Origin of the sequence: Intrasporangium sp. (assembly GCF_030452765.1) — a bacterium.
Lineage (GTDB): Bacteria > Actinomycetota > Actinomycetes > Actinomycetales > Dermatophilaceae > Intrasporangium_A.
In genome coordinates this window covers 1-57,671 of sequence record NZ_JAKDLO010000001.1, presented here as the reverse complement: position 1 = coordinate 57,671, position 57,671 = coordinate 1, and the positions used below count along the sequence as shown (strand labels likewise).

Sequence of the window (57,671 nt, the reverse complement as noted above, 5' to 3'; positions counted from 1 at the left end):
GTGAGCGCATCGTGCGCCGCGGCAAGCAGGACAACTACTGGCACATGGGCATCCCCGGCCCAGCCGGTCCCTCCAGCGAGATCTTCGTCGACCGCGGCGCCAAGTACGGCCGCGAGGGGGGCCCGGCCGTCGACGAGGACCGCTACATGGAGGTGTGGAACCTCGTCTTCATGCAGGACCAGCTCTCGGCGGTCCGGGCCAAGGACGACTTCGACGTCGCAGGTCCGCTGCCGGCCCGCAACGTCGACACCGGCATGGGTCTCGAGCGGATGGCCAGCATCCTGCAGGGGGTCGACAACCTCTACGAGATCGACGAGGTCTTCCCGGTCCTCGACAAGGCCGCGGAGCTGGCCGGCAAGACCTACGGGGCCAACCCGAGCCACGTCGCCGCGCAGAGCCGCCCCGACGACGTGCGGCTGCGGGTGGTCGCCGACCACGTCCGCACCTGCCTGATGCTCATCGGCGACGGCGTCACCCCGAGCAACGAGGGCCGCGGCTACGTCCTGCGTCGGATGCTGCGCCGTGCCGTCCGCTCGATGGTGCTGCTCGGCGTGGACGAGCCGACGATGCCGCACCTGCTGCCCATCAGCATGGAGCGGATGAGCCAGTCCTACCCCGAGCTGCGCACCGACTTCGCGCGGATCAGCCAGGTCGCCTACGCCGAGGAGGAGGCGTTCCGCCGCACCCTGGCGTCCGGCACGACGATCCTCGACTCCGCGGTGGGCCGGATCAAGGCGAAACCCCAGGCACCACAACGACTCTCGGGCGAGCAGGCGTTCACGCTGCACGACACCTACGGCTTCCCCATCGACCTGACCCTCGAGATGGCGGCCGAACAGGGCGTCGAGGTCGACGAGCCAGGTTTCCGCAGGCTGATGGCCGAGCAGCGCGACCGGGCCAAGGCCGACGCGCGGGCCAAGAAGACCGCCCACGGAGACACCCACGTGTACCGGCACGTCGCGGACTCCCTCGGCCACGATGTCGAGTTCACCGGCTACGACGAGGTCGTCTCCGAGGGACGGGTCGCCGGCATCATCCGGGACGGGCAGAACGTCGAGATCGCGAGCGCGGGCGATGACATCGAGCTCGTCCTCGACCGCACCCCGTTCTACCCCGAGGGCGGCGGCCAGCTCGCCGACGGGGGGCTCATCGAGCTCGCGAACGGCGCGGTCATCGACGTGCGCGACGTGCAGAAGCCGATCACCGGGCTCATCGTGCACCGCGCGTCGGTGGTGTGCGGCGAGGTGGGCCCCGGCGAGCTTGCGTACGCGAAGGTCGACATCGAGCGACGCCGGTCGATCTCGCGAGCCCATACCGCAACGCACATGGTGCACAAGGCGATCCGTGAGGCGGTCGGCGAGACCGCCACCCAGGCCGGCTCGGAGAACGCGCCCGGCCGGTTCCGCTTCGACTTCAACGCCCAGCACGCCGTGCCGGGGGCGGTGCTCGCCGACGTCGAGGCCAAGGTCAACGCGCTGCTGCTCGACGACCTGCCCGTGCATGCCGAGATCATGTCGCAGCAGCAGGCCCACGACATCGGCGCGATGGCCCTCTTCGGCGAGAAGTACGGCAACGAGGTGCGCGTCGTCTCGGTCGGGGACTGGGCCCGTGAGCTCTGCGGCGGCACGCATGCCCAGCGCTCGGGCCAGCTCGGCGTCGTCAAGCTGCTCGGGGAGTCGTCGATCGGATCGGGGGTGCGCCGGGTCGAGGCGCTCGTCGGCTCGGATGCCTACTCGTTCCTCGCCCGCGAAGCCGCGATCGTCGGGCAGCTCGCCGAGCTCGTCAAGGCGCGCCCGCAGGAGCTGCCGGAGCGGATCGCCGGCATCCTCGGCCGGCTCAAGGATGCCGAGAAGGAGATCGCCGCCGTCCGGCAGGCCCAGGTGCTCGGGGCCGCGGCCGGCCTCGTGGGCAGTGCCCGCGACCTCGACGGCGTCACCTTCGTCAGCCACGACGCCGGTCGCGACGTCACCGCCGACGACCTGCGCGCGCTCGTGCTCGACGTCCGTCACCGCCTCGGCAACGACCGCCCGGTACTCGTCTCGATGGCCGCCGTCAGCAAGGGGCGCCCGGTCGCGATCGTCGCGACGAACGAGCGGGCCCGCGAGGTCGGCCTCAAGGCAGGTGCCTTCGTGCGGACCGCCGCCCAGCAGCTCGGCGGGGGAGGCGGCGGCAAGGACGACATCGCCCAGGGCGGGGGCACGGAGCCCACCAAGGTCTCCGAGGCGCTGGGGGCGGTCGAGGACCAGCTCCGCGCACGGAGTGCGTGATCCGCATGGATCCCGGGGTCCGGATCGGCGTCGACGTGGGCATCGCCCGCGTCGGAGTCGCCGCCTCGGATCCCGGCGGGAGTCTCGCCGTCCCGGTGACGACGCTGGCCCGCGACGCCGAGGGCGGTACCGATCTAGACACGCTCGCCGCGCTCGTGACCGAGCGCGCCGCCGTCGCGGTCGCGGTCGGGCTGCCGCTGCTGCTCTCCGGTCAGGAGGGCACCGCGGCCCGGCTCACCAGGACGTATGCCGCCCAGCTCGCCGAGCGCGTCCGTCCGGTACCGGTGCGCCTCGTCGACGAACGCTTGACGACAGTCGACGCGCACCGCAGACTACGCGACAGCGGTGTGCCGGGTCGGGGGCAGCGGGCCGTCGTCGACCAGGCCGCGGCGGTGCTCATCCTCCAGGCGGCCCTCGACGCGGAGACGCGGTCCGGTGATCCGGCCGGCGAGATCGTCTCGCCGGGGCGCAAGCCACGGAGGAAGGCCCGACGTCCATGAATGACCCTCTCGAGTCGTCGATCTTCGGCGACCACGACGAGCACGTCGGGGACCACCGGGGGCAGAGTCCGGCGCACGGCCCGACGCGGGGCCCGTCCGAGCGGGGCGAGCGGGCCCGGCTCACTCGACGGGAGAGCCGCAGAGCCGAGCGGCGGTCCGCCAAGTCCCGGCGCGCCCGGTCGCACAAACCGCCCCTGTGGCGGCGCATCGCGGTGATCACCCTCGCCCTGGCCGTCATCGGCGGTGGCGTCGCGGTGGCCTACACCTACCTGCGCCCGGTCGTCGCCGGCATGTTCGAGTCGAACGACTACCCCGGGCCGGGCAGCGGCGAGGTACCCGTCGTGGTCGAGCACGGCGACACCGGGGCCGCGATCGCCACGACACTCGTCAATGCCGGCGTCGTCAAGTCCACCAAGGCCTACATCGAGGCGGCCGCCGACAACCCGAAGAGCGCCGGCATCCAGCCGGGCACCTACCGTCTGCGCAAGCAGATGTCGGCCGCGGCTGCGGTCGCGGTACTCGTCGACCCGGACAACCGGATCACGACGCAGGTGACGATCCGTGAGGGGCTCTGGGCCAAGGAGATCTACGCCGAGCTGTCGAAGCACACCGGCATCCCCGTCGCCGACTACGCTGCCGCGGCCAAGGACGGCGCCGCCCTGGGTCTGCCGCCCGCGGCGAAGGGAAACGTCGAGGGCTACCTCTTCCCGGCCAAGTACTCCTTCGACCCCGGCACGACGGCCAAGGACCAGCTGGCCCAGATGGTCGCCCAGTCGGTCAAGCGGCTCGAGGCCCTCGGCGTGCCCGACGAGCGGATGGAGCGAACCGTCATCATCGCGAGTCTCGTCGAGGCCGAGGCCCGGCGCCCCGAGGACCGGCCCAAGGTGGCCCGCGTCATCGAGAACCGCCTCGCGAAGAAGATGAAGCTCCAGCTCGACTCGACCGTCAACTACGCGGCCGGCAAGCATGGCATCACGACGAGCGACGCCGACCGCGCCAGCAAGAGCCCCTACAACACCTATGTGCACGCGAGCCTGCCACCGGGCCCGATCGGCAACCCAGGAGAGAGCGCCATCACGGCCGCCGTCCACCCCGCCACAGGCCCCTGGCTCTACTTCGTCACCGTCAACCCCAGGACGGGGGAGACGAAGTTCGCCGTGACCCTGGCCGAGCACGAGAAGAACGTCGCCCAGTTCCAGGCCTGGTGCGCGGCCAACAAGGGCACGTGTTGAGAGGCTCTGAGCGATGAAGTGCGCCGTGTGGGGCTCGCCGATCGAGCACTCGCTGTCTCCCGTGCTGCACCGAGCGGCATACGGAGCCCTCGGGCTGCGCGACTGGACCTACGAGCGCCGCGAGGTGGGCACCGACGGTTTCGAGGCCGCGTTGCGCGGACTCGACGGGACCTGGCGCGGCCTGTCGCTCACGATGCCGCTCAAGGAGGTGGCGCTCGCGGCCGCCCGCGAGGCGAGCGAGCAGGCGCGCCGGACCGACGCGGCCAACACCCTCGTCCGGCATGGCCGGCAGGGCTGGATGGCGCACAACACCGACGTGCAGGGCATGGTCGAGTCGCTGCGGGAGTCAGGCCTCGACCACCTCGACAGCATGCTCGTCGTGGGCTCGGGGGCGACGGCGCGGTCCGCTCTCGCCGCAGCCCAGCACCTCGGCGCGCGTCGCGTGGTCTTCATGGTCCGGGCGCGTCCCCGTCCCGAGACTGTGCAGCACGCGCACGCTGCAGGTCTCGAGGTGGCGGTGACACCGATGGGGACGTGGCCGGCCGCTGACGTGATCGTCAGCACCGTTCCACCGGCCTCGCTGGGCGGCCTCACGCAGCTCGACGACAGACCGGCGACCGTCCTCGACGTCGTCTACGGCTCCGGGGACACCCCCCTGCAGCACGCGGCGCGCGAGCGTGGCTGGACCGTCGTGGACGGCACCGAGTTGCTGCTGCACCAGGCCGCCGAGCAGGTCCGTCTCATGACCGGGCAGCCCGCCCCCCTCGAGGAGATGCGCCGCGCGCTCGCCGAGGCTCTCGCCGCGCACCGATGATCGGGGGTCCGCCGGGCTGGACAGTGCTGGGAGCCTTGGCCACCGATGCGCCCCCCGCCAGCGCCCCGATCTGGCTCGTGGTGGCGGCCGGTGTGTCCGGGCTCGGGGTCGGGCACCTGCTCGGATCCCGGCTGCAGACGTTCGACTATCGGCTCGAGGAGGAGGCTGATCGGCCGCGCAGGCTGCCCGGCTGGGTGGTCACCGCCGGCCTGGGGCCGCTCTGGGCCGCGCTGGCGTGGAAGTTCGGTATCCCGGCCGGGTGGCTGCTGCTGCCCGCCCTGCTCACCTTCGCGACCGTCGCGCTCGCCCTGACATGGGTCGACCTCGATATACACCGCCTACCGGAGGGTCTGACGCTGCCGAGCCTCCCGATCCTGCTGGGCCAGGTCACCTTCGCGGCGTGGGCGACCGGCGACTGGGGCCTGCTCGTGAGGGCGGTCCTGGGTGCGGCGTTCCTCGGGGTCCTCGGTCTCCTGCTCGCCCTGCTGGCCGCCCTGCTCCGGAGCGGCTTCGGGCTCGGCGACGTCGTCCTGCTCGGTCTCATCGGCCTCGTCACCGGCTCGGTCGGGTGGGCCGCACCGGTGCTCGCCCTCTACGCCGCGTTCCTGCTCGGCGGAGCGTACGCCCTCGTCCACGTCGTCGTGCGGCGCCGCTCCCGGCACGACTCCGTGCCGTTCGGGCCCTTCCTCGTCGCGGGGGCGATCATCGCGCTCCTCGTCGAGGTGCCCCCGCTGCTGTGACGTCCGGGACGGGTCCGGGGAGGGGGGCAGGCGCTGGTCCCACCGGCTCGTGACAGGATCGCCTCATGTTGCGTTGGTTGACCTCCGGCGAGTCGCACGGCCCCGCCCTGGTCGCCGTGCTCGAGGGACTGCCGGCCGGGGTCGAGGTCTGCGCCGAGGACCTGCGACGGGCGCTGGCCCGGCGCCGGCTCGGCCACGGTCGAGGGGCGCGGATGAAGTTCGAGCAGGACGAGGTCGAGTTCCTCGGTGGGGTGCGGCACGGTGTCACCATCGGCAGCCCAGTCGCGCTGCGGGTCGGCAACACGGAGTGGCCGAAGTGGCAGACCGTCATGAGCCCTGAGCCGGTGTCCACCGCGGCGTTCGCCGCGGCCGACGACGTCAATGCCGAGAAGGAGGTCGCCCGCAACAAGCCGTTGACCCGGCCGCGGCCCGGGCATGCCGACCTCGTCGGCATGCAGAAGTACGGACACGCCGACGCACGCCCGATCCTCGAGCGCGCCTCGGCCCGCGAGACCGCCGCTCGCGTCGCCCTCGGCGAGGTCGCCGCCAGGTTCCTGGGGCAGGCGTACGGCATCCGGCTGCTCTCGCACACCCTCGCGATCGGCCTGGCCACCGTCACGGAGGGGGCACCGCTGCCGGACCCGGACGACGTGCCCGCCATCGACGCCGACCCGGTCCGGGCGTTCGACGCGAGCGGCTCGGCCGCCATGGTGGCCGAGGTCGACGCGGCCAAGAAGGACGGCGACACCCTCGGTGGCGTCGTCGAGGTCCTCGCCTATGGGTTGCCTCCGGGCCTCGGCTCGCACGTGCACTGGGACCGCAAGCTCGACGGACGGCTCGCCGCCGCCCTGATGAGCATCCAGGCGATCAAGGGCGTCGCCCTCGGCGACGGCTTCGAGACCGCACGCCGCCGCGGCTCGCAGGCCCACGACGAGATGGAGGTCGTGGACGGCATCATCCGCCGCCGCACCGGTCGGGCCGGAGGCACCGAGGGCGGCATGTCGACGGGGGAGGTGCTCCGGGTGCGCGCCGCGATGAAGCCGATCAGCACCGTGCCCCGCGCCCTGTCCACCGTCGACGTCGCGACAGGCGAGTCCGCGACGGCGATCCACCAGCGCTCCGACGTCTGCGCGGTCCCCGCAGCGGGTGTCGTCGCCGAGGCCATGGTCGCGCTCGTCCTGGCCGATGCCTGCCTCGCGAAGTTCGGCGGCGACTCCGTCGCCGAGACGCGGCGCAACCATGCGGCATACCTCGAGTCGATCCCGGAGGGGATGCGCACGTGGTGAGAGCCGCGGCACGTCCCGTCGCCGTCCTCGTCGGGCCCCCGGGATCGGGCAAGAGCACCGTCGGGCGCGCGCTCGCCACACGACTCGGCGTCGACCTGCACGACACCGACGCCGCGATCGAGGCGGCCACCAGCCGAACGATCGCGGACATCTTCATCGAAGACGGTGAGCCGACCTTCCGGGACCTCGAACGGGCCGAGGTCGCGCGAGCCCTCAGCGAGTCGACCGGCGTGCTCGCCCTCGGTGGGGGAGCGGTGATGGACCCGGTGACCCGTGCCGCGCTCGACGGGCACATCGTGGTCTTCCTCGACGTCGGTATCGCCGACGCGAGCAAGCGGATCGGCTTCGACCGGTCGCGGCCGCTCCTCGCCGTCAACCCGCGCGCCACGTGGGTCGCGTTGATGAAGCGGCGCCGACCCGTCTACGAGGGCGTCGCGACCCACCGGGTCGACACCGCCGGACGCCCGCCCGACGACATCGCCGACGAGATCGCGCGCCTGCTGGCAGGGGCGCCGACGTGAACGACGGGACGGCGACCCGGGTCGGCGACGACTACGACGTCGTCGTCGGTCACGGTCTGCTGGGGGAGCCCGGCGCCAGGCTCGGCGAGGCCGTGGAGCGCGTCCTCGTCGTCCACTCGGTCGCCTTCAGCGGCTACGCCGAGACCGTCGCCGCGTCCATCGAGCGCGAGGGGTATGCCGTCCACCTCGCGGCGGTGCCCGACGCCGAGGCCGCCAAGACGGCCGGGATCGCGAGCCGGCTATGGGCGCAGCTCGGGCAGGCCGGCTTCACCCGCGCCGACGCTGTCGTGGGCGTCGGCGGGGGTGCCGTAACCGACCTTGCCGGGTTCGTCGCGGCGACCTGGCTGCGCGGGGTCAGGGTCGGGCACGTGCCGACGACGCTGCTCGGCATGGTCGACGCGGCCGTCGGAGGCAAGACGGGCATCAACACGTCCGAGGGCAAGAACCTCGTCGGCGCCTTCCACCCGCCGGCGTGGGTCCTGTGCGACCTCGACGTCCTTCGCACGCTTCCCGAGGCCGACCTCGTCGCCGGGCTCGCCGAGGTCATCAAGGCCGGGTTCATCGCCGACCCGACGATCCTCGAGCTCGTCGAGGCCGACCCGCAGGCCGCCCGGCGGGCGGACAACCCGCACCTGCGTGAGCTCGTCGAACGTGCTGTTCGTGTCAAGGCCGAGGTCGTCTCGGCCGACCTGAAGGAGGCGTCGCTGCGCGAGATCCTCAACTACGGCCACACCTTCGGCCACGCGATCGAGCAGGTCGAGCACTTCGCCTGGCGGCACGGCGAGGCGGTCAGCGTCGGCATGGTCTACGTCGCCGAGCTCGCTCGACTGGCCGGGCGCCTCGACGACGGGCTGGTGGCCCGCCATCGTGATGTCCTCAGCTCGGTCGGGCTGCCCACGAGCTATCGTGCCGACCGCTGGGAGGGCCTGCTGACGGCGATGCGGCGCGACAAGAAGACGCGTGGCTCGACGCTGCGCTTCGTCGTCCTCGACGGGCTCGCCCAACCCGCCCGCCTGGTCGACCCGAGCGATGCCCTGCTGCGCGAGGCCTACGCCCGCATCGCCACGCCGCCCCCCACCTGACGCGAACGGATCCGTGCCGCGGCTCGCTCAGTAGGATCGCGCCATGACTCCCACGGTCTTCGTCCTGTCCGGGCCCAACCTGAACCGGCTCGGCACACGCGAGCCGGAGATCTACGGCTCGGACACCCTCGAGGATGTTCACGACGCCGTGCGCCGCGAGGCCGAGCACCTCGGCCTTGTCGCCGACTGCCGACAGACCAACCACGAGGGTGAGCTCATCGACTGGCTTCACCAGGCCGTCGACGCCGGTGCCGACGTCGTGCTCAACCCGGGCGCGTTCACCCACTACTCGTATGCCGTCCGCGACGCGTGCGCCATCGTCACGACGAGCGGCCGCTCCCTTGTGGAGGTCCACCTGTCCAACCCCGCCGCCCGCGAGCAGTTCCGGCACGTCTCGGTCGTCGGACCGGTGGCGACGGGGACCGTGGCCGGCTTCGGCCTGCAGAGCTACCTGCTCGCCCTGCGTGCCCTCGTCTGACGTGACGAGCAGGGCCTGGCCGTGAGCGGGAAGGTCCTCGACTGATCCCCAGCCTTGGTTCAGCCGGTCGGCAAGGCAACCCGGATCTCGCATCGTAGGTCGAGGACGCGCCCGAGCCGGGCATCGGCCGTCACGAGTGGGCAGTCGAGAGCCTCGGCGACGGCGACGTAGGCGGCGTCATAGCCTGCCACGTTGCTCCGCAGCTCCCACATGCGTGCCAGCAGGGGTGCGACTGCCAGCATGTCGATGGTCGCAGCCGCCAGCGCACCGAGCGCGTCGCGGGCACGTTGCTCACTGAGCTTGCCACCGAGCCATCGGCCACGAATCGCCGACAAGACTTCTACGACCAGATGCCCGGGACCGGCCCAATGTGCATCGCGGGCCAGCTCGGAGCGAGCGCACGCCCCCACCGGGCCGTCGTCGGTCATGGCGTTGGCGAGTACGGACGCGTCGACGACGATCACGACATGTCGTCCGGCCCGCCGGCGAGGTAGGCCTCGCGTTCGGCTCGGGCCCGGTCGAGGGATTCGGCGACCTGCGCGCTCGTCAGACGCGAGCCGTCCTGGCGGGCGCCGAAGCGCTCCAGCAGGGCAAGGTTGGTCGACCGGTGGGCCTCCTGCGTGACCAGCGTCAGAAGGAAGGCCTGCAAGGACTGTCCCCTCGCCGCCGCCCGGGCGGCCAGCGCCTGTCGGACGTCATCGGGTACGTCACGGATCTGCAGGGCGACCATGCATGCAGTTTACATGCGGTACGGGCGAGCGCGACCATCCGTGCGGCCTCGACCGCGGACGTCCGACATCGTCGTGGTTCGACGTCCGGCGATGGCGGCTAGACTTGCGCGGCATACTTCCCACGTCCGCGACCGCGCCGTGCCGGCGCGACCGGGCGACAGCGGCATACGAGAGAGACTCATCTGTGGCAACGACCAACGACCTGAAGAACGGCACCGTGCTCAACCTCGACGGGCAGCTGTGGTCCGTCGTCGAGTTCCAGCACGTCAAGCCGGGCAAGGGTCCCGCCTTCGTGCGGACCAAGCTCAAGAACGTGGTCTCGGGCAAGACCCTCGACAAGACGTTCAACGCCGGCGTCAAGGTCGAGACGAGCAATGTCGACAAGCGCACCATGCAGTACCTCTACAAGGACGGTGCGGACTTCGTCTTCATGGACACCGACACCTACGACCAGCTCATGGTCTCCGAGGCGACGGTCGGCGAGGCCGCCGGCTACATGCTCGAGAACCAGAACGCGATCGTCGCAACGCACGACGGCACCCCGCTCTACGTCGAGCTGCCGGCCTCGGTCGTCCTGGAGATCACGCACACCGACCCGGGCCTGCAGGGCGACCGCTCCACGGGCGGCACCAAACCCGCGACCCTCGAGACGGGCGCGCAGATCCAGGTGCCGCTCTTCCTCGAGACCGGCACGAAGGTCAAGGTCGACACCCGAGACGGGTCCTACCTCGGTCGCGTCAACGACTGACTTGGCCGCTCGCACCAAGGCCCGGACCAGGGCCCTCGACATCCTCTTCGAGGCCGACCAGCGCGACGTCAACGCGCTAGCGCTGCTCGAGGAGCGACTCACCGACCGCGAGTCCCGGGCCGGCAACAACCCCTACACGGCACAGGTCGTCCGTGGGGTCGTCGAGAAGTGGGCCGACATCAACGCCGCCCTGACCGACTACAGCCAGGGGTGGACGATCGAACGGATGCCGGCCGTCGACCGGGCAGTGCTGCGGCTCGGCGCCTGGGAGGTGCTCTTCAACGAGGAGATCCCCGACGCCGTCGCCATCTCCGAGGCGGTCGCGCTCGCGACCGACCTGTCGACCGACGAGTCGCCGGCCTTCGTCAACGGGCTGCTCGCGCGGCTGTCGGAGGTCAAGGAGACCATCGTCTGACCGGGCCGCGCCGTCGCGGACCTCGCCGGCCTCGCCCCGCCGCTCTTGCCCTGCTGGCGCCGGCCCGTTCAAATGGGGGTATGCCGCTCGCCCCCCTGCCCGACGAGGACGTCCCATTCGTGCTGGCTGCCCGCCGCTGGTGCACCCCGGTCGTCGCCGAGCTCACCCTCGAGCCGGCGGCGGAGCAGGTCGACTTCGTTGCGGGACAGTACGTCCTGGCCCAGGACGGGGACCGGACCGTCCCGGTGCGGTCGTACTCGGTTGCGAACGCCCCCCGACCCGATGGGCGCCTGACCCTGCTCGTCACGGCCGTGCCGGACGGCCCGACGAGCACCTGGCTCGCCCGGGAGTCGCGCATCGGTGACCGGCTGCTCGTCTCAGGCCCGTACGGCACCTTTGTCGCCGACCCCGGGCACCACGGGCCGACGCTCTACCTCGCCGGCGGATCGGGGCTGGCTCCCGTGCGTTCCCTGCTCGAGGAGGCTGTCGCGCAGCGGGAGACGCAGGATCGCGACGCAGCCGAGCGGCATACCCTGCTCTTCTCGGGGCGGACGCTCGCCGACGTCATCGACGAGACGGAGCTGGATGAGCTCGCCCGGAGCCATCCGTGGCTGGACTACGTCCGGACCCTGACCCGGGTGGCATCCGGATCTGCTGCGCCACCCCTGGGCAGAGTGCCCGAGATCCTGCCCGGCCTGCTCCCCGACCTCGGGGGGTACGCCGTCTACATCGCCGGCTCGCCCGGCTTCGTCGACGCGTGCACCCGCACCGTGCAACGGCTCGGCGTCCACGCCGGGCGGCTGCACACCGAGGAGTTCTACGCCGAGCCCGTCCCGTGGCACGGCGCCGGCGCGGCAGCCCCGACACCGACGATCGACCTGGAGGAATCCTCATGAGCAGCAACGCGTCTCGCATCTACACCAAGACCGGCGACGACGGCACCACCGGTCGTCTCTTCGGTGGCCGGATCGGCAAGGACGACGCGCTCGTGGAGGCGTGCGGTGACATCGACGAGACCGTCGGGGCGCTCGGGCTCGCCCGGGCCGAGCTGAGCTCCGACCCGGCCGGTGACGAGTCGGCGGAGCTGGCAGCGCTCGTCCTCGCGACCCAACGGCAGCTGTTCGTCATCGCGGCCGACCTCATGGCCAACCCGCACGACCGCGACCGGCTCGAGCCCGGCATCTCCCTGGCCACCCCGCAACTCGTCACCGATGTCGAGCACGCGATCGACGAGCTGGCCGAGCGCCACCCGCTGCGCCCGGTCTTCATCGTCCCCGGTGCGTCGAGGGCCTCGGCCGCGCTGGACCTGGCGCGCGGCGTCGTCCGGCGGGCCGAGCGCCACGCGGTCGCCGCGGCCCGCGCCGGTCATGAGGTCTCCGACCCGGTGCTGCTCACCCTGAACCGGATGAGCGACCTGCTCTACGTGCTGGCCCGGGCGTCGGCCGGCGAGGCCGAGACCCCGAGCCACGACTGACGACTGCTCAGGGCAGCAGGCCCGCCGCCCGCATGAGGTCCTTGTCGAGTGGCCCGGGGTTGTACGCGACCTCCCAGCGGTAGCCGTCGAGGTCGGCGAAGTAGCCGGACCGGCCACCCCAGTCGCGGTCCTTCGCCGCTGCCACGAGCCGGGCTCCCGCTCTCACGGCGTCGGCGATCACCGCGTCGACCTGCTCAGGCGTAGGGACGTTGTGCGACAAGGTGATCGGTGCCCTGCCCGGCTCCCTGTCGAGCGGTCCGGCCTCGGCCTCGAAGTCGTCGGCACGCCACAAGGACAGCACGATCGTCGGTGCCATCCGGAAGAAGACGACCTCCCCGGGCGCCTCGAAGGCCGGCTCCCACCCGAGCCCGTCCGCGTAGAACCGCCGCGATGCAGCCGGGTCGGCGACTGCGAGTGTGATGAAGTTGAGTCGCTGGTCCATCCCCACGACGGTAGCCGTATGCCGCTGGGCTTGCTCCCGATGACACCGGGAGGACCACACGGGGCTGGGCGCGGCTCGGCGCCATACGGCATAGGTTGGGCGGGTGAGCGCCCACCTCCTCGTCGTGCACCACACGCCGTCCCCGGCCGTGCAGGAGATCCTCGAGGCCGCCGTCTCCGGGACCCACGCCGAGGGCATCGAAGGCGTCGAGGTGGAGGTGCGGCCGGCGCTGTCGGCCACCGCGAGCGACCTGCTCGCGGCCGACGGCGTGCTGCTCGGGACACCGGCCAACATCGGCTACATGTCCGGTGCCCTCAAGCACTTCTTCGACACGGTCTACTACCCGACCCTCGAAGCGAAGACGGGGATGCCGTATGGCTACTGGGTGCACGGCAACAACGACACCGAAGGGGCCCGCCGGGGCATCGAGTCGATCGCGCAGGCGCTCGGCTGGGTCATGGCGGCGCAGCCGCTGCTGGTGACCGGGCCTGTGGACAAGTCCGTTCGGGAGGCCGCGTTCGAGCTGGGCGGAACACTGGCGGCAACTCTCATGGAGGCGTGACGGGCTGCCCCCAGCCCCCACCCCCATCGAGAGTGCAGGAATCTCACTCGAGAGTGCAGGAGTCTCGATCGAGAGTGCAGGAGTCTCGATCGAGAGTGCAGGCATCTCGATCGAGAGTGCAGGCATCTCGATCGAGAGTGCTGAAACCTCGTTCGAGAGAGCACTTTTCCTGATCGAGAGTTCACCCGACTGCACTGTCGATCACGAGTAGTGAACTGTCGATCAGGATTGGCGCACTGTCGATCAGGATTGGCGCACTGTCGATCAGGACTGGCGCACTGTCGATCGGAAAAGGTGAACTCTCGATCGGGGGAGAGGGGGAGAGCGGGGAGAGCGCGGCGCGATGTGGACGGTGCCGGGAGCAGGTGCGCTGAACAGGTACACTCACTCGCGATCGACGTCCTTTAACCACCGTCCTGTGAGGCGGGGAAGGAGGTCAGGCCGCGTGACCTGCCCTGAGCCCACTGCACCGGCCACCGTTGCACAGATCCCTCCGGATGCGCGTGACGTCATGAGCGCGGACGACATCGCCCGGGCGCTGCGGCGCATCGGCCACGAGATCATCGAACGCAACAAGGGCGCGAGTGAGCTCGTCGTGCTCGGTATCCCCACGCGTGGCGTGGCGCTCGCCGACCGGCTCGCCGCCGCGATCGGTTCGGTCGAGGGAGTCGAGATCCCCGTCGGGCAGCTCGACGTGACCCTCTACCGCGACGACCTGCGACGACAGCCCACGCGCCCGGCCGGCCGCTCCGTCATCCCCGAGGTCGGCATCGACGACCGCATCGTCGTCCTGGTCGACGACGTGCTCTACTCCGGTCGGACGATCAGGGCCGCCCTCGACGCTCTCGCGGAGCTCGGCCGGCCCCGCGCGGTCCGGCTCGCGGTGCTCGTCGACCGCGGCCACCGAGAGCTGCCCATCCGGGCCGACCACGTCGGCAAGAACCTGCCGACTGCCCGCAACGAACGCGTCCACGTGCGGGTCACCGAGGTCGACGGCGAGGACGTCGTACGGATCAGCGGCGGTGACCGCCGGTGAACCGCCACCTCATCTCGTCCGCCGACCTGACCCGGCACGACGTCGAGTCGATCCTGACCACCGCCGAGTCGATGCATGACGTGCAGCGGCGCGAGGTGAAGAAGGTCCCGACCCTGCGGGGGCGAACCGTCATCAACTTCTTCTTCGAGGACTCGACCCGCACCCGGTCCTCCTTCGAGATCGCGGGCAAGTGGATGTCGGCCGACACGATCAACCTGTCGGCCAAGGGCTCGTCGGCCTCGAAGGGCGAGAGCCTGCGTGACACGGCGCTGACCGTCGATGCCATGGCGGTCGACGCCCTCGTCATCCGGCACAACGCCTCCGGCGCCGCCAGGCAGGTCTCCGAATGGGTCCGCTGCAGTGTCATCAACGCCGGCGATGGCACGCATGAGCACCCGACGCAGGCCCTGCTCGACGCCTACACGCTCCGCAGCCGGATGGGGGACCTCGACGGCAAACACGTGGCCATCGTCGGCGACCTGACCCACTCGCGGGTCTTCCGGAGCAACATCATCACCCTGCACACGCTCGGTGCCCACGTCACCGTCGTCGCCCCGCCGACCCTGATGCCCGCCGGGGTCCGGGAGTGGAGCGAATCGGACGGCTTCGCGACGAGCTGGGACCTGGACGCCGTCGTCGACGGTGACGCCCCCGTCGACGCGATGATGATGCTGCGGGTCCAACGCGAGCGGATGACGGGTGGCTACTTCCCGACGCCCCGCGAGTACACCGTCGGGTACGGCCTGACAGGTGAGCGGCTCGCGCGTCTCGTCGCCCGGAATCCTGACGTGCTGGTCATGCACCCCGGCCCGATGAACCGCGGGCTCGAGATCGCGGCCGAGGTCGCCGATGCCCCACAGTCGGTCGTCCTCGACCAGGTCTCCGCCGGGGTCGCCGTGCGGATGGCCGTGCTCTACCACCTGCTCGCCGGAGAGACCGCCGAGTCCGTCGAGCCTGTCACGCAAGGGGCCCAGGCATGAGCGGCCTGCTGATCACCGGGGCGCGCGTGCTCGGGCGGGACGCGGCGGACCTGCTCATCGAGGACGGTCGCATCGTCGAGGTCGGCCGGATCGCCCCGTCCCCGGGTGTGGTGGTCATCGACGCCGACGGCCTCGTCGCGCTGCCCGGACTCGTCGACCTGCACACCCATCTGCGCGAGCCGGGTCGTGAGGACGCCGAGACGATCGCCAGCGGGTCCGGGGCCGCCGCCGCGGGCGGGTTCACCGCGATCTTCGCGATGGCGAACACCGACCCGGTCACCGACACGGCCGAGGCCGCCGAGCGTGTCCGCGACCTCGGGCGGACCTGCGGCCTCGTCGATGTCGTCCCGGTCGGGGCCGTCACCATGGGCCTGCGGGGGGAGCGGCTCGCCGAGCTCGGGCTGATGGCACGCTCGAGGGCAGGCGTCAGGGTCTTCTCCGACGACGGCCGTTGTGTCGCCGACGGGCGGATCATGCGCCGGGCACTCGAGTACATCAAGCCTTTCGGCGGCGTCGTCTCCCAGCACGCCCAGGACCCCCGGCTGGCCGACTCGTCGGCGTGCTGCCACGAGGGCGAGATCTCGGGGCGGCTCGGCCTGCCGGGCTGGCCCGGCGTCGCCGAGGAGGCGATCGTCGCCCGTGACGTCATGCTCGCGAGGTACACCGGCTCGCGCGTCCACGTCGCGCACGTCTCGACGGCCGGCACGGTCGAGGTGATCCGCTGGGCCAAGGCGCGGGGCATCGCGGTCACCGCCGAGGTGACTCCCCACCACCTTGCCCTCACCACCGACCTGCTCGTCGGCTACGACCCCGTCTACAAGGTGAACCCGCCACTTCGGCCCCAGGAGGATGTCGAGGCCCTTCGGGATGCCCTCGTCGACGGCACCATCGACGCCGTCGCCACCGACCACGCACCCCACGCCCGGCACGACAAGGACCACACCTTCGTCGACGCGGCCTTCGGGATGCTCGGCCTCGAGACGGCCCTGCCCGTCGTGAGCGACCTGCTCGTGCGCACCGACCGCCTCGGCTGGGCCGACGTCGCCCGTATCATGTCGGCGAACCCGGCCCGGATCGGTGGCTTGCCCGGGCAAGGCCGTCCGCTCGTCGCAGGTGAGCCGGCAAACCTCACCCTCGTCGACCCGGACCGCCCCGTGACCGTGGATGCAGCCGCAAGCCGGAGCCGCTCGCGCAACAACCCATGGCACGGGCGCACCTTCACCGGCGCCGTCCACACGACCATCCATCGCGGCCGCGTCACCCACCGCATCGACTCGACCGCCCACGCCACAGAGGCGGAGTACGCACAGTGACCCTCAACCTCCCCAGCCGGCACCGTGAGCCGGCCATCCTCGTCCTGGAGGACGGCCGAGACTTCCGTGGGTCCTCCTACGGGGCGGTCGGTGAGACGGTCGGCGAGGCAGTCTTCTCGACCGGGATGACCGGCTACCAGGAGACCCTGACCGACCCGAGCTACCACCGGCAGGTGGTCGTCATGACCGCGCCGCACATCGGCAACACGGGCATCAACACCGAGGACCCCGAGTCGCAGCGCTTCTGGGTCGCCGGGTATGTCGTGCGCGAACCCGCGCTCCGCCCGTCGAGCTGGCGGGCCACCGGCGACCTCGAGGACGAGCTGCGCGCCCAGCAGGTCGTCGGCATCTGCGGGATCGACACACGCGCCCTGACCCGGCACCTTCGCGAGCGCGGCGCGATGCGGGTCGGGATCTTCAGCGGCCCGGATGCGGACCGTTCGCTCGACGAGCTCGTCGAGGTGGTGCGAGAGGCACCCCGGATGGCCGGTGCAGCCCTCGCCGAGGAGGTCACGACACCGGCACCGTACGTGGTGCCCGCCGTGGGGGGGAAGCGCTTCACCGTCGCGGCGATCGACCTCGGGATCAAGGCGATGACCCCGCAGCGGCTGACCCAGCGTGGCATCGAGGTGCACGTCCTGCCGTGCACCGCGACGATCGATGACGTACTGGCCGTCGGCGAGCACGGCCCTGACGGCGTGTTCTTCTCGAACGGCCCGGGCGACCCGTCGACGGCCGATCGCGAGGTGGCCCTGCTCCGCGAGGTGCTGGACCGGCGGATCCCGTTCTTCGGCATCTGCTTCGGCAACCAGCTGCTCGGCCGGGCGCTCGGATTCGGCACGTACAAGCTCAAGTACGGCCACCGCGGCATCAACCAGCCGGTCATGGACCGTGCCACCGGCAAGGTCGAGGTCACCGCTCACAACCACGGGTTTGCGATCGAGTGGCCCGGGGCCCCCTCCTTCGAACCGCGCGAGACCCCATACGGGCGGGTGCGGGTCTCGCACGTCTGCCTCAACGACGATGTCGTCGAGGGGCTCGAGTGCCTCGACGCGCCGGCCTACTCGGTCCAGTACCACCCCGAGGCTGCCGCCGGGCCGCATGACGCGGCATACCTGTTCGACCGTTTCGTGGAGATGCTCCAACGGCAGGAAGCGAGCGCCTGATGCCAAAGCGCGACGACATCAGCAGCGTCCTCGTCATCGGGTCGGGCCCGATCGTGATCGGGCAGGCCTGCGAGTTCGACTACTCCGGCACCCAGGCCTGCCGGGTCCTGCGCGAGGAAGGCATCCGCGTCATCCTCGTCAACAGCAACCCCGCGACGATCATGACCGACCCGGAGATGGCCGACGCGACGTATGTCGAGCCGATCATTCCCGAGGTAGTCGAGGCGGTCATCGCCAAGGAGCGTCCGGACGCGCTGCTGGCCACGCTGGGCGGGCAGACCGCCCTCAACTGCGCCGTTTCGCTGCACGAGGCCGGGGTCCTCGAGAAGTACGACTGTCCCCTCATCGGAGCCAACATCGAGGCGATCCAGCTCGGCGAGGACCGCGAGGCGTTCAAGGGCGTCGTCGCGCGGTGCGGCGCCGAGTCGGCCCGCTCGGTCATCTGCCACACGATGGACGAGTGCCTCGCGGCCACAGCCGAGCTGGACTACCCCGTCGTCGTGCGCCCCTCGTTCACGATGGGGGGCCTCGGCTCCGGGTTCGCCTACGACGAGGGCGACCTGCGCCGCATCGCCGGGCAGGGGCTGCAGTACTCGCCGACGACCGAGGTGCTCCTCGAGGAGTCGATCCTCGGCTGGAAGGAGTACGAGCTCGAGCTCATGCGCGACAACGCCGACAACGTCGTGGTGGTCTGCTCGATCGAGAACCTCGACCCGATGGGGGTGCACACCGGCGACTCGATCACCGTCGCGCCCGCTCTGACGCTCACCGACCGCGAGTACCAGCAGATGCGCGACATCGGCATCGCGGTCATCCGCGAGGTCGGCGTGGACACAGGCGGCTGCAACATCCAGTTCGCCGTCGACCCCGCCAGCGGCCGGATCATCGTCATCGAGATGAACCCGCGCGTCTCGCGCTCGAGTGCGCTCGCCTCGAAGGCGACCGGGTTCCCCATCGCGAAGATCGCCGCCAAGCTGGCCATCGGCTACTCCCTCGACGAGGTCCCCAACGACATCACCCGTGAGACCCCGGCCAGTTTCGAGCCGACCCTCGACTACGTCGTCGTCAAGGCGCCGCGGTTCGCCTTCGAGAAGTTCCCGGCGGCCGACCCGACGCTGACCACGACGATGAAGTCCGTCGGCGAGGCGATGGCGATCGGGCGCAACTTCACCGAGGCTCTGCAGAAGGCCCTGCGCTCCCTCGAGAAGCGGGGATCCACGTTCCACTGGGAGGGCGAGGTGAGCCCTGCCGCGGCCCGTCGCGCCCTGGCCGAGGCGAGGGTGCCGACCGATGGCCGGATCGTCCAGGTCCAGCAGGCCCTGCGCGGCGGCTGCAGCGTCGAGCAGGTCCACGAGGCCACCGGCATCGACCCGTGGTTCCTCGACCAGATCGCCCTGCTCAACGAGGTTGCCGACCTGCTTCGCGACGCCGACCAGCTGGCCCCAGACCTGCTTCGGCTCGTCAAGCGGCACGGCTTCTCCGATGCGCAGGTCGCCGCGATCCGCCGCATGCCCGAGAGCGTCGTGCGCGGCGTGCGCCAGGCGCTCGGGGTGCGTCCGGTCTACAAGACCGTCGACACGTGTGCGGCCGAGTTCGCGGCGTTGACGCCATACCACTACTCCTCCTACGACCAGGAGACCGAGGTCGCGCCCCGCGAGCGGCCCGCGGTCATCATCCTCGGCTCCGGACCGAACCGGATCGGGCAGGGCGTGGAGTTCGACTACTCGTGCGTGCACGCATCCTTCGCGCTGCGCGACCAGGGCTACGACACGATCATGGTCAACTGCAACCCCGAGACCGTCTCGACCGACTACGACACGAGCAGCCGGCTCTACTTCGAGCCGCTGACCCTCGAGGACGTCCTCGAGGTGATCCACGCCGAGGGGCAGGCGGGTCCCATCGCTGGCGTCATCGTCCAGCTCGGTGGGCAGACCCCGCTCGGCCTGGCCCAGGCACTCGCCGACGAGGGAGTGCCGATCGTCGGCACGTCCCCGGCCGCGATCAACCTCGCCGAGGACCGAGGCGCGTTCGGCCAGGTGCTGCACCGGGCCGGTCTGGTCGCCCCGAAGCACGGCACGGCCCTCAGCCCCGACGAGGCGCTCGTCGTCGCCCGGGAGATCGGCTATCCGGTCCTCGTGCGTCCCTCCTACGTGCTCGGTGGCCGGGGCATGGTCATCGTCTACGACGACGACGCGCTCGTCACCTACGTCGAGAAGGCGGTGCTCGCCTCGCCGGATCACCCGATCCTCATCGACCGGTTCCTCGACGACGCGATCGAGATCGACGTCGATGTCATCTTCGACGGCACCGACCTCTACCTCGGCGGGATCATGGAGCACGTCGAGGAGGCCGGCATCCACTCCGGCGACAGCGCCTGCACCCTGCCGCCGGCGACGCTCGGCGACGCCGAGCTCGACCGGGTCCGCGCCGCGACCCGCAAGCTCGCCGAAGGGATCGGCGTGCTGGGCCTGATGAACGTCCAGTTCGCCCTCGCCCAGGACATCCTCTACGTCATCGAGGCCAACCCGCGGGCCTCGCGCACGGTCCCGTTCGTCTCGAAGGCGACCGGCGTGCCGCTCGCCCGCGCCGCCTCCCTGGTCATGCTCGGCGCCACCGTCCAGCAGCTTCGGGACGAGGGGGTCCTGCCGGCGGCGGCAGACGGAGGCCGGCTGCCCGACGGCGCACCGATCTCCTGCAAGGAGGCGGTCCTGCCGTTCAAGCGGTTCCGCACGAAGGAGGGACTCGCCGTCGACTCGATCCTCGGACCCGAGATGCGCTCCACCGGCGAGGTCATGGGCATCGACCGAGACTTCGGCTCGGCCTTCTCGAAGTCGCAGCAGGGGATCGGCGGGGGGCTGCCGAGCTCCGGCGCCGTCTTCGTCTCGGTGGCCAACCGGGACAAGCGGGCCATGCTCTTCCCCGTCAAGCGGCTCGTCGACCTCGGCTTCACGATCCTGGCCACCCGGGGGACCGCGGCGGTGCTGCACCGCAACGGCATCCCGGCCACCGTCGTGCGCAAGCTGTCCGAGCGCCCGAGCGCCGCGGACCCGGGCGAGAAGTGCATCGTCGAGCTCATCGAGGACGGGACGGTCCAGATGGTCGTCAACACCCCGTCCGGTCAGGACGCCCGGGCCGACGGGTACGCCATCCGGGCCGCGACCACGAGCGCGGACAAGCCGATCATCACGACGATCGCGACGCTGGCGGCAGCCGTGCTCGGCATCGAGGCGCAGCAGAGCGAGCCGGTGCGGGTCACCTCGCTGCAGGACCATGCCCGCAACCTCGACCTCTACGGCATCGCCGCCGCGCGTTGACGCGACGATGGATGCCGCTCACTCCCAGGAGGGCACGTGACCACTGGCTTCGGCACCCGGCTGCGCCGGGCGATGGACCATCACGGGCCGCTCTGCGTGGGGATCGACCCGCAGCGCCGGCTGCTCGAGGCGTGGGGGCTGCCGTATGACGTCACCGGCCTCGAGCGCTTCGCGCTCACATGCGTCGAGGCGTTCGCGGGAGCCGTCGCCGCGGTCAAGCCACAGTCGGCCTTCTTCGCGGTCTTCGGCAGCCGGGGGAGCGGGGTGCAGGAGCGGGGGCTCGCCGACCTCCTATGGGCGAGCACGCTGACGATCCTCGACGCCAAACGTGGCGACATCGGCTCGACGATGGCTGGGTACGCAGCGGCCTACCTCGGGCCCGAGGCGGTCTCGCCCCCGGACGCCCTCACGGTCAGTCCCTACCTCGGCTACGAGTCGCTGCGCCCGGCCATCGACGTGGCGCAGCAGCACGGCCGCGGCCTGTTCGTGCTCGCGCTGACCTCGAACCCCGACGGAGCCTCGGTGCAGCACGCGGTCCTGGGTGGCCGTAGCGTCGCTGCCTCGATCGTCGAGGGGGCCACCGTCGACAACAGCCTCGCCCGGGAGCGGGGCGAGCTGGGGGACATCGGCCTGGTCGTCGGCGCCACCGTCGGCGACGCCGTCGACCGCCTGGGTCTCGACCTCGTCACGGCGGCCACCCCGGTGCTCGCTCCCGGCTTCGGAGCCCAGGGCGGCACCGTGGCCGATCTAGACCTGGTCTTCGGGGCGGCCCGCCCTCAGGTCCTCGTCGCATCCAGCCGGGCGGTCCTGGGAGCCGGCCCCGATGTGGTCGGCCTGGCCGACGCGGCCCGCCGGGTCGCCGACGGCCTGCGGGCCTGAGGGGCCGGCCCGGCGGCATACCGGCACTCCCGCTGCGCGTCGAGCCCACTCGCGTTGCCACTGCCTCGACCGAATCGCTAGGTTCGGCAGCAACGTCTGTCGAGACCGAGGAGCGAACCGCTGTGGCCCTTCCCCCCCTCACGCCCGAGCAACGGGCAGCCGCCCTCAAGAAGGCCGCTGCCGCCCGTCGGGAACGTGCGGCGGTGAAGAACCGGCTCAAGTACTCCAGCGGGTCGCTGGCCGAGGTCCTCGAGGACGGCCGGGCCGACCCGGTCATCGGCAAGATGAAGGTCACCGAGCTGCTCGAGTCGATGCCGGGCGTGGGACGGGTGCGAGCCCGGGCGATCATGGCACAGGTCGGCATCGCCGAGTCCCGACGGGTCCGCGGGCTCGGCGCCAACCAGGTCGCGGCCCTGTTGCGCCGCTTCGACCGTTCATGAGCGCCGACCGACGCGAGGACCCGACCGAGCGCCGGCGAGGGAGGCCCGCAGCGGCGGGAAGAGGCGCGACCGAAGGCATGAGCGCCGACCGACGCGAGGACCCGACCGAGCGCCGGCGAGGCGGGTCCCACGCTCCGCGTGGGCGGCCCGCAGCGGCGGGAAGAGGCGCGCCAGAAGGCATGAGCGCCGAACGCGGGCGGCTCGTCGTCCTCGCCGGCCCGACGGCGGCCGGCAAGGGAACGATCGCCGCCTACGTGCGCACGCACTTCCCCGACGTCTTCTTCTCGGTGTCGATGACCACCCGCCCGCCGCGACGCGGCGAGGTCGACGGGGTCCAGTACCACTTCGTCGACAACCGAGAGTTCGACCGGCTCGTCGAGGCCGGCCAGTTCCTCGAGCACGCCGTCGTGCACGGTCTGGCCAGGTACGGCACGCCACGGGGACCGGTCGAGCGGGCCCTCGCCGAGGGGCGCGACGCCCTGCTGGAGATCGACCTGCAGGGCGCCCGACAGGTCAGGGCCACGATGCCGGACGCCTTCTTCGTCTTCCTGGAGCCGCCGAGCTGGGACGAGCTGGTCCGTCGGCTCGTCGGACGGGGCACCGAGGACCAGGCAGAACGGGAGCGCCGCCTCGAGACGGCGCGCCGTGAGCTGGCAGCCAAACCGGAGTTCGACGCGGTGATCGTCAACGACGAGGTTGGGCGAGCCAGCGAGGAACTCGTATCATTGATGAGATCGGGACGCACCGACCGGTGAGGTTCCCGCTTCGGCGTGCCCACCGGGCTTCCCAGCGGGCGGACAGCCGACGATCCGCCCCGCACCTGCGAACAAACGAAACGAGACGCCCTGTGTCCGGAACCAAGGCCGACCCCATCGGCATCACCAACCCGCCGATCGACGACCTGCTGAAGGCCGCCGACTCCAAGTACGCCCTGGTCATCTACGCCGCCAAGCGCGCGCGCCAGATCAACGCGTACTACTCGCAGCTTCAGGAGGGCCTGCTCGACTACGTCGGCCCGCTCGTCGAGGCCGAGGTCCACGAGAAGCCGCTGTCGATCGCCCTGCGCGAGATCAACGAGGGCCTGCTCACCTCGACGCCGACCGAGGCCTGACAGCTCCCATGCGCGTCGTCGTCGGCGTCGGTGGTGGGATCGCGGCCTACAAGGCCTGCTCGCTCGTGCGCCGGTTCACCGAGACCGGGCACGAGGTGACCGTCGTGCCCACCGAGGCGGCGCTGCGCTTCGTCGGCGCGCCGACCTGGGCCGCGCTCTCCGGCCGCCCGGTGAGCACCGACGTATGGACCGACGTCCACCAGGTGCCGCACGTGCGGATCGGCCAGAGCGCCGATCTCGTCGTCGTCGTCCCGGCGACAGCCGACCTGCTGGCCAAGGCTGCCGCGGGCATCGCCGACGACCTGCTGACCAACACGCTGCTGACCGCGCGCTGCCCGGTCGTCTTCGCCCCGGCGATGCACACCGAGATGTGGGAGCACCCCGCGACGCAGGCCAACGTCGAGACCCTGCGCCGGCGCGGAGCGCACGTCATCGACCCGGCCGAGGGCCGTCTGACCGGCGCCGACTCGGGCAAGGGGCGCCTGCCGGAGCCCGAGCAGGTGTATGCCGCCGCGCTCGGCGCCGTCGGCGAGGGGGTAGCCGACCCGGCGCAGACCGGGGATGCGCCGGGAGCAAGCATGGCGGCATACGGGCACAAGAGCCTCACCGGCCGCACCGTCGTCGTCTCCGCCGGGGGCACCCGAGAGCCGCTCGACCCGGTGCGCTACCTCGGCAACCGGTCCTCGGGCAAGCAGGGCCTCGCCATCGCAGAGGTCGCCTCCCAGCGGGGAGCGCGGGTCGTTCTGGTCGCGGCCAACGTCAGCCTGCCGACCCCACCCGGGGTCACCGTCGTCCGCGTCGAGACCACGCTGGAGCTGAAGGACGCGGTCGAGACCGCGGCCCGCGACGCGGACGCGGTGATCATGGCTGCCGCCCCCGCCGACTTCCGTCCGGTCTCGGCGAGCGCGAGCAAGATCAAGAAGGGCGCCGACCCCGATGCCGGGCTGCGGCTCGATCTCGTCGAGAACCCCGACATCGTCAGGGGCCTGGTCGCGCGCCGGGACGGCGCGAGGCGTCCTGTCATCGTCAGCTTCGCCGCCGAGACCGGCGATGCCACCGGCTCGGTCATGGACCACGCTGTGGCCAAGTTCGCCAGGAAGGGCAGCGACCTGCAGGTCGTCAACGAGGTCGGCCGCGACAAGGCGTTCGGGCGCGACGACAACACCGTGCACCTGCTGCGCCGCGACGTGCCCGAGGTCGTCTCGGTCGGCCCGGCGAGCAAGGACGTGGTCGCCGCCGCCGTGCTGGACGTCGTCGAGGAACTGCTCACCTGACAGATACACTCGCGCGGTAGCGACCGCGGGAACGAGCGAGCGCACGAACCGAGGAGAAGCATTGTCCGCACGGCTGTTCACGTCCGAGTCCGTCACCGAGGGACACCCGGACAAGATCTGCGACCAGATCAGTGACTCGATCCTCGACGCCATGCTCACCGAGGACGCGCAGGCGCGCGTCGCGGTCGAGACGCTGGTGACGACCGGTCTGGTCCACGTCGCCGGTGAGGTATCGACGACCGGCTACGTCGAGATCCCGAAGATCGTGCGCGACACGATCCTCGACGTCGGCTACGACGGTTCCGAGAAGGGCTTCGACGGGCGAACGTGCGGCGTCTCGATCTCGATCGGCGCCCAGTCGCCGGACATCGCCCAGGGCGTCGACACGGCCCACGAGACGCGGCACGGCGGTGTCGACCCGCTCGACAAGCAGGGTGCCGGCGACCAGGGCCTCATGTTCGGCTACGCGTGTGAAGACACGGCTGAGCTGATGCCGCTGCCCATCCACCTCGCGCACCGGCTCTCCGAGCGTCTGACGCAGGTCCGCAAGAACGACAAGCTGGCCTATCTGCGACCCGACGGCAAGACGCAGGTCACCATCGCCTACGAGGGTGACAAGGCGGTCCGACTGGACACGATCGTCCTGTCCACACAGCACGCGCCGGACGTGTCGCTCGAGGGGATGCTCGAGCCCGACATCAAGGCCTTCGTCATCGACCCGGTCCTCGCCGAGCTGCACGACGAGGGGAGCGACCTCGACGTCTCGTCGTACCGTTCGCTCATCAACCCGACCGGGCGGTTCGAGATCGGCGGGCCGATGGGCGACGCCGGGCTGACCGGGCGCAAGATCATCGTCGACACCTACGGCGGCATGGCCCGCCACGGCGGCGGCGCGTTCTCCGGCAAGGACCCGAGCAAGGTCGACCGGTCCGGCGCCTACGCGATGCGCTGGGTCGCCAAGAACGTGGTCGCCGCGAGACTGGCTCGCCGCTGCGAGGTGCAGGTCGCCTACGCGATCGGCAAGGCCCAACCGGTCGGGCTCTACGTCGAGACCTTCGGCACCGAGACCGTCCCCGTCGAGAAGATCCAGGACGCCATCGGCATGGTCTTCGACCTGCGCCCGCGCGCGATCGTCGACGCCCTGGACCTGCTCCGCCCGATCTACCGGCCGACCGCGGCGTACGGACACTTCGGCCGCACCAAGGCCGACGGCGTCGAGAACGCCTTCCCGTGGGAGCGCACCGACCGGGTCGAGGCATTGCTGGAGGCCGCCGGCCGGGCATGAGGTGCTCTCTGGTCTGTCCTCGCCCAGCGCTAGATTCCTCGCGTGAGCGAGCGGGGCGAGGTGACGCGCGGCGAGGGCTGCGCGGCGCTGCCCGTGGCGGCCGTGGTCGTCGACACGCCGCTCGCCCACCTCGACCGCAGCTTCGAGTACCTCGTCCCTGACGACCTGCTCGCCTCGGCCGTGCCCGGCGCGCGGGTGCGGGTGCGCTTCGCGGGGCGCGACCTCGACGGGTTCGTCGTCGAGCGATACGCCGAGCCCACCCACGGCGGGCGCCTGTCACCGCTGCGCCGCGTGGTGAGCCCCGAGCCGGTCCTGACCCCCGAGCTGCTGACACTGTGCCGGGCCGTCGCCGACCGGTATGCCGGCACGTTGAGCGACGTGCTGCGCCTGGCCATCCCCAAGCGGCACGCCACCGCCGAGCGCGCCCTGCCGCTTGACCCCCCGCCTCCACCTGCTCCGTCAACTCCCGCGAACGGTCCGGCGCTGCAGCCAGGGCCGTGGGCCGCCTACCCGGCGGGCCCGGCCTGGCTGCGACGGGTGGCTGCGGGCGAGGGCCCGGCCGCGGCATGGACGGCCCTGCCCGGCCGGCCCGACGGTCAGGACTGGCCGGATGCGTTCGCCACGGCCGCGGCGGCGGCTGTCGCCGGCGGCCGCGGCGCGGTGCTCGTCGTGCCGGACCACCGGGACGTCGACCGACTCGATGTGGCGATCACCGGGGTCCTCGGGCCCGGTCGGCATGTCAGGCTCACGGCCGACCAGGGACCGCAGGCGCGCTACACCGCGTGGCTCAAGGCGCGCAGGGGGCACGTGCCGGTCGCCATCGGCACCCGGGCGGCCGCCTTCGCGCCGGTGCACGACCTCGGCCTCGTCGCGTGGTGGGACGACGGTGACGACCTGCTCGTCGAGCCGCGGGCGCCCTACCATCACGTCGGCGTCGTGCTCGAGACACGGGCGCGCCACACCCGCGCCGCCCTGCTCGCCGGAGGCCTCGCCCGCAGCCTGGAGCTCCAGGGCAGGATCGAGTCGGGCGCCTTCGTCGCCGTCGAGGCGCCGACGCCCGCCGTGCGCGCGGCCGCTCCGCGGGTCGGTGTCGCAGGTGAGGGCAGCGACGAGGAGCGCGACGGCGTGGCGGCTCGAGCGCACCTGCCGTCGCGGGCCTGGCGGGCCGCCAAGGACGCCCTGCACGACGGGCCGGTCCTCGTCCAGGTGCCGCGCCGCGGCTACCTGCCGGCGCTGACGTGCGCCGAGTGCCGCGCCCCGGTGCGGTGCGTCTGCTGCCATGGCCCGATGGCGCTCGGTGGGCCGGGGCAGCAGCCGGCCTGCCGGTGGTGCGGCAGCGCCCTGCCTCCGGGGCGGTTCGAGTGCCGCGAGTGCGGGTCCCGGAGGCTGAGGTCGACGGTGACGGGGGCGCGCCGAACCGCAGAGGAGATCGGTCGTGCCTTCCCCGGCGCGCCCGTCGTCACGTCGGGGTCGGGCGAGGTGCTCGGCGCTGTGCCCGACGAGCCGGCGCTGGTCATCGCGACCCCGGGAGCCGAGCCGGTGGCCCGCGCGGGGTATGCCGCGGTCCTGCTCCTCGACGCGTGGGCGAGTCTCGAGCTGCCCGTCCTCGACGCGGCGAGCGAGTCGTTCCGACGCTGGGCCGCTGCCGCGGCTCTGGTCCGCCCCGGCCGAGCCGTCGTGCTGTGTGGGGTTGCCGAAGGCGCGGGCCTGCCGGCGGTCGAGGCCCTCGTCCGGTGGGATCCCGGTTGGCTGGCGGCCCGAGAGCTCGCCGATCGTCGGGAGCTGGGCCTGCCACCGGCGGTTCGGATGGCCCGGCTGTCGGGCACCCGACGGGCGCTGGGCGAGGCGTTGAGCCAGCTCGACCTCCCCACGGGGGCACAGCTGCTCGGCCCGATGCCGGCACCTGCCGGGTCCCGGACGTCGCGGGAGAGCCTGCGGGCCGGTGATGAATGGCATGCGCTCGTGCGCACGGGCGTGACCGGCACGGCAGAGCTGGGTCGTGCCCTCATCGCCCTCAAGGCGCTTCGGTCGGCGCGTAAGGAGTCCGAGCTCGTCACCGTGCGCGTCGACCCGGTCGACTGGTAGCAGACGCCCACTGTTCCGCTGCGGCACGATGGGGGCATGACGCGAGAGCTCGACATCGTGCTGTTCGGGGCGACGGGGTTCGTCGGCGCGATCACGGCCGGGCACCTGGCCCGGCAGGCGACACCGGACGAGACCGGGGCCAGGATCGCCCTCGCGGGTCGCAGCCTGACCAGGCTCGAGGCCGTGCGCGCGGGGCTCGGTCCGGCCGCCGCGTCCTGGCCGCTGGTCGCGGTCGACGCCGAGGATCCCGCCGGCTTGCGCGACCTCGCGGCTCGCACGCACGTGCTCGCGACGACGGTCGGCCCGTATGCCGTCCACGGCCGTGACGTGCTCGCCGCCTGCGCCGACATGGGCACCCACTACGCCGACCTGACCGGCGAGGTCCTGCTCGTGCGCTGGTCCCTCGACCACGTCGCGGCCCGGGCGGCCGAGACCGGCGCGCGGATCGTGCACGCGTGCGGCTTCGACTCCATACCGTCCGACCTCGGGGTACTCGTCACGGCGCAGCAGGCTGCCGCCGACGGCGCCGGGACCCTGACCGACACCGTGCTCGCTGTCCGGTCCCTCCGAGGCGGGCTGTCCGGGGGCACCATCGCGTCCGGACGGGCGCAGTCGATCAGGGCCCGCTCCGACCCGGCGGCCCGGCGGACGATCAGCGACCCGTACGGCCTCAGCCCACGACGCGACGACGAACCGCCGTCCGGCGGGCACCGGGCCCGTGGGGTTCGTGGTTCGCTGAGCAGGCTGGTGCCGATCGAGCGCGATGCCACGACCGGACGATGGACCGGCCCCTTCGTGATGGCCTCGTTCAACGCCAGGATCGTGCGGCTGTCGAACACCCTGACCGACTGGTCCTACGGCCGGGACTTCCGCTACCGCGAGGTCGTCGACTTCGGGTCGGGCCCTCTCTCGCCCCTGCTCGCGGCAGGCATGGCAGTCGGCCTCGGTGGGGTGCTGGCGGGGCTGTCCTACGCACCGACGCGGGCTCTCCTCGACCGCGTCCTCCCCAAGCCGGGCACCGGCCCGAGCGCCGCCCAGCGGGCGGCCGGGCGCTTCCGGATGGAGATCCGGGCCACGACCAGCACGGGCGCTCGCTACCGGACGACCGTCGCAGCACCGTACGACCCAGGCTACGACGGCACCGCCATCATGCTCGGTGAGAGCGCCCTCTGCCTGGCCCAGGACGATGGGCTGCCCGCTCGTACGGGAGTCCTGACCCCGGCGACCGCGATGGGAGCCCTGCTGGTCGACCGGCTTCGCCGGCACGGGTTCACCTTCGAGGTGCAGCGCCTGCCCGACTGAACAAGCCCAACCCGCGCGGACGGGCTCGCCCGATCGTAGGACGGTGTGAAGGAGGAACTCCCAAAGAGATGCTTGACGGTAAACGCATTGACCGGCATACTGCCAAACATGTCTTTGGAAGGTAAGGACCGACGCAACGTGCTCCGGGCGACCGCGCACCCGTTGCGGCTGCAGATGCTGTCCCTGCTGACCGGTGCAGAGCTCAGCGCAGCCGAGGTGGCCCGCGAGCTGGGGATCACCCAGGCGAACGCGTCCTACCACCTGCGCTTCCTGCTCGAGGCCGGCCTGATCGTCCTCGCCGGCGAGGAGCGGGTGCGCGGCGGCCGCGCGAAGAAGTACCGCCACCAGTGGGACAGTGCGGCAGATGATGCCGCTGGCACCGCGAGCGAGGCGGACCGGCAGGCCTCCGTCTCGGCGCTCGCGGCCGCGATCTCCACCCGGTACGCCGACCGCGAGCCGGGGCGGCAGCTGTTCACCGACGCCGACCTCTGGCTGCGACCCGAGGTCTGGCAGGAGGCGTTCGACCTGCTCGAGCGGGCCAGCCGGCTCGTCCACGAGCAGGCGCAGCAGCCGCGGACTCCGGGCACGGTCCGGACCAACCTGTCCGTCGCCGCGTTCCCGTTGAAGACCGCGAGCAGGGGGACCCGATGAGACTCACGGCCTCCCTCGGCGTCCTGTCCGACCGCCGGTTCGCCTGGTTCTTCGCGGCACGCAGCGTCTCGATGGCCGGCTCGGCGATGGCCCCCGTCGCCCTCGCCTTCGCCGTCCTGCACATCGACCAGTCCGCGATGGCGCTCGGTCAGGTGCTCGGTGTGCGGACCATCGCGATGGTCGCCTGCCTGCTGCTCGGTGGCGTCGTCTCCGACCGGTTCTCGCGGATCGCGGTCCTGCAGGTCGCCCACCTGCTCACCTGCCTGACCCAGGCCGTGGCGGCCGCGCTGATCATCTCCGGGCACGCGACGCTGCTGCAGATCACCATCATCGAGGGCCTCAACGGTGCCGTCTCTGCCTTCACCATGCCCGCGATGATGGGTATCGTCCCGCTCGTCGTCGACCGGCCCCGCCTGCAGCAGGCGAACGCGCTGCTGTCCTTCAGCCGGAGCAGCCTCGGCATCCTCGGGCCGGCCGTTGCCGGCCTGCTCGTCGTCGGGGTCGGCCCCGGCTGGGCCCTGGCCGCCAACGCGTTCACCTACGTCATCGCGGTTCTCGCGCTCACCCGGGTCCGCCTCGTCCGGCAGGAGCCCAGGCAGGAAGGGAGCTCGATGATCCGCGAGCTGCGCGAGGGGTGGAGCGAGTTCACCTCCCGGCAGTGGCTCTGGGTCGTCGTGCTCACCTTCGGCATCACGAACGCCATCCACGTCGGCGTCATCGGCGTGATGGGTCCGCTCGTCGCCGCCACGACCTCGGCGCTCGGCGAGGCCGGCTGGGGCGTCGTCCTGTCCGCGGAGGCGGCCGGCACCGTCCTGATGACGCTGCTCATGATGCGGCTGCGTCTCACCCATCCGCTGCGCGCCGGGATGATCGCGACCGCCGTCGTCGCGGTCCCGCTCGCCATGCTCGGCCTGGCTCCGGCGATCCTCCCGCTCGCGATCGCCTTCTTCGTCGGCGGCGCCGCCATCGAGGTCTTCGGTGTCGGCTGGAGCACCGCCCTGCACGAGCACGTGCCGGTCTCGGTCCTCTCGCGGGTGTCGAGCTACGACGCGCTCGGCTCGTTCGTCGCGATCCCGGTCGGGACCTTCCTCTACGGCTGGCTCGCTGCCGTTGTCGACCACGAGACGCTTCTCGTCGTCAGCGCCGTCGTGTATGCCGCTGTCTCCCTCGCCGCGCTCGCCTCGCCCTCGGTCCGCGGGCTCCGGCACCGGGTTGAGGAGCCCGAGAGCGCCGCTGTCGGCGCGATCTAGACTGGCGCCGAGTCACGCTCGCGTGGCTCGCGCCGCCCCTGCTGCCGACCGACAAGGACCGTCTGCGTGTCGATCAAGGACATCCGACTCTTCGGTGACCCGGTGCTGCGCACTGCCGCTGTCGAGGTCGTCGACTTCGACAGGGAGCTGCACACCCTCGTCAAGGACCTGCAGGACACGATGCTCGAGGCTCCGGGCGTCGGGCTTGCGGCGCCGCAGCTCGGGGTGTCGCTGCGGGTGTTCACCTACTGGGTCGACGACATCCTCGGGCACCTGGTCAACCCTGTCCTCGACCTGTCCACCGAGGAGCAGGACGGGCCCGAGGGGTGCCTCAGCTTCCCGGGCCTGCGATATGACACGAAGCGGGCCCTCAGCGTCGTGGCGCGCGGCCAGAACATGTGGGGTGAGCCGGTCTTCCTCGAGGGGACCGAGCTGCTCGCGCGGTGCGTCCAGCACGAGACGGACCATCTCGACGGCGTGCTGTTCATCGACCGGCTCGACCGGGAGACCCGCCGGCTGGCGATGCGCGAGATCCGCGAGGCGCAGTGGGCGGGCGCCCCTGCGCCGACCGTCAAGGTCAGCCCGCACTCGACCTTCGGGCTGGGGATGTGACGTGAGGGTCGTCTTCGCCGGCACCCCCGAGGTCGCCCTGCCGAGCCTCGAGGCCCTCGTCGCGTCGTCGCACGAGGTCGTAGCGGTGGTGACCCGCCCGGACGCCCCGGCCGGCCGCGGCCGCCACCTGGAGCCCTCGCCGGTCCGTCGGCGCGCGCGGGAGCTCGGCATCCCGGTGCTGACACCCGGATCGGCCAAGGACCCTGGCTTCCTGGCGGAGCTGACCCGGATCGGGCCAGATCTCGTGGCAGTGGTCGCCTACGGCGACATCATCAGCCAGGCGGGTCTCGACATCCCGGTCCACGGCTGGGTCAACCTGCACTTCTCGATCCTGCCCGCGTGGCGCGGCGCCGCCCCCGTCCAGCACGCGATCATGGCTGGTGACGAGCTGACCGGGGCGACGACCTTCCGGATCGAGCGCAGCATGGACACCGGCCCCGTCTTCGGCGTCATGACCGAGCAGATCCGATGCGACGACACGGCCGGTGACCTGCTGGACCGTCTGGCGGTCGGCGGGGCTAGCCTGCTCGTCGCCACGGTCGACGGCATCGAGACCGGAGCGCTCGTGGCGAAACCGCAACCGGCAGAAGGTGTCTCACTCGCCCCGAAGGTCCGGGTGGAGGACGCGCGGGTCCGGTGGGACCGTTCTGCGATGCTGGTCGACCGCCTCGTGCGCGGTTGCACCCCGGCCCCTGGTGCGTGGACCACCTTCCGGGGTGAACGGCTCCGGCTCGGTCCGGTGGCCGTCGTGGCGCCGGGTGGGCTGCCTGCCGAGGGTCGGCTCACGCCGGGGACACTCCTGGTGACCAAGCGCATGGTGTTCGTCGGCACCGCCACCGACGCCGTGCGCCTCGGCATGGTGCAGGCGCAGGGCAAGCGGCCCATGCCGGCAGCGGACTGGGCTCGCGGCACTCGCATCGACGCTGGGGAGCGGTTCGGCGATGAGTGATGACCGGCAGGGGGAGCGTCGAGGACGCCGTCAACGGCCGCCCGCCCGGGATCGATCCGCCCAGCACCGGTCGAGCCAGCGGCCCTCCGAGCGGGCCCGCCGCACCGATCCTGCGCGCCTGACCGCCTACACCGCGATGCGCGAGATCGCCCTGGGCGGCTACGCCAACCTCGTCGTGCCCAAGCTGCTGCGCGAGAAGCGGCTCCACGGCCGGGACGCCGGTTTCACCACCGAGCTGGTCTACGGCGCGACTCGGATGCACGGCCTCTACGACCGAATCGCCGCCGTGGCCGCGGATCGGCCGGTCGAGCGGATCGACCCGGGTGTCCTCGACACCCTCCGCCTCGGCATCCACCAGTTGCTGGCGATGCGGGTGCCCGCGCATGCGGCCGTCGACGAGACCGTCGCCCTCGCGCGGCAGGTCAACGGGGCAGGCGCGGCCGGCTTCGTCAACGCCGTCATGCGCCGGGTCAGTGAACGCAGCCTCGACGATTGGGTCGAGACGGTGACCGCCGGCCGCGAGCCGCGCCAGGCCCTTGCCCTGCGGACCTCGCACCCGCTCTGGATCGTGGGGGCCCTGCGGGCCGCCCTCATCGGACACGGCGCCGCGACCGCCGGGACGGCCGAGACCGAGCTGGCCGCGCTCCTGCAGGCCGACAACACCCCGGCCAGGGTCTCCCTCGTGGCCCGGCCGGGCCTCGCCACGGTCGACGAGCTCGTCGCAGCGGGCGCGACACCGTCGTCGACCAGCCCTTGGGGGGCGGTGCTGGCGGCGGGCGACCCGGGTGGGATCCCGGCGGTCCGCGATGGGCGAGCGGCGGTGCAGGACGAGGGCTCCCAGCTCGTCGCTCTCGCGCTGGCCCGGGCCGAGGTGACCGGTCCAGCAGCCGAGCACGAGCGTTGGCTCGATCTGTGCGCGGGCCCCGGGGGCAAGGCCGGCCTGCTGGCCGCGATCGCCGTCGAACGGCGAGTCCCGTTCGTGGCCAACGAGATCAACGACCACCGTGCCGCACTGGTCCGGCAGACCTTGACTGCGGCAAGGGCTCGCGCCGAGCACGTCGGCACGCCGCCCCTCGAGGTGCGGCAGGACGACGGGCGCGCCATCGGCGAGTCGAGTCCGAGCACCTACAGCCGGGTGCTCGTCGACGCGCCCTGCACCGGACTCGGTGCCCTGCGCCGACGACCCGAGGCGCGCTGGCGCCGACAGCCTGGCGATGTCGCCACCCTGGCAGGCCTGCAGCGCGAGCTGCTCGCCTCGGCCATCGAGGCGACTGCGCCCGGTGGCCTGGTCGGCTACGCGACGTGCTCGCCGCACCTGAACGAGACCCGCTTCGCCGTCAAGGACGTGCTCAAGAAGCTCGACGACGTCGAGCCGCTCGACGCCCAGGCCCTGTTCACCGACACCGCAGGCGAGCAGCTGCCGCACCTGGGCGACGGCTCGTACGTCCAGCTCTGGCCGCACCTGCACGGCACCGACGCGATGTTCTTCGCGCTGCTGCGCAAGGTGTGAGCCGCGCACGACCCGGTCGCCCAAATAAAAAAGCGATATCAGTCTCTTGACAGTTGCCCGAGTCCTCCCTACCGTCGATGCTGGTCCACCACATACGGTTGGCCCACCCTTGACGGAAAGCGACCAGGTGATGGACTGCACCCCTGCCCTGAGGAACCGAACCCCGCGCCGCCGTCTTCTCGCGCTGGCTCTCGCCGTGGTCGTGGCCCTCGCGCTGACCTCGGCCTGCTCCTCGGGAACCGGCGCGAGTGACGACTCGGGGCCGCTGAAGGTGGGGATCCTCTGGCCCTTCAACGGGGCTTACTCCAACTACGGCCCTGACGGACTGGCGGGCACGCAGCTGGCCCTGCAAGAGGCGGGCATGAAGGTGTCGGGACGCACCATCGAACTCGTCAAGGGCAGCGAGGACGTGCTCGACCCCGCGAACACGCTGCGGGAGGCCAAGCGCCTGGTCCAGCAGGAGGGCGTCACGATCATGATCGGCCCCGTGTTCGGGTCCAGCCAGCAGGCTGTGGCCGCATACTTCAAGACCACCAACGTGATGGCCTTCGTCCCGTTCGGCAACACCAAGGAGTTGGCCGGCCGTGGCAACTTCATCGGCTGGCCGACCCTGGACACGAGCTTCTCCACTCCGCTGGGCGGCTACATGGCCGACCAACTGCACTACAAGAGCATCGCGACGCTGGCACCCGACTACGTGTATGGGCACAACGTGCTGGTGGGTGCGACCCAGACGTTCACCCAGGCGGGCGGGAAAGTGGTGCAGCAGCAGTGGGTACCACTAGGCACGACGGACCTGCTCCCGTATGCCTCGAACCTGGACCGTAACGCCGACGCGCTGGTGATGTGGCTGGTCCCGCAGGACGCGGCGTCGTTCGTCAAGAGCTTCCGGTCCCTCGGGATCAAGATGCCGATCATCTTCGTCAACGGGGTGTTCGACCCGACCTTCCAGAGCATGGGATCCGACATCGTCGACTCGCTCGGGATCGTCGACTGGTCGGCGGGGCTGACCAACGCGGCCAACAAGACCTTCGCGGCCGACTTCGCTAAGGCGAACAAGGGCCAGGTGCCGAACAACCAGAACGCCGCCGCATACGTTGACACCAAGCTGGCCCTGGCCACGATCGAGAAGGCCGGCGGGTCCACCTCCTTCGAGGAGCTGAAGAAGGCCGTGACGCAGGTCAAGCTGGACACTCCCTACGGGCCCGGGCATATCGACGAGAACTTCCTCGGGGTCACCTCGCGAACGATCGTCAAGGCCGTACATCAGGGCAGTCGGTACGTCTGGGAACCGGTCAAGACCTTCGACAACGTGCCGAACGAACTGTAGGAGTCCTCCGTGTTGGCAGTACTGAACGGGATCTCGCTCGGATTCGTCCTGTTCCTGATCGGCAGCGGCCTCTCGCTGATCATCGGGTCGATGGGCATCATCAACCTGGCCCACGGCGCCTTGTACATGGTGGGTGCGTACGTGGGCTGGTCGGTCGCCATGGATGCCGGCCTGCCGTTCTGGCTGGCCATCGTCTGTGGTGCGCTGGCCGCCGCGGCCGTCGGTGTGCTGATCCACCAGGTCTTCTTCCGACACCTCAGCGGGCTACTCGACGAGCAGATCCTGGTCTCGTTCGGGGTGGTCTACATCCTCGCCGACGTGGTCCAGTGGGTCTGGGGAACCAATGCGAAGGCACCCTTCTCGGTGCCGGGGCTGGACGGCTCGGTCAACCTGTTGGGCCTTATCTATCCGACGGCGCGGGTGTTCATCATGGCGGTCGGGATCGTCTTCGGGGCCCTGTTGTGGTGGCTGCAGCAGCGGACCCGGATCGGTGCCATCGTCCGGGCGGGGATGGATGACCCGCAGATGGTCCGGACGATGGGAATCCGGCTGGACCTGGTTGCGGCCGGCCTGTTCGTCATCGGTTCTGCGGTCGCCGGCGCCGCCGGGGTGATCGGTGGGCTCGTGATGGGGGCGCAGCCCAGCTTCGGCATCGACATCATGCTGCTGGCTCTGGTCGTAGTCGTCCTCGGCGGCGTCGGGAGCATCCCCGGAGCCTTGATCGGTGCTCTCATCGTGGGGCTGAGCCAAGCCGTGAGCGTGGTGCTGTTCCCGTCCTTCTCGGGCTTCAGCCTCTACGTCGTGATGGCCGTCATCCTGGTCCTGAGGCCAGCCGGGATCAGTGGCCGAGTGGTTACCCAATGAGCAAGAAACGGACAACCAACGACCTGCCCATGGAGTCATCTAGCACGACCGGCGCAGCCCGGACTGACGGTGCCGCGAGCGGGGGGAGCAGCACGGCGACCCGAGGGAACCCGGCCCGTCGGCCACGATGGAAGCAGCCGCTCGCAACCGGGGTGGCTGCGGCACTACTGATCCTGCTGCCCTTGCTGCTCACACCGTTTCACCAGGATCTCGCCACCCGGATCGTGATCCTCGCGCTGCTAGCTATGAGCCTGGACCTGATCTACGGCTACGCCGGGATGATCTCTCTGGGACATGCTGCCTTCTTCGGCGCCGGCGGCTACACGGTCGGGATGCTGATGGTGGACGGCGGCGTCACCAACTTCTGGGTCGGGATGGCAGTGTCCGTCCTGGTCGCCTCGGTCGTCGCCGCGATCGTGGGTTTCGTGGCACTCCGGACTCGGGGCATCTACTTCATCCTGGTCACCTTCGCGATGGGTCAGATGATCTACAGCCTCGCCCAGCAGTGGGACGTTCTGCAGACCAGTGGCGCCGAGGCCGTGGTCGGGATCGCACCCCCGGAGGTCAGCCCGCTGGTCATCCAGTGGACCAGCCTGAACATGTACTACTTCACGCTGGTCGTGGCCGGTGTGGCCGCGCTGGTGCTGTACCTGCTGGTCAGCTCTCGGTACGGGTTGGTCCTTCGAGGCATCCGGGAGAACCAGCAGCGCATGTCCGCGCTCGGCTACAACACGTGGCTCTACCAGTACAGCGCTTTCATCGCCGCCGGCGCCATCGCCGGGGTGGCCGGCGTCCTGTTCGCCTACTACAGCGGCATCATGGCGCCGGCCAACGTGGGGATCGCCCAGTCCGGCCTGATCGTGCTGATGATCATCATCGGCGGGGTCGGCCGTCTCTGGGGCGGCGTGATCGGCGCCGTGGTGGTCGAGCTCGCGGGGTTCCTGGCGGACCAGTACGCACCGGATCACAAGAACCTGGTGCTGGGGGCCCTGTTCGTCGTCGCGCTCGTCGTGCTCCGTGCTATCGCGATCACCGGCAAGAAGCGTGCATCGCGTCGACGCAGCGAGGAGGGTGCTCATGTTCACGCTTGAGGGAGTCTCGCTCCGGTACGGTGGCGTCCGAGCTGTCAACGACGTCAGTCTGACCTTCGAGACTGGGGCACGGGTCGCGCTCATCGGGCCGAACGGTGCGGGCAAGAGCAGCCTGCTCTCGTTGATGGGAGGGCAGACGCGCTCGACCTCAGGTCTGATCCGGTTGGGGGAGCGCGACATCACCACGCTGGGGCCGTACCGCAGAGCGAACCTCGGCATCACCCGGTCCTTCCAGATCACGAACCTGATGGAGGGTCTGACTGCCCGCGAGCAGGCGGAGTTGGCCTGCATGACCCCGGGTCGACGAGGCTGGGTCCGGGCGCGCGGCAACCAGGACTCGAAGCAGCGGGCGGAGTCGCTCCTGGCCGACTGGGGAGTACCGGAACGCACCTGGGACGTGCGTCCCGAGAGCCTGTCCTACGGGCAACAACGATCTCTCGAGCTGGCACTTGCGATGGCCCGCTCGCCGAAGGTGCTGTTGCTCGACGAACCGAACGTGGGTCTGACGGGTCAGGAGAACACGGCCCTGGTACGGCGTATCGCTGGGCTCGACCCGAAGATCACCGTGGTGCTGGTCGCCCACGACATGGACATGGTCTTCGGCTTCGCCGAGCGCGTGATCGTGATGGCACGTGGCAAGGTGGCGGTCGACGGATCCCCTGAAGAGGTACGGAAGAACCAGCTGGTGGCCGATATCTACTTCGGCACCGGCGGAGAGGCGTCCAAGTGAGTGTGCTGGCACTGGAAGCGGTCGCCTCGGGGTATGGCGCGACCCCGGTCCTTCGTGGCGTGGACTTCAACATCGAAGCGGGCTCCGTCGTAGCCCTGCTCGGGCGCAACGGCATGGGCAAGACCACCTGCATGTCCACGATCGCGGGCGTGGTGCCGGTCACCTCCGGGAAGATCTCGTTCAACGGGGCCGATATCACGAGTGAGTCGGCGATCCAACGCTCCCGGCGAGGCATCGGCCTGGTGCCGGAGACCCGGCAGGTCTTCGCCTCCTGCACGGTCCGGGAGCACCTGACCATGGCCGCCCGCAACGGACCTCGCGGCGAGGGCCGCTGGACCCTGGACCGGCTCTTCGAGACCTTTCGGGTGCTCGGCGACAGGTCGGCCGCCTTGGGGACCCAGCTCAGTGGGGGAGAGCAGCAGATGCTCGCCATCGCGCGTGCCTTGAGCAGCAACCCGGATCTGTTGCTTCTGGACGAACCGTCGGAGGGGCTGGCCCCCTCGGTCGTCCTCGAGATCGCCGAGGTGCTGCGTGAGCTGGTACGAAGCAACGAGCACGGGGCAATCGTGTTGGTGGAGCAGAACGTCGAGCTGGCCCTGTCGGTCGCCACCCGGGTGCTCGTCATGTCTACCGGGCAGATCGTCTTCGACGGTTCTCGTGACGAGTTCGTCGAAGCCCGCGACGTGCAGGAGAAGTACATTGGTGTCGGCTGAGTGGCACCGGTGGTCACTGGTCGACCTGGTCGGCCGGCTGAGGAGCCGCGAAGTCGGTGCGGTCGAAGTCGTGGAAGCCGTCCTGGCCCGCATCGAGGAAGTGGAACCCCGGGTTCAGGCCTTCGTCAACGTGACTGCGGAGGCGGCACTCGAGCAGGCCCGCAGCGCACAGGCCACGCTCGACCACGACCGGGAGCAGGCTCCGGTACTCACCGGGGTACCGATCGCGGTCAAGGATCTCTTCGACGTGCGGGGTTTGGTCACTACGGCGGGCAGCAGGGCCCTTGCGGACAACGTGGCCCACCGGGACAGCATCGCCTGGCGACGGCTCCGCGAAGCCGGCGCAGTCCTGGTCGGCAAGGCCAACACCCACGAGTTCGCCTACGGCGGGACGACAGAGCCGACACGCAATCCGTGGGACCTGGACCGGATGGTCGGTGGTTCCTCAGGTGGCAGCGCCGCTGCGCTGGCATCGGGTACGTGTTTCGGTGCCCTGGGGACCGACACCGCAGGGTCGGTGCGGATCCCGGCCGCGCTGTGTGGGGTGGTTGGGCTGAAACCGACCAAGGGCGACGTCAGCACCCGCGGTGTCTTCCCTCTGTCGAGGACCCTCGACTGCGTCGGGCCACTCGCCCGCACCCCCCAGGACGCGGCGCTGCTTCATTCCGTGCTGCGGTCGACGTCGAGCACGTCGATCGGGATGGGACCGCTCCGGACGGTACGGGACCTGCGCGTCTGTGTGATACCTCCCCAGGAGGCCCTCGAAGAGCCGGTTCGGCAAGCGCACCGAGCAGCATCGCAAGCACTCGAGGACGCAGGCGCCGTCGTGGAGTCCCTCGAGGGTGCCCCCCGGCTCGCCGATGCCACGCGGGTCAACTTCACCATCATGGCTGCCGAGGCTGGGCAGGTGCATCGGTCCATGCTGGCCTCGCGCGGTGCCGACTACTCCCCCTATGTCCGAGAGCGGCTCCAGGACGCGCTGCGTACCACGGCATCCGACTATCTTGAGGCACTCCAGTCCCGCAGAGCGATCATCCGGGACTGGAATCGCCTGTTCACCTCCTTCGACGTGGCACTGCTGAACGGCATACCCTGCACGGCTCCGCGTGCCTACGTCGAGCAGGTGATGCTCGACGACGTGGCCGAGAACCGCGACTGGGTGCTGTGCCGGGACACGGCGTTCGCCAATGTCACTGGTCATCCCGCCCTGGCGGTACCCGCCGGCGTTGCCGACGGTCTGCCCGTCGGCGTCCAACTGACCGGTCGTCGGCACAGCGAGGCTCTGCTCTTCGCAGCCGGGCAGGCCATCTTCGACCGGCTCGCGAGCCCGATCCCGTAAGGCTGCGTGATGGAACCAGGGCGCGTGGGGCGTTGCGGGGGTTTTGCTCGCGCCAAGCAGGTCAGTGCGCGCCGGACACGCGGCCTCCGGTCACGCAGGAGGTTGCCCGCGTGTTTCCGCGAGTCGTTGGCCCCGGGAGTCCGGCGCGTGCGCCGACGGGGCGAAGAAGGTGGCGTACCATGCATGGGCGACGACCCGGGTAGCGTCCTCCAGGTCGACCTCGGAGGCGCGCAGGCTCTGCTGGGCGAACCACACATAGGCAGACTGCTCCACCATGCACGCAACCGACTCGGCGGCCAGTGCGGCATCGACCCCATTCACCCGCGTGATCCCGTGCACGCGCTCGAGCGTCACGACGAACCGCTGGACGTGACGATCACGCATCTGCCACCAATAGTCGCGAAACCGGTCCACCACATGAGCGGCCTGGATGAAGGCGCGCATGACCTCACCTCGCTCCCGATACACCTCCAGGTATCCGCGGTTCGCCTCGACCAGCACTTCGTAGGGTTCGGTCGCGAAATCGTGCTCCTGTGCCGTGCTGGCCCGGTAGAACTGCTCGTGGAGGTCAGCGATCACCTGGGCGAATAGTTCCTCCTTGTTCGCGAAGTACCGGTACAGGCCGCCCATCGAGATCTCTGCCACTTCCGCGACATCGCTCATCCGTGCGTCCACGTAGCCATCGCGCGCGAAGACCTCCCTGCCCGAGTTCAACAGGTGTGCGCGCGTGCGCAGACCCTTCGATGTCGTCGGTCGTGCAGACACGTGCGGGGCCTGTTCCTTGGTCGGGAGTGAGCCGAAACTATAACAGAAGCGACGTCGAACTTTAGAAAAAGCGATGTCACTCTCTTGACAGTTGCACCCGAACCCAAGAGGATCTAGACGTGACCAGCACCAGGGAGTCCACGACAGCGACCGGCGCGCGGCTAGCCGAGGTGTACCGTTCTGCGGGTTGGTGGACCGGGGAACGTCTGGCCGACCGCTTCGCCCGTCTTGTCGACGCCGGGCCCGACCGTCTGGCCCTCGTGGACGACCGCGGGACGAGACTGACCCGTGCCGAACTGTGGCGGGAGGCGGGTGGTTTCGCCGCGGACCTGCAGGAGGTCGGGGTTCGCGAGGGCGAGAGTGTGCTCATCTACCTGCCCAACACCGCAGCTTGGCAGATCGGCTTCTTGGGCGCGCTCCGGCTCGGCGCGATCCCTGCGACACTCCCGCTGACCACCGACGCGACGACCTTGTCCTACATCGTGGGCCTGATCGGTGCTCGTGCCATCGTCGCCCCCCGAATCTCACGTAGCCGCTCCACCGGTGACTGGGCGTTGGCCTCGGCGCGGGCCACCGGTCGTTCAGTCGGCCTCGCGGTGCTCGAAGCGGACGGGCAGCTGAGCTGGAGCCGTGTCGAAGGGTCCGTTGAGGAACCAGGGATTCCCGAGGGCGTCGCCCACGTGATGTTCACCTCGAGCACGACGGGCATGCCCAAGGCGGTGATGCACACCGAAGACACCCTCGCGACGGTCAACCGAGCCTTCTCGGACCGGTTCGGCGTGAGCGAGGACACTCCCATCTTCATGCCCTCGCCGCTGGGACACAGCGTGGGCGCCTGGCACGGAGGTCGGCTCTCGCTGTGGACCGGAGCCACGCTGGTTCTGCAGGAGCACTGGGATCCAGCACACGGGATCGAGCTGGTCGAGGAGCACCAGTGCGTGTTCTCCGCAGCGGCAACGCCCTTTCTCAAGGACATCATGGACGTCCCTTGGGAGCGGGACCGACCCAAGCTGGCCTCCTTGAGGATCTTCCTGTGTGGTGGCGCCCCGGTGCCGCCGAGCCTGCTCGAGGACGCGGCCGAGCAAGCGCCCCACACCTTCGTCACCGTGCTGTGGGGGATGACCGAGGGTGCCGGGACGACCTGTGTTCCGGGCGGTGACCGGGCCAAGCTCACCTCCTCCGCGGGTACGCCGTTGCCGGACCTGGAGCTGACGATCCTCGACCCGGACCCCGGCGGGTCCGGTGAGCTGGCGATTCGCGGCCCACAGGTCTTCATCGGCTACCTCGGACAGGATGAGCTGTACCGCTCTTTGGTCACTCCTGAGGGGTTCTTCAAGACCGGTGACCTGGCGACCATCGACGCCGACGGCTACCTGCACCTGACCGGGCGCCTGAAGGATCTCATCATCCGCGGCGGGGTGAACATCTCGCCCGTCCCGATCGAAGACGCGATCGCGGCACACCCGGCTGTGCGCCGGGTAGCTGTGATCGGGTCACCCGATGAGCGGCTGGGTGAGCGCATCTGTGCCGTCATCGTGCCCAACGGCACGGCCCCCACGCTCGAGGAGCTGAATGACTGGCTCAGCGAGCGCGGCCTGTCCCCGCGCAAGCTGCCCGAGGTGCTCGTCTGCGTCCAGGAGATGCCGGTCACCGCAGCTGGGAAGATCCGAAAGATCGATCTGCAACGTCAGTTGGAGGCATGATGAACATCCCGAGGATCGGCGACATCGACGTTGCCTACACCGAGGCAGGCACCGGTGAGTCGGTCGTCATGGTGCATGGCCTCGCCGAGGACCGCCACACCTGGTCGAACCAACAGGCTGCGCTCGGCGACTTCCACACGTTTGCCTACGACCTTCGCGGTCATGGTGACACCACCGTCGGTGCCGCCGACGCCACTCTCGCTCAGCTGGGCGGCGACCTGGTGGGTTTCCTCGAGCAGGTCAGCGGTCCGGCCATCGTGGTGGGGTTCTCCCTCGGCGGTACGGTCGCGCTCTGGGCCGCGACCCATCGTCCGGACCTGGTGCGGCAGGCGGTCGTACTGGGCACCTCCTCGGTGGTCGGGCGGACTGCGGCGGGCTTCTATCAGGCCCGCATCGAGATGGCTGCCGATACCGCCTCACCGGAGTTTGCGGCCGCGCTGCGTGACGACACGGCCGCCGGGCTGGCCGTGGCGACTGAGCAACTCGACCGAGTGGTCGCTGCGCGGCTGGCCGCCGTGGGTGACGGCGTAGGTTACTGCAACGCGGCCAAGGCCATGGCCGGCCTTCACCAGGACCCGCTGACCCCGTCGCTCGCCACGCTGAGCGCGCACGTCGACGTGGTCGGGGCCGCGCACGACACGTTCTGCCCCCTCAAGGCAGCGCAGATCATCCTAGACGCTCTCCCGGACGGCCATTACCACGAGATCTCGGACGCCGGGCACCTGGTGAACATCGACAATCCACGGGGCGTGACCGAGGTGTTGCGCGTCACGCTCAACGAAAGGAACTGACCATGGACCGCTGGGGACTCTCGATGGGCGTCAGCCCGCGTGAACCACTTGCCAACGTCACCGAGCTCGCCGCCGCGGCCGAGGCCAAAGGCTTCGAGGCGATGTGGTTCATCGACTTCCAGCTTGGCATGAAGGACGTCTACGCTGCGATGAACCTCGCTGCGATGGCCACCACGAAGATGGATGTCGGGTCGGCCGTGACCAACCTGCTCACCCGGCATCCCACGGTCACCGCGAACGCGACGATCGCCATCGACGAGCTGTCCGACGGGCATGCCATGCTCGGTCTCGGGGCGGGCTGGTCCGCGGTCTACGGCGCAGGTGGTCAGCCCTCGAAGCTTGGCGAGCTGTCCGCGGGGATCGACGAGTTCCGTGCCTTGTTCACCGGCGAGGAGCAAGAGCTCTACGGCACCAAGGTGAAGCTGGCCACCGCGACCCGGCAGATCCCGATCTATCTTGCGGTGTCCCAGCCAGGGATGCTTCGGCTGTGCGGCAAGAAGTGCGACGGGGCCGTCCTGATGGGGGCGGCCGATCCCGAGTTCATCGACTGGCAGCTGAAGTACATCTACGAAGGCCTGGAGAAGGAGGGTCGGGACCGCTCCGAGCTGACCATCGACCTGATCGTCACCATGGCTGCCGATGACGACGAGGAGAAGGCACTGTCCGGTGTGCGTGCGTGGGCGACCAGCCAGGCTGCCACATTCGACGTGTGGAAGACCATGCCACGGGCGTGGGAGAAGTTCCGTCCCGAGTTCGCGGCTGCGAACTCCCAGTACCACCTCGTGGATCATCTGTCTCGACATGCAGGTCACAAGCAGGTCGTCAGCGATGAGTTCGTCAAGTCGGTCGCACTGGCCGGCACCGTCGACCACTGCGTCGCACGGCTCAAGGAGCTGTGCGCACTGGACATCGACAGGATCACGTTCGCCCTGCTGTCCGGTGGCCGCATGAAGCACATGGAGCAGCTGGCCAGCGAAATCATCCCCGCGGTGAAGGCCTGACCGGAACCACGACCTAAAGGAGACTCATGACAGAGCGAAAGGTTGCCCTGGTAACCGCAGCCGCAGGTGCGGGCATCGGCGCCGCAATCAGCAAACGCCTCGCCGCAGACGGGTTCGACGTGGTGGTGACCGACGCCCACGAGCGTCGCAGTGCACAGCTTGCCGAAGCGCTGACCGAGCAACACGGTCGGGACTTCACCTCCCTCGTTCTCGATGTCACCGATCCCGCCGCGATAGAGATCGCGATGGACCGTGTCGTGTCCGAGCGCGGTCGACTCGATGTGCTGGTCAACAACGCCGGCTGGTCGAAGATCGAGCCCGTGGCCGAGATGTCCTTGGAGACGTGGCAGCGCTGTATCGATGTCGACCTGACTGGAACCTTCCTGGGCCTGCGTTACGCGCTGCCGCACATGATCAAGGCAGGTTCCGGGTCGATCGTCAACATCAGCTCGATTGCTGCCTACGAGACCTCGACCGAGCATGGTGCGGCGTACTCCGCGGCGAAGGCCGGCGTCCTGGCACTGACGCGTGTGGCCGCGGCAGAGAACGGGAAGCACGGCGTCCGCGTCAATGCCATCACCCCGGGGCTGATCTACAACGACTTCCTGCGCAGGATCTACCCTGACGAGTTCTTCAGCGGGTATGCCGAGAAGCGCTCCTTGGTCGGCCGCATCGGCCAGCCGGACGACATCGCCAACCTGACCTCGTTCCTCGTTTCCGACCAGGCCGGCTACGTCACGGGTGAGGTCTACGGGATCAGCGGGGGAGTGTATCCACATGGCTGAGCGGCCGGTCGGCGGCGACCTGCCATGGCGCTCGGTGGCCGAGCTGCTGGCGGGATACCGTAGCAAGGAGCTCAGCCCTGTCGAGGTCACCGACGGCTTCCTCGCCCGTATCGAGGAGCTCGACCCGCAGCTGCACTCCTTCGTCCGGGTCACCGCGGAAATGGCACACGAGCAGGCTCGCGAAGCCGAGCAGGCCTATGCCGAAGGCAGGCAGGTCGGTCCACTGGCCGGAGTGCCGATCTCGGTGAAGGATGCCTTCCACATCAGTGGCGTGGTCACCACCCTCGGCTCACGCGTGTACCGCGACCAGGTCGCAAAGCAGGACTCGGGTGTCGTCCGACGGTTACGTGGTGCCGGTGGCGTGTTCCTCGGCAAGACCAACACCGCCGAGTTCGGCCAGTCGGCGACAACAGACAACCTCTTGGGGCCAGACACGGGCAACCCGTGGGACCCGACCCGGACGCCCGGTGGGTCCAGCGGGGGCGCAGCTGCCTCGGTCGCGGCAGGGCTGGCAACGGTTGCGGTCGGCTCCGATGGCGGCGGGTCCATTCGGATCCCGGCCGCGTTCACCGGGCTCTACGGCCTCAAGCCATCACCGGGGGTGGTACCGGACGAAAAGGGCTTCCGCGCGATGACCGACTTCGTAAGTGCCGGCCCGCTGGCCTCTCGGGTGGCTGACGCCCGGGTCATGTTGAGCGCGCTCGCCGGCCGAGACTTCGACCGGCGGTCCGTGGCACGAGCTCTTCGGGTCGGGTACTGTCCTGCACCCGAGGGACGGCCGGTGGATCCGGGGGTTGCGGCAGCGGTCGAGCACGCGTCCCAGGCACTGTCGTCACTGGGTCACGTCGTCACCCTCACCGACCTGCCGTTGCGGGGATGGGATGAGATCTTCGGTCCTCTCGTGCTCGACGACGAGCACCGCGAGCGCGGCCACCTGCTGGAACGTTTCGCCGACGAGCTCACCCGCTACGAGCGGTCATCGCTTCGAGCCGCCCTCAAACTCGACCCTGCAGACGTGCAGCGCGCCCACGACGCGCTGCCGGAGTACCGGCGGCGCATCGACCAGCTGTTTGACCACTACGACGTACTGTTGACCCCGACGACCGCTGTCCCAGCCTTTCCGCTCGGGCAGCGGCCGAGCCAGATCAACGGTCAGGACGTCGACGCGCTGTGGGGTGCGTTCCCGTTCGCCGTGCCTTTCAACACCGCCGGTGTCGCCGCGGCCTCACTGCCCTGTGGCTTGGCCGACGGGCTGCCTGTCGGCGCACAACTGGTGGCTCGCGCAGGTCGCGAACAGATCCTGCTCGACATCTCCGAAGACCTCGAGGAAGCGGTTGGCTTCGATCGCACCGAGATGATGCAGCGCTGGTTGCTTGCGCAAGGGTCCGTTGCCCGATGACTGTCGGCTTGGCCACACAGCGACACGGCAGCGTTCTGCACCTGGTGCTCGACGCACCGAAACGCCGCAATGCCCTGACCCGCGACATGCTCCACGGGCTGGCCGAAGCGCTGACCGACATCCCTGACGACGTGACCGGGCTCGTCCTGCGCGGGGAGGCAGGCAGCTTCTCCGCCGGAGCCGACTTCGCGGAGCTGAACGGAACGAAGGACGACATCGCGTATGACGACGACGTCACGCGAGCGCGGACCGCGATCCTGCAGTGCCCGCGGGTCGTCGCGGCCGCCATCGAGGGGCCCTGCCTGGGGGCCGCCGCCGACATTGCCCTCGCGTGCGATCTGCGCGTCATCGCCGAGGACGGCTACGTCCAGGTGCCGGCGGTCCGGTTGGGGTTGCTCTACAGCCCCGATGCCCTTGAGCGGCACGCCCGCACCTACCCGATCGATGTGGTTCGGCGACTGTTTCTCCTCGGTGAGCGGTTCAGCGGTCCGGCGGCCTCGGCAGCCGGGCTGGCCACCTCAGTGGTCCCGCACGGCGCGACGACCGCCCACGCCACCGAGGTTCTCGCGCGGATCACCCGAGCTGAGCTCGCCGCAGTCGCGGCCACCAAGGGCTTCCTCGATGCGGTGGTCACCGACAACGTCGACCCGGTTGGCTGGGAGCGACGACGTATCGAACTGCTCGACTCACCGGCCAGACGCCGAGCGATCCAAGCCGCCCACGATCACCACGTGGACCGTGAGTCGACCACCACCACGAGATGAAGGAGCCACGATGAGCAAAGCCCTGGACCCGCGACGTGCGAACGAACCACGCGACTTCTTGGCCATCGAAGGCCTGCTCGATGACGACGAGCGCGCGATCAAGCAGACGGTACGACGCTTCGTCGAGGATCGCATCCTGTCAGACATCGCTGGGTGGTATGAGGCAGGGGTCTTTCCCCGCGAGCTTGCGAAGGAGATGGGCAGCCTGGGCCTGCTGGGAATGCATCTGGAGGGCTACGGCTGCGCTGGTACGAACGCGGTGAGCTATGGCTTGGCCTGTCTCGAGCTCGAGGCAGGCGACTCCGGATTCCGTAGCTTCGTGTCCGTGCAGGGCTCGTTGGCGATGTTTCCCATTCACGCGTTCGGCTCTGATGAGCAGAAGCAGGAGTGGTTGCCGCGGATGGCTGCGGGCGAGGCGATCGGCTGCTTCGGCCTCACCGAACCCGACTCGGGGTCCGACCCGAGCAGCATGCGCACCGTCGCCCGCAAGGACGGCTCCGACTGGGTGCTCAACGGCACCAAGATGTGGATCACCAACGGCGGCATCGCCGATGTGGCCGTGATCTGGGCCCGCACCGACGAAGGCATCCGCGGCTTCGTCGTCCCCACGCAGACGCCTGGGTTCACCGCCAACAACATCCATGCCAAGGCCTCGCTGCGAGCCTCGGTCACCTCAGAACTGGCGCTCGAGGATGTCCGCCAGCCGGAGTCGGCGGTGTTGCCTGGCGTCGTCGGGCTCCGCGGCCCGCTGTCATGCCTGAACGAGGCGCGCTTCGGGATTCTGTTCGGGGCGGTCGGGGCCGCCCGTGCCTGCTACGAGGCAGCCCTCGACTACAGCCTGAGCCGTCAGCAGTTCGGCAAGCCCATCGCCGGCTTCCAATTGGTGCAGCGCAAGCTCGTCGAGATGATGGTCAGCGTCAACCGGTCCACCTTGGTTGCGCTACACCTTGGCCGGCTCAAGGACGCCGGACGGCTCACCCCTGCCCAGGTCAGCTTCGGCAAGATGGACAACGTTCGTCAGGCGGTCGAGGTCGCCCGGGAGGCACGTAACAGCCTTGGCGCCAACGGGATCACCCTGGAGTACCCGGTCATCCGGCACATGACCAACCTCGAGTCCGTCTACACCTACGAGGGCACCAACGAGATCCACACCCTCACGCTCGGTCAGGCGATCACCGGACTGGCGGCGTTCCGATGAGCGACCCGACACGCGCTCTCGCCGACCTGGTCGACACGGACCTGGGCACCCACACCGCGTCATACGACGAGGCCGCGGCGATCCTCTATGCACTGGCCGTCGGTGCTCCGGAGGACAGGCTGGACCTGGTCTACGAGCGAGACCTGCGAGTTCTGCCCACCTACGCCTGTGCTCTTGGGTTGTGGGCAGTCGAGGCTGCGGGCCGACTGGGAGCCTACGATCCGACCCGCTCGCTGCACGCAGCCCAGCGACTTGTGGTGCACCGTCCCATGCCGAGCTCCGGACAGATCGAGATGCGCGGCCGGGTCGCGGCCGTCCTGGACAAGGGCAAGGCCGCCCTGGTACAGGTCGAGGTGACCTCGCGGGAGTTCTCCGCCACCTACGACATCTTCCTGCCGGGCTTGGGCGGCTTCGGTGGGGAACGAGGCCCGTCGAGCTCTGCGGCCGAACCCGTCGAGATGAACCACAGCGACCACTACGCGACCAGTAGGGGACTGGCGGTCCTGTACCGGTTGACCGGCGACCGGCACCCGGTGCATATCGACCCCGAAGTCGCGGCCGCCAACGGGTTCGCCCGACCGATCTTGCACGGGTTGTGCACGCTTGGCATCGCCACCCGAATCCTCGCCGGTCAGACCGGAGCCCACCCTGCAGATCTCACCGAGCTGAGCGTCCGGCTGACGGCACCGGTGCTGCCCGGCGACGAGATCGAGGTGCGGTCGGGGGTTCGTGACGGCGTGGTCCGTTTCGAAGCCAAGGTCGGTGAGACCGCCGTGCTCAGAGCCGGCACCGCCCGGTTCAGTGGAACCCGATGAACGAGCAGAGGACGTGACCTGCGGACGTGCTGACCTACTCAGGCGACCCCAACCCGCGAGAGGTACGACGCGCCCTGCATCGGGCGGCGCTCGGCCGCAGTCTGTCGGCCGAAGAGCTCGTACCGCTCCTGGCGGTGCGCGGAGAAGCGCTGACCGAGCTCTGCGGGATCGCCGCAGGGATCCGGGACCGCGCCCTGGCAGACCAGGGACGACCAGCCACGATCACCTACTCGAGGAACGTGTTCGTGCCGGTCACCCGACTGTGCCGGGACCGCTGCCACTACTGCACTTTCGTCCAGCCGCCCGCCAAAGTCGCCGAGCCGTACCTGTCGCCCGACGAGGTCCTCGACATCTGTCGGGCGGGCGCCACCGCCGGATGCAAGGAGGCGCTGTTCACCCTGGGTGACCGACCGGAGGCCAGGTGGCCCGAGGCGGCCCAGTGGCTGGAGAGCAAAGGGTATGCGTCGACGATCGACTACCTGCGCTCGCTCGCGATCAAGGTGCTCGAGGAGACCGGTCTGCTACCGCACCTCAACCCGGGGGTGCTCTCGTGGGAGGAGCTGCAACGGCTCAAGCCGGTCTCGGCCTCGATCGGGATGATGCTCGAGACCACATCGGAGCGGCTGTTCTCGGAGCCGGGCAACTGCCACTATGCGTCGCCTGACAAGGAGCCGGCAGTCCGGTTGCGGACGCTGCACGACGCCGGACGGGTCAGTGTCCCGTTCACGACCGGACTGCTCGTGGGCATCGGGGAGAACCTGCAGGAGCGCGCAGACTCGGTGCTCCAGCTCCGCACCATCGCCCGCTTGTACTCGGGGATCCAAGAAGTGATCGTCCAGAATTTCCGGGCCAAGCCGGACACCGCCATGCGGGCAGTTCCCGACCTCGCGCATGAGGACTACCTCGCCATGATCGCCGTCGCCAGGATCGTGCTTGGCCCGGGGGTCTCGATCCAGGCACCGCCAAACCTCACAAAACCGGAGTCCCTTGCCGACCTGGTCGCAGCAGGTATCGACGACTGGGGTGGTGTATCTCCGGTGACCGTGGACCACATCAACCCCGAGAGGGCGTGGCCACACGTGGATACGCTGCTGAGCGCCACTCAAGATGCCGGGTTTCGCTTGATGGAGCGACTGGCTGTGCGGCCCGAGTTCGTGCTCCGAGGGGAGCCGTGGATCCATCCGAGAGTGGCCGACCATGTGGCCGCGCTCGTCGACCCGGCGACCGGTCTGGCCCGTGAGGGCTCCGAGGTGATCGGGCGGCCGTGGCAGGACCGGGCCGCCCCACCAGACGACCCGGGTGGCGAAGCAACCTCGGGCGTGGCGTCTTCCGGCCGGACGGACCTGCACGTCGCAATCGACCGTGAAGGGCGTCGGACGATGACGCGCAGCGACCAGGACGCCGAGGGAGGAGCCTTCGGGAACTGGGAAGCCGTACGAGCCGAAGCCCGACGAGTCGCCGCGCCGACGCGGCTGCCCGCTGACGTGAAGGCGGCGTTGGCGGCGGCCGAGAGCCGTCCTGGTGCGCTCTCCGACCGCGAGGCTCTCGCTCTGGCCTCCTGCGACGGAGCGGCGCTGCGCCACCTGTGCTCGATCGCGGACGCGCTCCGGGCGGACATCGTGGGGGATGACGTCACTTTTGTGGTCAACCGGAACATCAACTTCACCAACGTCTGCTACACGGGATGCCGCTTCTGTGCGTTCGCCCAGCGTCGTGACGACGCGGACTCATACACCCTGTCCCTGGACCAGGTCTTCGAAAGGTCCCGGGAGGCTTGGGAGGTCGGTGCCACAGAAGTCTGCATGCAGGGAGGCATCGACCCACGAATGCCGGAGACGTACTACTTCGACCTCGCTAAGACGGTGAAATCCGCGGCACCAGAACTGCACCTGCACGCCTTTTCCCCGATGGAGGTCATCAACGGCGCCACCCGGATGGGGATCCCGGTGAAGGAGTGGCTGCAGCGCGCCCGCGAAGCCGGCGTGGACTCACTGCCGGGGACGGCCGCGGAGATCCTGGACGACGAGGTCAGGTGGGTGCTCACCAAGGGGAAGCTCCCGACCTCTGCGTGGGTCGAGGTCATAACCACCGCGCACCGGCTCGGCATCCCCACCACCGCGACGATGATGTACGGGCACGTCGACCATCCTGGTCACTGGGTGGCGCACCTGAAGCTCTTGGCACGGATCCAGGCCGAGACCGACGGGTTCACCGAGTTCGTACCACTGCCTTTCATCCACCACAACGCGCCCATCTACCTGGCCGGGCTGGCTCGGCCCGGGCCCAGCCAACGCGAGAATCTCGCCGTGCACGCCCTGGCACGGATCATGTTGCACGGCCTTGTCGACCACGTGCAGTGCTCGTGGGTGAAGCTTGGCCCGAGTGGGTGTGCCACGATGTTGGGCTCTGGAGCCGACGACCTCGGCGGGACGCTGATGGAGGAGACGATTAGCCGGATGGCCGGGTCGTCCTTCGGATCACTGAAGTCCGTAGCCGAGATGCGGTCCATCGCGGATATCGCGGGACGGCCGCTTCGCCAGCGCACCACGACCTACGGGGTGGTGCCGACGGAGGCTGCGGGACGCACGGCGAGGTTCGACGACTTCGTGGAGCGCAGCCGAAGGTCGCTGCCCTTGGTCGGGAGCCCTCCATGCCGGTGAGGCCCCCCGTACGGCGTTCACGGTAGACAAGTCCATCGATCCATTGGACAGTAGCCATTCCCAGAACACCGAGGGAAGGCTCGAAGCGGCCCCCCACATCGAGGGCGGCGAGAGGAAAGCGAATGAAGATCGGCTACAAGGCGTCGGCTGAACAGTTCGGCCCCAAGGAACTTGGCGAGTACGCCATACTGGCCGAACGACTCGGCCTTGACTCGGTCATGATCTCCGACCACTTCCAACCGTGGCGACTCACAGGCGGTCACGCGCCCAGCGCCCTGGGCTGGATGCCTTGGGTTCTGGCCCGTACCGAGCGGGTTCTGGTCGGGACCTCGGTACTCACCCCGACGTTCCGCTACAACCCGCCCGTCATCGCCCAGACGTTCGCGACCATGGGGTGCCTGGCTCCCGGCAGGGTGATGCTCGGGGTTGGCACGGGGGAGGCCCTCAACGAGATCGCCGTTGGCTCCGTGGCAGACGGGGAGTGGCCGGAGTTCAAGGAGCGTTTCGGCCGACTGCGTGAAGCGGTGCGCCTCATCCGGGCCCTGTGGACCGAGGAAGAAGTGACATTCGACGGCGACTACTACCGGGCTGTCGGGGCAAGGATCTACGACCGTCCGGATGAGCTGCCCGCCATCTATGTCGCCGCCGGGGGACCGATGGTGGCGCGGTACGCCGGGCGGGCCGGTGACGGCTTCATCTGTACCTCTGGCAAAGGTTCCTCCCTCTACTCGGATGCCTTGCTGCCAGCGGTCGCCGAGGGTCGACAGAAGGCTGGCCGCGGCGTGGAAGGGCTCGACAGGATGATCGAGATGAAGATCTCCTACGATCGGGATGCCGAGCGGGCGGCCGAGAACTGCCGGTTCTGGGCACCGCTGTCGCTCAGTGCCGCGGAGAAGCACTCGATCGCCAGTCCCGAGGAGATGGAGACCGCTGCGGACCGCCTGCCCTTGGAGACCGTGACGAAGCGCTGGATAGTCACCTCGGACCCTGCCGAGGTCGTCGCACGAGTGAAGGAGTACACCGATCTCGGTTTCTCCCACCTCGTCGTCCACGGGCCGGGCCATGACCAGGAACGCTTCCTCACCAGTTTCGCCGAGGATGTGGTCCCGGGGCTGCGCGAGCTCGTCCCGGGGCAGCCGTGGGCGTGAGCGGGCGGCGGAGCCAGCTTGGGGTGGCTCCGTGCTGATCTCACCGAGCATCCTGTCCGCCGACTTCGCCAACCTCGAGGCGGAGCTGCGGCGGATCGAGAATGCCGACTGGGCCCACGTCGACGTCATGGACAACCACTTCGTGCCCAACCTCACCCTGGGGCTGCCCGTCGTCGAGGCGCTGCTCAAGGTCAGCCCGATCCCGATCGACGCGCACCTGATGATCGAGGATCCCGACCGCTGGGCACCGATGTACGCCGAGGCCGGTTGCGGCTCGGTCACCTTCCACATCGAGGCCGCCCACGACCCGCGCGGCCTCGCGCATGCCATCCACGCCGCGGGCGCCCGCGCCGCCATGGCGCTGAAGCCGGCCACGCCGTTCGCGCCGTACGAGGAGCTGCTGGCCGACCTCGACATGGTCCTCGTCATGACCGTCGAGCCCGGATTCGGCGGGCAGTCGTTCATGGTCGACCAGCTGCCCAAGGTGCGCGAGGTCCGCGACGCCATCCGTCGCCGCGGCGGGCAGGTCTGGGTCCAGGTCGACGGCGGCGTCAGCGCCGAGACGATCGAGCAGTGCGCCGACGCCGGCGCCGACGTCTTCGTCGCCGGCTCTGCCGTCTACGGCGCGCCGGACGCCGCCGATGCCGTGGAACACCTTCGTGCACTCGTACGGCACCACGTGTCCCATCACACGAGCCTCGGCTAGGACCGCATCCCGGTCGAGTGCCATAATGCGAAGTACGTGCTCCGGGGTCGGTGTAATTCCGAGCCGGCGGTGACAGTCCGCGACCCGGCCGCAGCCAGCGGTCGGCTGACCTGGTGAAACTCCGGGACCGACGGTGAAAGTCCGGATGGGAGGCAGCACGGGTTTGGCGTGAGCCTCGGTCGCAGGACCGGTGCACACGCCGGATGTGGTGTTTCCTTCCCCCGGAGTTCGGCCCAGGATTCGACCGGACACCCGAGGAAGCCCAGATGGACGTGCTGCGCTGGCTCTACGAGGCGAGCATCCCGATCGGCGGCTACGAGCTGCACTGGCTCGAGCTGGTCGGGGTCCTGTTCGGCCTCGGCTCAGCGGTCGGCGGCCTGGTGCGGCGAGTCTGGGCCTGGCCGGTCGGGATCATCGGCAACGTCCTGCTCTTCTTCGTCTACATCACGGTGACCTTCGACGTCCAGGACGGGCGGGCACCGCTCTTCGGCCAGTCCGGCCGGCAGATCTTCTTCATCCTGACCAGCGTCTACGGCTGGTGGCGCTGGCGGCAGGTCCAGCGCCTGGACGGGCGGGACTCGTCGAGGCCGGCGATCACACCCCGCTGGGCGACCGCTCGGGAACGGCTCGGCATGGCAGTCGTCTGGGTCGCCGGACTGGTCGTCACGCAGTGGGTCTTCGCCACCATCGGGGCCGGCTGGCCGGCACCCAGGTGGTACTACTGGTGTGACGCGTGGATCTTCATCGGCTCGATGGTCGCGACCTACGCGATGGCACGGGGCTGGAACGAGTTCTGGCTCTGCTGGATCGGCGTCGACCTCGTCGGGGTGCCCCTGCTCGTGCACTCCGGCTACCTGCCGACCGCCGTGCTCTACGCCGTCTACTCGGTGTTCGTCATCTACGGCTTCGTCGTCTGGCTGAGGGCCTCTCGCACCGAGAGCCCGACCCCCGAGCCGGAAGCTGCGCGGCTGGCATGACCATGACCCTTGACAGCCGGTGGATGGAGCGCGCGCTCGAGCTCGCGGCGCTCGGGCCGTGGCCGGACCCGAACCCCCGGGTCGGCTGCGTCCTGGTCGACGGCGCGGGTGGTCTCCTCGCCGAGGGGGTCCACCGGGGTGCCGGCACCGCTCATGCCGAGGCGGACGCCCTGGCGCAGGCCGGTGCGCGCGCCCGCGGCTGCACGGCCTACATCACCTTGGAGCCCTGTGCCCACACCGGACGCACCGGACCCTGCGCAGAAGCGCTCGTGGCTGCCGGGGTCAGGGCGGTCGTGTACGCCCAGACCGACCCCAACCCCGCGGCAGCAGGCGGAGCCGAGGTGCTGCGGCGGGCCGGAGTACAGGTCGTCGGCGGCTGTCGCGCGGCGGACGCCGAGGCGCTCAACGAACGGTGGGCCCGGACCGTCCGGCTCGGTCGGCCGCTCGTGACCTGGAAGTTCGCCGCGACCCTCGACGGTCGCAGCGCGGCGGCCGACGGCACGAGCCAGTGGATCACCGGCGTCGAGTCGCGCGCCGACGTGCATCGGCTGCGCGCCGAGCGGGATGCGGTGCTGGCCGGCACCGGCACGGTGCTCGCCGACGACCCGCGGCTGACGGTGCGCGACCCCGACGGGCGACCTCTTGAGAACCAGCCGCTGCGCGTCGTCATGGGGCGCCGGCGCGTGCCCCCCGGCGCCCAAGTCGCAGCCGGCCCGGGAATCCTTCAGAGGCTGCCGACACACGACCCCTCCGAAGCCCTGGCGACCCTGTGGGACAGGGGTGTCCGGGACGTCTGGCTCGAGGGTGGGCCGACGCTGGCCGCGGCGTTCGTCCGTGCCGGCCTCGTCGACGAGGTCTATGCCTACCTCGCGCCTGCGCTGCTCGGGTCAGGAGCACCGGCCGTGGGCGACCTCGGCATCACCACCATGGCCGGCATCTGCCGGCTGCAGATCAATGACGTGCGCGTGATCGGGTATGACGTGCGCATCCACGCTGTGACGAAGGAGTAGCGATGTTCACCGGAATCGTCGAGGAGCTCGGCACCGTCACGAGGATCGATCGAGGGCCCGACTCCGCGGTCCTGCGGATCGAGGGGCCCCGCGTCGTGGCCGACGCCGTCCGGGGAGCCTCCATCGCGGTCAACGGCGTGTGCCTGACCGTGACCGACCACGACCAGTCGGGTTTCGTGGTCGATGTGATGGCCGAGACCCTGCGGCGCAGCTCGCTCGGCTCCCTCGCGCCGGGTGACCGGGTCAACCTCGAGCGCGCACTGGCGGCCGACGGCCGGTTCGGCGGGCACGTCGTGCAGGGTCACGTCGACGGCACCGCGGCCATCGGCGCGCGGACCCCGGGGGAGCGCTGGGAGGACGTCGAGCTCGTGCTCGACCCGACCCTGGCGAGGTATGTCGCCGTGAAGGGCTCCGTCACGGTCGACGGGGTGAGCCTGACCGTGACCGGCGTGTCGGACGCCGGCTTCTCGGTCTCCCTCATCCCGACCACGCTGGAGCTGACGACCCTGGGCCGCAAGGGGGTCGGTGACATCGTCAACATCGAGGTCGACGTCCTCGCGAAGTACGTCGAGCGGCTGCTGCCGGCCCGAGCACAGGTGGACGCCACTGCAATGGAGGTGCGGTCATGACCTGTGACCTGTCCACCATCGAGGAGGCCCTGCACGCCCTCGCGCAGGGGCGGCCCGTCCTCGTCCTCGACTCGGCCGACCGGGAGAACGAGGGCGACGTCGTGCTCGCCGCCAGCACCGCCACGCAACACTGGCTCGCCTGGACGATCCGGCACTCGTCCGGCTACCTCTGCGCGCCGACGACCGTCGAGGTCGCCGACCGCCTCGAGCTGCCCCTCATGGTCGCCGACAACCGCGACCCGCTCCGCACCGCCTACACCGTCTCCGTCGACGCGGCCGAGGGAGTCACGACCGGCATCAGCGCGGCAGACCGCACCCGCACCGTCCAGGTCCTCGCCGACCCGGCGAGCAAGCCGACCGACCTGGTACGACCCGGCCACGTGCTTCCGCTGCGGGCCAAGACCGGCGGTGTCTTCGCCCGCCCGGGGCACACCGAGGCAGCGACGGACCTGACCCGGCTCGCAGGACTGCCACCGGTCGGCGTCATCGGCGAGCTGGTCCACGACGACGGCCGGATGATGCGCTATGACGCCGTCCTCGACCTGGGTGATGCCCACGACCTGCCCGTCATCACCATCGAGGAGCTCATCGAGTGGCGCCGGCGCCACGCCCGCGTCGCCCGGCTGGCGACGCCCCGCATCCCGACTGCGCACGGCACCTTCACCGCCCACGGGTACCGGGACACCTTCACGGGCGAGGAGCACGTCGCCCTGATCAGCCCACGCGGGCTGGGCCGCGGCCCCGTCCTGACCCGGCTGCACTCCGAGTGCCTGACCGGCGACGCGTTCGGCTCGCTGCGCTGCG

General features: G+C 70.1%; 57 protein-coding genes and 1 riboswitch (1 of these 58 running past the window's edge). Of the genes, 53 read left to right on the top strand and 4 right to left on the bottom strand.

Features of this window, described 5'->3' with window-relative positions:
- The 9 genes from alaS to aroQ form a co-directional block, all read left to right on the top strand.
- Positions 1–2,267, top strand: the 3' portion of a protein-coding gene (gene alaS, locus L0H79_RS00285) for an alanine--tRNA ligase (RefSeq protein WP_301482515.1). It extends 439 nt beyond the left edge of the window; 2,267 of the gene's 2,706 nt are visible here — the last part of the coding sequence; its start codon lies off the left edge, out of view; the stop codon is at positions 2,265–2,267.
- A 5-nt stretch (positions 2,268–2,272) separates the two neighbouring features.
- Positions 2,273–2,767, top strand: coding sequence for a Holliday junction resolvase RuvX (gene ruvX / locus L0H79_RS00280; protein ID WP_301482541.1), 495 nt, complete (start codon positions 2,273–2,275; stop codon positions 2,765–2,767).
- Positions 2,764–3,999: an endolytic transglycosylase MltG gene (gene mltG / locus L0H79_RS00275; protein ID WP_301482514.1), complete on the top strand. Its 1,236-nt coding sequence runs from the start codon at positions 2,764–2,766 to the stop codon at positions 3,997–3,999. Before ruvX ends, mltG begins: the two co-directional genes overlap by 4 nt.
- Before the next feature lie 13 nt (positions 4,000–4,012).
- A complete protein-coding gene (locus L0H79_RS00270) occupies positions 4,013–4,813 on the top strand; it encodes a shikimate dehydrogenase (protein ID WP_301482513.1) in 801 nt (266 codons plus the stop codon).
- A gap of 35 nt (positions 4,814–4,848) precedes the next feature.
- A complete protein-coding gene (locus tag L0H79_RS00265) occupies positions 4,849–5,553 on the top strand; it encodes a prepilin peptidase (protein WP_301482512.1) in 705 nt (234 codons plus the stop codon).
- 65 nt (positions 5,554–5,618) lie between these two features.
- Positions 5,619–6,839 carry a chorismate synthase gene (gene aroC, locus L0H79_RS00260; protein WP_301482511.1) on the top strand — a complete coding sequence of 407 codons (1,221 nt, stop codon included), beginning with the start codon at positions 5,619–5,621 and terminating at the stop codon, positions 6,837–6,839.
- Complete coding sequence (locus L0H79_RS00255) at positions 6,836–7,360, top strand: shikimate kinase (protein WP_301482540.1); 525 nt, start codon at positions 6,836–6,838, stop codon at positions 7,358–7,360. The genes aroC and L0H79_RS00255 overlap by 4 nt, the downstream gene beginning before the upstream one ends.
- The gene (gene aroB / locus L0H79_RS00250; protein ID WP_301482510.1) at positions 7,357–8,442 is read left to right on the top strand and encodes a 3-dehydroquinate synthase; all 1,086 of its coding nucleotides are present in this window, start codon (positions 7,357–7,359) and stop codon (positions 8,440–8,442) included. The genes L0H79_RS00255 and aroB overlap by 4 nt, the downstream gene beginning before the upstream one ends.
- A gap of 43 nt (positions 8,443–8,485) precedes the next feature.
- Positions 8,486–8,920 (top strand): type II 3-dehydroquinate dehydratase, encoded by a 435-nt coding sequence (gene aroQ / locus L0H79_RS00245; RefSeq protein WP_301482509.1) that lies wholly within the window; start codon positions 8,486–8,488, stop codon positions 8,918–8,920.
- A 59-nt stretch (positions 8,921–8,979) separates the two neighbouring features.
- Here aroQ and L0H79_RS00240 read toward each other — a convergent pair whose 3' ends face one another.
- On the bottom strand, positions 8,980–9,384 hold the full coding sequence (locus L0H79_RS00240) for a type II toxin-antitoxin system VapC family toxin (RefSeq protein ID WP_301482508.1): 405 nt from the start codon (positions 9,382–9,384) through the stop codon (positions 8,980–8,982).
- A complete protein-coding gene (locus L0H79_RS00235; RefSeq protein ID WP_301482507.1) occupies positions 9,381–9,650 on the bottom strand; it encodes a hypothetical protein in 270 nt (89 codons plus the stop codon). Before L0H79_RS00235 ends, L0H79_RS00240 begins: the two co-directional genes overlap by 4 nt.
- Before the next feature lie 185 nt (positions 9,651–9,835).
- On the opposite strand from L0H79_RS00235, the gene efp reads away from it, so the two are divergent.
- From efp to L0H79_RS00215, 4 genes are all read left to right on the top strand, one after another.
- A complete protein-coding gene (gene efp, locus L0H79_RS00230; protein WP_301482506.1) occupies positions 9,836–10,399 on the top strand; it encodes an elongation factor P in 564 nt (187 codons plus the stop codon).
- 1 nt (position 10,400) lies between these two features.
- Positions 10,401–10,814: a transcription antitermination factor NusB gene (gene nusB / locus L0H79_RS00225; RefSeq protein ID WP_301482505.1), complete on the top strand. Its 414-nt coding sequence runs from the start codon at positions 10,401–10,403 to the stop codon at positions 10,812–10,814.
- An 80-nt stretch (positions 10,815–10,894) separates the two neighbouring features.
- Positions 10,895–11,710, top strand: a complete 816-nt coding sequence (locus tag L0H79_RS00220; RefSeq protein WP_301482504.1) for an FAD-binding oxidoreductase — start codon at positions 10,895–10,897, stop codon at positions 11,708–11,710.
- Complete coding sequence (locus tag L0H79_RS00215) at positions 11,707–12,288, top strand: cob(I)yrinic acid a,c-diamide adenosyltransferase (protein WP_301482503.1); 582 nt, start codon at positions 11,707–11,709, stop codon at positions 12,286–12,288. Before L0H79_RS00220 ends, L0H79_RS00215 begins: the two co-directional genes overlap by 4 nt.
- 7 nt (positions 12,289–12,295) lie before the next feature.
- Here the strand turns inward: L0H79_RS00215 and L0H79_RS00210 are convergent, their stop codons facing one another.
- Positions 12,296–12,730: a VOC family protein gene (locus L0H79_RS00210; RefSeq protein ID WP_301482502.1), complete on the bottom strand. Its 435-nt coding sequence runs from the start codon at positions 12,728–12,730 to the stop codon at positions 12,296–12,298.
- Between the two features lie 103 nt (positions 12,731–12,833).
- Between L0H79_RS00210 and L0H79_RS00205 the strand changes: the two genes are divergently transcribed.
- From L0H79_RS00205 to L0H79_RS00085, 25 genes are all read left to right on the top strand, one after another.
- Entirely contained in the window at positions 12,834–13,292 is a 459-nt protein-coding gene (locus L0H79_RS00205; protein ID WP_301482501.1) for a flavodoxin family protein, read from the top strand.
- Between the two features lie 487 nt (positions 13,293–13,779).
- Positions 13,780–14,328 (top strand): bifunctional pyr operon transcriptional regulator/uracil phosphoribosyltransferase PyrR, encoded by a 549-nt coding sequence (pyrR, locus tag L0H79_RS00200; RefSeq protein WP_301482539.1) that lies wholly within the window; start codon positions 13,780–13,782, stop codon positions 14,326–14,328.
- Entirely contained in the window at positions 14,325–15,308 is a 984-nt protein-coding gene (locus tag L0H79_RS00195; protein ID WP_301482500.1) for an aspartate carbamoyltransferase catalytic subunit, read from the top strand. The genes pyrR and L0H79_RS00195 overlap by 4 nt, the downstream gene beginning before the upstream one ends.
- Positions 15,305–16,621: a dihydroorotase gene (locus tag L0H79_RS00190; protein WP_301482499.1), complete on the top strand. Its 1,317-nt coding sequence runs from the start codon at positions 15,305–15,307 to the stop codon at positions 16,619–16,621. The genes L0H79_RS00195 and L0H79_RS00190 overlap by 4 nt, the downstream gene beginning before the upstream one ends.
- A complete protein-coding gene (carA, locus tag L0H79_RS00185) occupies positions 16,618–17,787 on the top strand; it encodes a glutamine-hydrolyzing carbamoyl-phosphate synthase small subunit (protein ID WP_301482498.1) in 1,170 nt (389 codons plus the stop codon). Before L0H79_RS00190 ends, carA begins: the two co-directional genes overlap by 4 nt.
- On the top strand, positions 17,787–21,101 hold the full coding sequence (gene carB, locus L0H79_RS00180; protein WP_301482497.1) for a carbamoyl-phosphate synthase large subunit: 3,315 nt from the start codon (positions 17,787–17,789) through the stop codon (positions 21,099–21,101). The genes carA and carB overlap by 1 nt, the downstream gene beginning before the upstream one ends.
- A 36-nt stretch (positions 21,102–21,137) precedes the next feature.
- Positions 21,138–21,980, top strand: coding sequence for an orotidine-5'-phosphate decarboxylase (gene pyrF, locus L0H79_RS00175; protein WP_301482496.1), 843 nt, complete (start codon positions 21,138–21,140; stop codon positions 21,978–21,980).
- 122 nt (positions 21,981–22,102) lie between these two features.
- Positions 22,103–22,420 (top strand): integration host factor, actinobacterial type, encoded by a 318-nt coding sequence (gene mihF, locus L0H79_RS00170; protein WP_301482495.1) that lies wholly within the window; start codon positions 22,103–22,105, stop codon positions 22,418–22,420.
- A 179-nt stretch (positions 22,421–22,599) separates the two neighbouring features.
- Positions 22,600–23,175 carry a guanylate kinase gene (gene gmk, locus L0H79_RS00165; RefSeq protein WP_301482494.1) on the top strand — a complete coding sequence of 192 codons (576 nt, stop codon included), beginning with the start codon at positions 22,600–22,602 and terminating at the stop codon, positions 23,173–23,175.
- Positions 23,176–23,267: 92 nt separating this feature from the next.
- On the top strand, positions 23,268–23,531 hold the full coding sequence (rpoZ, locus tag L0H79_RS00160; RefSeq protein WP_301482493.1) for a DNA-directed RNA polymerase subunit omega: 264 nt from the start codon (positions 23,268–23,270) through the stop codon (positions 23,529–23,531).
- An 8-nt stretch (positions 23,532–23,539) separates the two neighbouring features.
- A complete protein-coding gene (gene coaBC, locus L0H79_RS00155) occupies positions 23,540–24,805 on the top strand; it encodes a bifunctional phosphopantothenoylcysteine decarboxylase/phosphopantothenate--cysteine ligase CoaBC (protein ID WP_301482492.1) in 1,266 nt (421 codons plus the stop codon).
- Between the two features lie 61 nt (positions 24,806–24,866).
- Positions 24,867–26,090 (top strand): methionine adenosyltransferase, encoded by a 1,224-nt coding sequence (metK, locus tag L0H79_RS00150; protein WP_301482491.1) that lies wholly within the window; start codon positions 24,867–24,869, stop codon positions 26,088–26,090.
- A gap of 42 nt (positions 26,091–26,132) precedes the next feature.
- On the top strand, positions 26,133–28,175 hold the full coding sequence (locus L0H79_RS00145; RefSeq protein WP_301482490.1) for a primosomal protein N': 2,043 nt from the start codon (positions 26,133–26,135) through the stop codon (positions 28,173–28,175).
- A 36-nt stretch (positions 28,176–28,211) separates the two neighbouring features.
- Positions 28,212–29,477: a trans-acting enoyl reductase family protein gene (locus L0H79_RS00140; RefSeq protein ID WP_301482489.1), complete on the top strand. Its 1,266-nt coding sequence runs from the start codon at positions 28,212–28,214 to the stop codon at positions 29,475–29,477.
- Between the two features lie 108 nt (positions 29,478–29,585).
- Complete coding sequence (locus L0H79_RS00135; protein ID WP_301482488.1) at positions 29,586–30,128, top strand: transcriptional regulator; 543 nt, start codon at positions 29,586–29,588, stop codon at positions 30,126–30,128.
- Positions 30,125–31,378: an MFS transporter gene (locus tag L0H79_RS00130; RefSeq protein ID WP_301482487.1), complete on the top strand. Its 1,254-nt coding sequence runs from the start codon at positions 30,125–30,127 to the stop codon at positions 31,376–31,378. Before L0H79_RS00135 ends, L0H79_RS00130 begins: the two co-directional genes overlap by 4 nt.
- Before the next feature lie 66 nt (positions 31,379–31,444).
- Positions 31,445–31,990 (top strand): peptide deformylase, encoded by a 546-nt coding sequence (gene def, locus L0H79_RS00125; RefSeq protein ID WP_301482486.1) that lies wholly within the window; start codon positions 31,445–31,447, stop codon positions 31,988–31,990.
- 1 nt (position 31,991) lies between these two features.
- Positions 31,992–32,939, top strand: a complete 948-nt coding sequence (gene fmt / locus L0H79_RS00120) for a methionyl-tRNA formyltransferase (protein WP_301482485.1) — start codon at positions 31,992–31,994, stop codon at positions 32,937–32,939.
- Positions 32,932–34,449, top strand: coding sequence for an RsmB/NOP family class I SAM-dependent RNA methyltransferase (locus L0H79_RS00115; RefSeq protein ID WP_301482484.1), 1,518 nt, complete (start codon positions 32,932–32,934; stop codon positions 34,447–34,449). Before fmt ends, L0H79_RS00115 begins: the two co-directional genes overlap by 8 nt.
- A gap of 109 nt (positions 34,450–34,558) precedes the next feature.
- Positions 34,559–35,779, top strand: coding sequence for an ABC transporter substrate-binding protein (locus tag L0H79_RS00110; RefSeq protein WP_301482483.1), 1,221 nt, complete (start codon positions 34,559–34,561; stop codon positions 35,777–35,779).
- 9 nt (positions 35,780–35,788) lie between these two features.
- Positions 35,789–36,643, top strand: coding sequence for a branched-chain amino acid ABC transporter permease (locus L0H79_RS00105; RefSeq protein WP_301482482.1), 855 nt, complete (start codon positions 35,789–35,791; stop codon positions 36,641–36,643).
- Between the two features lie 29 nt (positions 36,644–36,672).
- Positions 36,673–37,734 (top strand): branched-chain amino acid ABC transporter permease, encoded by a 1,062-nt coding sequence (locus tag L0H79_RS00100; RefSeq protein ID WP_301482481.1) that lies wholly within the window; start codon positions 36,673–36,675, stop codon positions 37,732–37,734.
- Positions 37,721–38,464, top strand: a complete 744-nt coding sequence (locus L0H79_RS00095; protein WP_301482480.1) for an ABC transporter ATP-binding protein — start codon at positions 37,721–37,723, stop codon at positions 38,462–38,464. The genes L0H79_RS00100 and L0H79_RS00095 overlap by 14 nt, the downstream gene beginning before the upstream one ends.
- The gene (locus tag L0H79_RS00090; RefSeq protein WP_301482479.1) at positions 38,461–39,177 is read left to right on the top strand and encodes an ABC transporter ATP-binding protein; all 717 of its coding nucleotides are present in this window, start codon (positions 38,461–38,463) and stop codon (positions 39,175–39,177) included. Before L0H79_RS00095 ends, L0H79_RS00090 begins: the two co-directional genes overlap by 4 nt.
- A gap of 70 nt (positions 39,178–39,247) precedes the next feature.
- Positions 39,248–40,516, top strand: a complete 1,269-nt coding sequence (locus L0H79_RS00085) for an amidase (protein WP_301482478.1) — start codon at positions 39,248–39,250, stop codon at positions 40,514–40,516.
- A gap of 90 nt (positions 40,517–40,606) precedes the next feature.
- On the opposite strand, the gene L0H79_RS00080 is transcribed toward L0H79_RS00085, so the two are convergent.
- On the bottom strand, positions 40,607–41,281 hold the full coding sequence (locus L0H79_RS00080) for a TetR/AcrR family transcriptional regulator (RefSeq protein WP_301482477.1): 675 nt from the start codon (positions 41,279–41,281) through the stop codon (positions 40,607–40,609).
- A 119-nt stretch (positions 41,282–41,400) separates the two neighbouring features.
- Here L0H79_RS00080 and L0H79_RS00075 point away from each other — a divergent pair, with 119 nt between their 5' ends.
- The 15 genes from L0H79_RS00075 to ribB form a co-directional block, all read left to right on the top strand.
- A complete protein-coding gene (locus L0H79_RS00075; RefSeq protein WP_301482476.1) occupies positions 41,401–42,984 on the top strand; it encodes an AMP-binding protein in 1,584 nt (527 codons plus the stop codon).
- A gap of 68 nt (positions 42,985–43,052) precedes the next feature.
- Positions 43,053–43,775 (top strand): alpha/beta fold hydrolase, encoded by a 723-nt coding sequence (locus L0H79_RS00070; protein WP_301482475.1) that lies wholly within the window; start codon positions 43,053–43,055, stop codon positions 43,773–43,775.
- Positions 43,776–43,777: 2 nt separating this feature from the next.
- Positions 43,778–44,776 (top strand): LLM class flavin-dependent oxidoreductase, encoded by a 999-nt coding sequence (locus L0H79_RS00065; RefSeq protein ID WP_301482474.1) that lies wholly within the window; start codon positions 43,778–43,780, stop codon positions 44,774–44,776.
- A gap of 26 nt (positions 44,777–44,802) precedes the next feature.
- Complete coding sequence (locus L0H79_RS00060; protein WP_301482473.1) at positions 44,803–45,561, top strand: SDR family NAD(P)-dependent oxidoreductase; 759 nt, start codon at positions 44,803–44,805, stop codon at positions 45,559–45,561.
- Positions 45,554–46,960: an amidase gene (locus L0H79_RS00055; protein ID WP_301482472.1), complete on the top strand. Its 1,407-nt coding sequence runs from the start codon at positions 45,554–45,556 to the stop codon at positions 46,958–46,960. The genes L0H79_RS00060 and L0H79_RS00055 overlap by 8 nt, the downstream gene beginning before the upstream one ends.
- A complete protein-coding gene (locus tag L0H79_RS00050; protein WP_301482471.1) occupies positions 46,957–47,724 on the top strand; it encodes an enoyl-CoA hydratase/isomerase family protein in 768 nt (255 codons plus the stop codon). The genes L0H79_RS00055 and L0H79_RS00050 overlap by 4 nt, the downstream gene beginning before the upstream one ends.
- Before the next feature lie 10 nt (positions 47,725–47,734).
- The gene (locus L0H79_RS00045) at positions 47,735–48,922 is read left to right on the top strand and encodes an acyl-CoA dehydrogenase family protein (protein WP_301482470.1); all 1,188 of its coding nucleotides are present in this window, start codon (positions 47,735–47,737) and stop codon (positions 48,920–48,922) included.
- Positions 48,919–49,737 carry a MaoC/PaaZ C-terminal domain-containing protein gene (locus tag L0H79_RS00040; RefSeq protein ID WP_301482469.1) on the top strand — a complete coding sequence of 273 codons (819 nt, stop codon included), beginning with the start codon at positions 48,919–48,921 and terminating at the stop codon, positions 49,735–49,737. Before L0H79_RS00045 ends, L0H79_RS00040 begins: the two co-directional genes overlap by 4 nt.
- A 26-nt stretch (positions 49,738–49,763) precedes the next feature.
- The gene (locus L0H79_RS00035; protein ID WP_301482468.1) at positions 49,764–52,397 is read left to right on the top strand and encodes a bifunctional FO biosynthesis protein CofGH; all 2,634 of its coding nucleotides are present in this window, start codon (positions 49,764–49,766) and stop codon (positions 52,395–52,397) included.
- Between the two features lie 122 nt (positions 52,398–52,519).
- Entirely contained in the window at positions 52,520–53,545 is a 1,026-nt protein-coding gene (gene fgd / locus L0H79_RS00030; protein ID WP_301482467.1) for a glucose-6-phosphate dehydrogenase (coenzyme-F420), read from the top strand.
- A 31-nt stretch (positions 53,546–53,576) separates the two neighbouring features.
- Entirely contained in the window at positions 53,577–54,251 is a 675-nt protein-coding gene (rpe, locus tag L0H79_RS00025; RefSeq protein ID WP_301482466.1) for a ribulose-phosphate 3-epimerase, read from the top strand.
- Between the two features lie 32 nt (positions 54,252–54,283).
- A riboswitch (FMN riboswitch) is annotated at positions 54,284–54,414 on the top strand.
- Between the two features lie 103 nt (positions 54,415–54,517).
- Complete coding sequence (locus tag L0H79_RS00020; RefSeq protein ID WP_301482465.1) at positions 54,518–55,228, top strand: nicotinamide mononucleotide transporter family protein; 711 nt, start codon at positions 54,518–54,520, stop codon at positions 55,226–55,228.
- Positions 55,225–56,238, top strand: a complete 1,014-nt coding sequence (gene ribD, locus L0H79_RS00015; RefSeq protein WP_301482464.1) for a bifunctional diaminohydroxyphosphoribosylaminopyrimidine deaminase/5-amino-6-(5-phosphoribosylamino)uracil reductase RibD — start codon at positions 55,225–55,227, stop codon at positions 56,236–56,238. Before L0H79_RS00020 ends, ribD begins: the two co-directional genes overlap by 4 nt.
- A 2-nt stretch (positions 56,239–56,240) precedes the next feature.
- Positions 56,241–56,867 carry a riboflavin synthase gene (locus tag L0H79_RS00010; RefSeq protein ID WP_301482463.1) on the top strand — a complete coding sequence of 209 codons (627 nt, stop codon included), beginning with the start codon at positions 56,241–56,243 and terminating at the stop codon, positions 56,865–56,867.
- On the top strand, positions 56,864–57,671 hold an 808-nt coding region (gene ribB / locus L0H79_RS00005; protein WP_301482462.1), incomplete at its 3' end, for a 3,4-dihydroxy-2-butanone-4-phosphate synthase. The genes L0H79_RS00010 and ribB, both read left to right, overlap by 4 nt.

What these genes read in the sequence shown, in the direction of transcription:
- ruvX (WP_301482541.1), top strand. Translation starts at nt 2,273, where the DNA reads ATGGATCCCGGGGTCCGGATCGGCGTCGACGTGGGCATCGCCCGCGTC.
- mltG (WP_301482514.1), top strand. Translation starts at nt 2,764, where the DNA reads ATGAATGACCCTCTCGAGTCGTCGATCTTCGGCGACCACGACGAGCAC.
- L0H79_RS00270 (WP_301482513.1), top strand. Translation starts at nt 4,013, where the DNA reads ATGAAGTGCGCCGTGTGGGGCTCGCCGATCGAGCACTCGCTGTCTCCC.
- aroC (WP_301482511.1), top strand. Translation starts at nt 5,619, where the DNA reads ATGTTGCGTTGGTTGACCTCCGGCGAGTCGCACGGCCCCGCCCTGGTC.
- aroQ (WP_301482509.1), top strand. Translation starts at nt 8,486, where the DNA reads ATGACTCCCACGGTCTTCGTCCTGTCCGGGCCCAACCTGAACCGGCTC.
- L0H79_RS00235 (WP_301482507.1), bottom strand. Translation starts at nt 9,650, where the DNA reads ATGGTCGCCCTGCAGATCCGTGACGTACCCGATGACGTCCGACAGGCG.
- L0H79_RS00220 (WP_301482504.1), top strand. Translation starts at nt 10,895, where the DNA reads ATGCCGCTCGCCCCCCTGCCCGACGAGGACGTCCCATTCGTGCTGGCT.
- L0H79_RS00215 (WP_301482503.1), top strand. Translation starts at nt 11,707, where the DNA reads ATGAGCAGCAACGCGTCTCGCATCTACACCAAGACCGGCGACGACGGC.
- L0H79_RS00210 (WP_301482502.1), bottom strand. Translation starts at nt 12,730, where the DNA reads ATGGACCAGCGACTCAACTTCATCACACTCGCAGTCGCCGACCCGGCT.
- L0H79_RS00190 (WP_301482499.1), top strand. Translation starts at nt 15,305, where the DNA reads ATGAGCGGCCTGCTGATCACCGGGGCGCGCGTGCTCGGGCGGGACGCG.
- carB (WP_301482497.1), top strand. Translation starts at nt 17,787, where the DNA reads ATGCCAAAGCGCGACGACATCAGCAGCGTCCTCGTCATCGGGTCGGGC.
- gmk (WP_301482494.1), top strand. Translation starts at nt 22,600, where the DNA reads ATGAGCGCCGAACGCGGGCGGCTCGTCGTCCTCGCCGGCCCGACGGCG.
- coaBC (WP_301482492.1), top strand. Translation starts at nt 23,540, where the DNA reads ATGCGCGTCGTCGTCGGCGTCGGTGGTGGGATCGCGGCCTACAAGGCC.
- L0H79_RS00140 (WP_301482489.1), top strand. Translation starts at nt 28,212, where the DNA reads ATGACGCGAGAGCTCGACATCGTGCTGTTCGGGGCGACGGGGTTCGTC.
- L0H79_RS00135 (WP_301482488.1), top strand. Translation starts at nt 29,586, where the DNA reads ATGTCTTTGGAAGGTAAGGACCGACGCAACGTGCTCCGGGCGACCGCG.
- L0H79_RS00130 (WP_301482487.1), top strand. Translation starts at nt 30,125, where the DNA reads ATGAGACTCACGGCCTCCCTCGGCGTCCTGTCCGACCGCCGGTTCGCC.
- L0H79_RS00115 (WP_301482484.1), top strand. Translation starts at nt 32,932, where the DNA reads ATGAGTGATGACCGGCAGGGGGAGCGTCGAGGACGCCGTCAACGGCCG.
- L0H79_RS00100 (WP_301482481.1), top strand. Translation starts at nt 36,673, where the DNA reads ATGGAGTCATCTAGCACGACCGGCGCAGCCCGGACTGACGGTGCCGCG.
- L0H79_RS00095 (WP_301482480.1), top strand. Translation starts at nt 37,721, where the DNA reads ATGTTCACGCTTGAGGGAGTCTCGCTCCGGTACGGTGGCGTCCGAGCT.
- L0H79_RS00070 (WP_301482475.1), top strand. Translation starts at nt 43,053, where the DNA reads ATGGTGCATGGCCTCGCCGAGGACCGCCACACCTGGTCGAACCAACAG.
- L0H79_RS00065 (WP_301482474.1), top strand. Translation starts at nt 43,778, where the DNA reads ATGGACCGCTGGGGACTCTCGATGGGCGTCAGCCCGCGTGAACCACTT.
- L0H79_RS00060 (WP_301482473.1), top strand. Translation starts at nt 44,803, where the DNA reads ATGACAGAGCGAAAGGTTGCCCTGGTAACCGCAGCCGCAGGTGCGGGC.
- L0H79_RS00055 (WP_301482472.1), top strand. Translation starts at nt 45,554, where the DNA reads ATGGCTGAGCGGCCGGTCGGCGGCGACCTGCCATGGCGCTCGGTGGCC.
- L0H79_RS00050 (WP_301482471.1), top strand. Translation starts at nt 46,957, where the DNA reads ATGACTGTCGGCTTGGCCACACAGCGACACGGCAGCGTTCTGCACCTG.
- L0H79_RS00045 (WP_301482470.1), top strand. Translation starts at nt 47,735, where the DNA reads ATGAGCAAAGCCCTGGACCCGCGACGTGCGAACGAACCACGCGACTTC.
- L0H79_RS00040 (WP_301482469.1), top strand. Translation starts at nt 48,919, where the DNA reads ATGAGCGACCCGACACGCGCTCTCGCCGACCTGGTCGACACGGACCTG.
- fgd (WP_301482467.1), top strand. Translation starts at nt 52,520, where the DNA reads ATGAAGATCGGCTACAAGGCGTCGGCTGAACAGTTCGGCCCCAAGGAA.
- L0H79_RS00020 (WP_301482465.1), top strand. Translation starts at nt 54,518, where the DNA reads ATGGACGTGCTGCGCTGGCTCTACGAGGCGAGCATCCCGATCGGCGGC.
- ribD (WP_301482464.1), top strand. Translation starts at nt 55,225, where the DNA reads ATGACCATGACCCTTGACAGCCGGTGGATGGAGCGCGCGCTCGAGCTC.
- L0H79_RS00010 (WP_301482463.1), top strand. Translation starts at nt 56,241, where the DNA reads ATGTTCACCGGAATCGTCGAGGAGCTCGGCACCGTCACGAGGATCGAT.